At 62.7% G+C, this 57,671-nt stretch carries 41 protein-coding genes and 2 pseudogenes (1 of these 43 running past the window's edge); 15 read left to right on the top strand and 28 right to left on the bottom strand.

The window, feature by feature from the left end; genetic code table 11:
- The 13 genes and pseudogenes from DBO86_RS07585 to glnE form a co-directional block, all read right to left on the bottom strand.
- Nucleotides 1-577 (bottom strand): annotated as a pseudogene (locus DBO86_RS07585) (IS1595-like element ISAchd1 family transposase); the annotation flags it as partial.
- Between the two features lie 59 nt (nucleotides 578-636).
- Nucleotides 637-1,602, bottom strand: coding sequence for a glycosyltransferase family protein (locus tag DBO86_RS07590; protein ID WP_108233378.1), 966 nt, complete (start codon nucleotides 1,600-1,602; stop codon nucleotides 637-639).
- Nucleotides 1,599-2,507 (bottom strand): glycosyltransferase family 2 protein, encoded by a 909-nt coding sequence (locus DBO86_RS07595; protein WP_108233379.1) that lies wholly within the window; start codon nucleotides 2,505-2,507, stop codon nucleotides 1,599-1,601. Before DBO86_RS07595 ends, DBO86_RS07590 begins: the two co-directional genes overlap by 4 nt.
- Nucleotides 2,497-4,254, bottom strand: coding sequence for a carbamoyltransferase family protein (locus DBO86_RS07600; RefSeq protein WP_108233380.1), 1,758 nt, complete (start codon nucleotides 4,252-4,254; stop codon nucleotides 2,497-2,499). The genes DBO86_RS07595 and DBO86_RS07600 overlap by 11 nt, the downstream gene beginning before the upstream one ends.
- 99 nt (nucleotides 4,255-4,353) lie before the next feature.
- Nucleotides 4,354-5,799 (bottom strand): lipopolysaccharide kinase InaA family protein, encoded by a 1,446-nt coding sequence (locus DBO86_RS07605; RefSeq protein ID WP_108233381.1) that lies wholly within the window; start codon nucleotides 5,797-5,799, stop codon nucleotides 4,354-4,356.
- Nucleotides 5,796-6,545, bottom strand: coding sequence for a lipopolysaccharide kinase InaA family protein (locus tag DBO86_RS07610; RefSeq protein WP_084340778.1), 750 nt, complete (start codon nucleotides 6,543-6,545; stop codon nucleotides 5,796-5,798). Before DBO86_RS07610 ends, DBO86_RS07605 begins: the two co-directional genes overlap by 4 nt.
- Nucleotides 6,542-7,279, bottom strand: a complete 738-nt coding sequence (locus DBO86_RS07615; protein ID WP_084340777.1) for a lipopolysaccharide kinase InaA family protein — start codon at nucleotides 7,277-7,279, stop codon at nucleotides 6,542-6,544. The genes DBO86_RS07610 and DBO86_RS07615 overlap by 4 nt, the downstream gene beginning before the upstream one ends.
- Nucleotides 7,272-8,105, bottom strand: coding sequence for a lipopolysaccharide core heptose(I) kinase RfaP (gene rfaP / locus DBO86_RS07620; protein WP_108233382.1), 834 nt, complete (start codon nucleotides 8,103-8,105; stop codon nucleotides 7,272-7,274). Before rfaP ends, DBO86_RS07615 begins: the two co-directional genes overlap by 8 nt.
- A gap of 88 nt (nucleotides 8,106-8,193) precedes the next feature.
- Entirely contained in the window at nucleotides 8,194-9,318 is a 1,125-nt protein-coding gene (locus DBO86_RS07625; protein WP_108233383.1) for a glycosyltransferase family 4 protein, read from the bottom strand.
- Between the two features lie 9 nt (nucleotides 9,319-9,327).
- Nucleotides 9,328-10,332 carry a lipopolysaccharide heptosyltransferase RfaC gene (gene rfaC / locus DBO86_RS07630; protein ID WP_074855115.1) on the bottom strand — a complete coding sequence of 335 codons (1,005 nt, stop codon included), beginning with the start codon at nucleotides 10,330-10,332 and terminating at the stop codon, nucleotides 9,328-9,330.
- A gap of 1 nt (nucleotide 10,333) precedes the next feature.
- On the bottom strand, nucleotides 10,334-11,377 hold the full coding sequence (gene waaF, locus DBO86_RS07635) for a lipopolysaccharide heptosyltransferase II (protein ID WP_108233384.1): 1,044 nt from the start codon (nucleotides 11,375-11,377) through the stop codon (nucleotides 10,334-10,336).
- A 202-nt stretch (nucleotides 11,378-11,579) separates the two neighbouring features.
- Nucleotides 11,580-12,503, bottom strand: coding sequence for a branched-chain amino acid transaminase (locus tag DBO86_RS07640; RefSeq protein WP_003459089.1), 924 nt, complete (start codon nucleotides 12,501-12,503; stop codon nucleotides 11,580-11,582).
- 63 nt (nucleotides 12,504-12,566) lie between these two features.
- Nucleotides 12,567-15,509 carry a bifunctional [glutamate--ammonia ligase]-adenylyl-L-tyrosine phosphorylase/[glutamate--ammonia-ligase] adenylyltransferase gene (gene glnE, locus DBO86_RS07645; protein WP_108233385.1) on the bottom strand — a complete coding sequence of 981 codons (2,943 nt, stop codon included), beginning with the start codon at nucleotides 15,507-15,509 and terminating at the stop codon, nucleotides 12,567-12,569.
- A gap of 270 nt (nucleotides 15,510-15,779) precedes the next feature.
- Between glnE and aceE the strand changes: the two genes are divergently transcribed.
- The 3 genes from aceE to DBO86_RS07660 all read left to right on the top strand — a co-directional run bounded on the left by aceE (nucleotide 15,780) and on the right by DBO86_RS07660 (nucleotide 21,004).
- Nucleotides 15,780-18,425 (top strand): pyruvate dehydrogenase (acetyl-transferring), homodimeric type, encoded by a 2,646-nt coding sequence (aceE, locus tag DBO86_RS07650; protein ID WP_108233386.1) that lies wholly within the window; start codon nucleotides 15,780-15,782, stop codon nucleotides 18,423-18,425.
- A gap of 11 nt (nucleotides 18,426-18,436) precedes the next feature.
- Nucleotides 18,437-20,407, top strand: coding sequence for a dihydrolipoyllysine-residue acetyltransferase (gene aceF / locus DBO86_RS07655; protein ID WP_108233387.1), 1,971 nt, complete (start codon nucleotides 18,437-18,439; stop codon nucleotides 20,405-20,407).
- A 156-nt stretch (nucleotides 20,408-20,563) separates the two neighbouring features.
- The gene (locus tag DBO86_RS07660; RefSeq protein WP_108233388.1) at nucleotides 20,564-21,004 is read left to right on the top strand and encodes a CopD family copper resistance protein; all 441 of its coding nucleotides are present in this window, start codon (nucleotides 20,564-20,566) and stop codon (nucleotides 21,002-21,004) included.
- A 10-nt stretch (nucleotides 21,005-21,014) separates the two neighbouring features.
- Here DBO86_RS07660 and DBO86_RS07665 read toward each other — a convergent pair.
- A pseudogene (locus tag DBO86_RS07665) lies at nucleotides 21,015-21,520 on the bottom strand (hypothetical protein).
- A gap of 166 nt (nucleotides 21,521-21,686) precedes the next feature.
- Between DBO86_RS07665 and DBO86_RS07670 the strand changes: the two are divergent.
- The 3 genes from DBO86_RS07670 to DBO86_RS07685 all read left to right on the top strand — a co-directional run bounded on the left by DBO86_RS07670 (nucleotide 21,687) and on the right by DBO86_RS07685 (nucleotide 25,449).
- Nucleotides 21,687-24,389, top strand: a complete 2,703-nt coding sequence (locus DBO86_RS07670) for a putative bifunctional diguanylate cyclase/phosphodiesterase (protein ID WP_108233411.1) — start codon at nucleotides 21,687-21,689, stop codon at nucleotides 24,387-24,389.
- A 50-nt stretch (nucleotides 24,390-24,439) separates the two neighbouring features.
- Nucleotides 24,440-25,093, top strand: coding sequence for a peptide-methionine (S)-S-oxide reductase MsrA (msrA, locus tag DBO86_RS07675; RefSeq protein ID WP_074855122.1), 654 nt, complete (start codon nucleotides 24,440-24,442; stop codon nucleotides 25,091-25,093).
- Nucleotides 25,094-25,197: 104 nt separating this feature from the next.
- Nucleotides 25,198-25,449, top strand: coding sequence for a hypothetical protein (locus tag DBO86_RS07685; protein WP_244185525.1), 252 nt, complete (start codon nucleotides 25,198-25,200; stop codon nucleotides 25,447-25,449).
- Between the two features lie 70 nt (nucleotides 25,450-25,519).
- Here DBO86_RS07685 and DBO86_RS07690 read toward each other — a convergent pair whose 3' ends face one another.
- Entirely contained in the window at nucleotides 25,520-26,377 is an 858-nt protein-coding gene (locus tag DBO86_RS07690) for a 23S rRNA (adenine(2030)-N(6))-methyltransferase RlmJ (RefSeq protein WP_108233389.1), read from the bottom strand.
- A 122-nt stretch (nucleotides 26,378-26,499) separates the two neighbouring features.
- Between DBO86_RS07690 and DBO86_RS07695 the strand changes: the two genes are divergently transcribed.
- The 9 genes from DBO86_RS07695 to DBO86_RS07735 all read left to right on the top strand — a co-directional run bounded on the left by DBO86_RS07695 (nucleotide 26,500) and on the right by DBO86_RS07735 (nucleotide 40,558).
- A complete protein-coding gene (locus DBO86_RS07695) occupies nucleotides 26,500-27,549 on the top strand; it encodes an NAD(P)H-dependent flavin oxidoreductase (RefSeq protein WP_108233390.1) in 1,050 nt (349 codons plus the stop codon).
- Between the two features lie 225 nt (nucleotides 27,550-27,774).
- On the top strand, nucleotides 27,775-29,580 hold the full coding sequence (locus tag DBO86_RS07700; protein ID WP_108233412.1) for an acyl-CoA dehydrogenase: 1,806 nt from the start codon (nucleotides 27,775-27,777) through the stop codon (nucleotides 29,578-29,580).
- A 161-nt stretch (nucleotides 29,581-29,741) separates the two neighbouring features.
- Entirely contained in the window at nucleotides 29,742-31,487 is a 1,746-nt protein-coding gene (locus DBO86_RS07705) for a potassium/proton antiporter (RefSeq protein WP_074676365.1), read from the top strand.
- Between the two features lie 129 nt (nucleotides 31,488-31,616).
- Entirely contained in the window at nucleotides 31,617-34,967 is a 3,351-nt protein-coding gene (mscK, locus tag DBO86_RS07710) for a mechanosensitive channel MscK (RefSeq protein ID WP_108233391.1), read from the top strand.
- A gap of 15 nt (nucleotides 34,968-34,982) precedes the next feature.
- Nucleotides 34,983-36,446 carry a protein adenylyltransferase SelO gene (selO, locus tag DBO86_RS07715; protein ID WP_108233392.1) on the top strand — a complete coding sequence of 488 codons (1,464 nt, stop codon included), beginning with the start codon at nucleotides 34,983-34,985 and terminating at the stop codon, nucleotides 36,444-36,446.
- Between the two features lie 285 nt (nucleotides 36,447-36,731).
- Nucleotides 36,732-38,522: an SLC13 family permease gene (locus DBO86_RS07720; RefSeq protein ID WP_108233393.1), complete on the top strand. Its 1,791-nt coding sequence runs from the start codon at nucleotides 36,732-36,734 to the stop codon at nucleotides 38,520-38,522.
- A gap of 58 nt (nucleotides 38,523-38,580) precedes the next feature.
- Nucleotides 38,581-39,015, top strand: a complete 435-nt coding sequence (gene trxC / locus DBO86_RS07725) for a thioredoxin TrxC (protein WP_108233394.1) — start codon at nucleotides 38,581-38,583, stop codon at nucleotides 39,013-39,015.
- A 179-nt stretch (nucleotides 39,016-39,194) separates the two neighbouring features.
- A complete protein-coding gene (locus DBO86_RS07730) occupies nucleotides 39,195-39,638 on the top strand; it encodes a YiiD C-terminal domain-containing protein (RefSeq protein WP_108233395.1) in 444 nt (147 codons plus the stop codon).
- A gap of 122 nt (nucleotides 39,639-39,760) precedes the next feature.
- Nucleotides 39,761-40,558 (top strand): universal stress protein, encoded by a 798-nt coding sequence (locus tag DBO86_RS07735; RefSeq protein ID WP_108233396.1) that lies wholly within the window; start codon nucleotides 39,761-39,763, stop codon nucleotides 40,556-40,558.
- 213 nt (nucleotides 40,559-40,771) lie between these two features.
- Here DBO86_RS07735 and DBO86_RS07740 read toward each other — a convergent pair whose 3' ends face one another.
- The 13 genes from DBO86_RS07740 to DBO86_RS07800 all read right to left on the bottom strand — a co-directional run.
- The gene (locus DBO86_RS07740; protein ID WP_074855132.1) at nucleotides 40,772-41,542 is read right to left on the bottom strand and encodes a ParA family protein; all 771 of its coding nucleotides are present in this window, start codon (nucleotides 41,540-41,542) and stop codon (nucleotides 40,772-40,774) included.
- 112 nt (nucleotides 41,543-41,654) lie between these two features.
- Nucleotides 41,655-42,722, bottom strand: coding sequence for a uroporphyrinogen decarboxylase (gene hemE / locus DBO86_RS07745; protein ID WP_108233397.1), 1,068 nt, complete (start codon nucleotides 42,720-42,722; stop codon nucleotides 41,655-41,657).
- A gap of 112 nt (nucleotides 42,723-42,834) precedes the next feature.
- A complete protein-coding gene (locus DBO86_RS07750) occupies nucleotides 42,835-43,929 on the bottom strand; it encodes a glycerol dehydrogenase (RefSeq protein ID WP_108233398.1) in 1,095 nt (364 codons plus the stop codon).
- A gap of 131 nt (nucleotides 43,930-44,060) precedes the next feature.
- On the bottom strand, nucleotides 44,061-45,479 hold the full coding sequence (locus tag DBO86_RS07755; RefSeq protein ID WP_108233399.1) for an FAD-dependent oxidoreductase: 1,419 nt from the start codon (nucleotides 45,477-45,479) through the stop codon (nucleotides 44,061-44,063).
- Nucleotides 45,480-45,513: 34 nt separating this feature from the next.
- The gene (gene gltB / locus DBO86_RS07760) at nucleotides 45,514-49,962 is read right to left on the bottom strand and encodes a glutamate synthase large subunit (RefSeq protein ID WP_108233400.1); all 4,449 of its coding nucleotides are present in this window, start codon (nucleotides 49,960-49,962) and stop codon (nucleotides 45,514-45,516) included.
- A gap of 238 nt (nucleotides 49,963-50,200) precedes the next feature.
- The gene (locus tag DBO86_RS07765; protein WP_108233401.1) at nucleotides 50,201-51,754 is read right to left on the bottom strand and encodes an SPOR domain-containing protein; all 1,554 of its coding nucleotides are present in this window, start codon (nucleotides 51,752-51,754) and stop codon (nucleotides 50,201-50,203) included.
- 10 nt (nucleotides 51,755-51,764) lie between these two features.
- Nucleotides 51,765-52,868, bottom strand: a complete 1,104-nt coding sequence (gene aroB / locus DBO86_RS07770) for a 3-dehydroquinate synthase (protein ID WP_108233402.1) — start codon at nucleotides 52,866-52,868, stop codon at nucleotides 51,765-51,767.
- 51 nt (nucleotides 52,869-52,919) lie between these two features.
- Complete coding sequence (aroK, locus tag DBO86_RS07775; RefSeq protein WP_084341405.1) at nucleotides 52,920-53,438, bottom strand: shikimate kinase AroK; 519 nt, start codon at nucleotides 53,436-53,438, stop codon at nucleotides 52,920-52,922.
- Nucleotides 53,439-53,443: 5 nt separating this feature from the next.
- Entirely contained in the window at nucleotides 53,444-55,579 is a 2,136-nt protein-coding gene (locus DBO86_RS07780) for a type IV pilus secretin PilQ (protein WP_108233403.1), read from the bottom strand.
- 55 nt (nucleotides 55,580-55,634) lie between these two features.
- Entirely contained in the window at nucleotides 55,635-56,159 is a 525-nt protein-coding gene (gene pilP / locus DBO86_RS07785; RefSeq protein ID WP_108233404.1) for a type 4a pilus biogenesis lipoprotein PilP, read from the bottom strand.
- Nucleotides 56,156-56,779, bottom strand: a complete 624-nt coding sequence (gene pilO / locus DBO86_RS07790) for a type 4a pilus biogenesis protein PilO (RefSeq protein WP_003459026.1) — start codon at nucleotides 56,777-56,779, stop codon at nucleotides 56,156-56,158. The genes pilP and pilO overlap by 4 nt, the downstream gene beginning before the upstream one ends.
- Nucleotides 56,776-57,348 carry a type 4a pilus biogenesis protein PilN gene (gene pilN / locus DBO86_RS07795; protein WP_108233405.1) on the bottom strand — a complete coding sequence of 191 codons (573 nt, stop codon included), beginning with the start codon at nucleotides 57,346-57,348 and terminating at the stop codon, nucleotides 56,776-56,778. Before pilN ends, pilO begins: the two co-directional genes overlap by 4 nt.
- Nucleotides 57,348-57,671: the final stretch of a pilus assembly protein PilM gene (locus DBO86_RS07800; RefSeq protein WP_074855141.1), read on the bottom strand. It continues 741 nt past the right edge of the window; only the last 324 of its 1,065 coding nucleotides appear in the window; the start codon falls outside the window, past its right edge; its stop codon occupies nucleotides 57,348-57,350. The genes pilN and DBO86_RS07800 overlap by 1 nt, the downstream gene beginning before the upstream one ends.

A 57,671-nucleotide genomic window follows, 5' to 3' on the forward strand; every position in this document is an offset into this window, starting at 1 on the left:
CTGCCTGCTGACCACTGCGATCTCTTACCACCAGCACAGGAATTTGCTCGGCAGACAGTCCGCGTCGTTGGGCGCTGCCACCGCGCCGACGAGGCGGTCGAGGCAGTTCGCGTTGCCCTTTGAAGGACTCCAGGAAGAAGGTTTCATCTGCTTCAACAATGCCTGACGCGTGCTGGGCCTGGTGATCGGCAATCCGAGAAAGAAACCTATGTCGCCACAGGAAAGCTGTGTTTTTGCTGACGCCACAATGAACGGCGGCCTTGCGCACGCTCAGGCTCTGGGTCAGTGCGTCCGCATAGTCTTGCCAGAGATGGCGCTTTCTCAGTCGCGCCATTGGGGTGCCCGTCAGGGCATTGCTGGTTTTGCCGCAAACCTTGCAGCGGTATCGCGGCAAGTCACCACTGGAACCCCAGGGGCGCAGTTCCCGCGATTGACAATGCGGGCAATGGCTTGGGGCCTTGATTGCGTCCTGCCAGTGCCTGGCAGCTGGCAAGAGCTTGGATCTCAACTGGTCGCGTTGCTCTGGGTTGAGGCTGGAGAGCTGTGCCATCCACCGCGAAAACTGAACCGCTTTCATGATAGATCCCTCATGCTGGGAAAGATCACGATTCAGTTTAGACCACTGCAACAGATAACTCAGACAGAGCCAAAGAAATTGAAGCGCGCGCGCAAGGTCTGCCAGGCGGAGACTTTGCCCACCTCGGGCCAGGCTTGCTGCAACACGTCGAACAAATGCTCGGCCAGGTGCACATGGCTCATATGCGCCTCGACGAAACGGCGCCCCTGCTCGGCGATCGCCTCGGCCCGCGCCGGATCGCCGCGCAGATCGGCGAGGTGCCCGCGCAACTCGTCGAGGTCGGAATACAGCAGCAGGTGGACGCCATCCTGCAGGCCGATGACCGCCTCCTCGCTACCCTGGCGCCAGGCCAGGAGCAGGCAGCCGCAGGCCATCGCTTCGAAGTTCTTGGCCATGTACTCGCCGAGCCCGACATCGGCGCTGACGAAATAGCGGATGCGGTTGAGCATCTCGCGATAAGGCTGGCCCGGCGCCGTGCGCAGCAGCTGCAGCGGCTCTTGCGCCGCCAACCGCTCCAGCAGTTCCTTGCGCCCGCCGTAAGCGGCGCTGGCGGTACGCCCGACGAAACCCAGCTCGATATCCCGCGCGCGCTCCTCGCAATAGATGGTGCGCGGGTCGTAGCCCTTGGCGAGGAAATGCACGTTGAACCCCTCGCCGCGCAGGCGTTCGGCGACGCTGGCGCCCGTCACCACGATTCGTGCGTTGGGCAGGGCCCGGTAGAAGCGACTGAAGCGCTCGCACCAACGGGAAGCGGCCAGGTAGTTCTGGCAGGCGTCTTCCTCGTAGATCAACAGCCCCGATATCTGCCGCAAGAAGGCGGTCTGGCGGCGGATGTTCTTGAAGTGCAGGTCCAGCAGCACGCGCTCATAACGCCCCAGATCGACGCCGCGCAGGTAGCGGCGCAGGTCGCGCTGCTCGTCCTTGCCCAGGATGCGCAAGTCGAGGTCGACCAGCTGCCCGAGCCGTTCATGAACGCAGGACAGATCCGGCTCGCGCCCGGCACTGCTGAGCGCCAGCACCTTCATGGGGTTCGGCTCAACCACAGACGGATGGCCTTGCGGGCGTAGGACCACTTCAACGCCACCCGCCAATCCGTGCGCAGCGCCTCGCGGTAGTAGCCGCGCGCCTGGGCGCGGTCGCCGGCCAACAGGCAGGTGCGGAACAGCGACAGGCAACGTTGGGCGCGGTAGGCGGGCTTAAGCGCTTGCAGGTCGGCCGGCAGTTGACGGAAGACCTCGTCCACCAGGGCCAGGCCGACGCGGCGTGCCGCCTCGGCGTTATGCCGCAGGCTGTCGGGATGCTTGTGGATACGCGCCAGCATCAGGTCGAGCACCGCCACCCGGCGCTGACTCAGGCAATAGGCGAACACCGGGATGTCTTCGCTGTGCCGCAGGTGCTCGGGGTACGGCCGCTGCTGCAGCAACTCGCGACGGAGTACACAGGCGCCATGGCTGAGGGCGATGCGCTTGTCCAGCAGGTAGCCCTTGAGGCGCTGCAGCGCATCCGCGGGAACGGCACTGGCGGGATGCTCGCGCTCGCGGCCATCGGGCTGCACCGCCACATGTCCGGCCAGCCACAGGTCCATGTCGGGCTGGGCGCGCAGGCGTTCGCAGAGGCCGGGCAGCACGCCGGGCACCAGCTCGTCGTCGGCGTCGAGCAGCAGCACATGGCGCCCCCGCGCCAGGTGCACGCCCTTGTTGCGGGCCGCGGAGGGGCCGGCGTTGTCCTGGCGCACGCCCTGGAAGGCGGTGCCATGACGCTGACTCAGGCTGGCGAACACCGCCGGCGTGTCGTCGCTGGAGCCATCGTCCACCACCCAGAGTTCGACCTCGGGGGTGGCCTGGGACAACACCGAGTCGACGGCGCGCGACAGCACTCCAGCATAGTTGTAAGTAGGAATGACAACGCTAAGCAGCGGCTCAGCCGACATTGTCGTACCAGTCCTTGCCATCCTTGACCACCAGGATGTCTTCCATGATCAGGTACTGCAGGTCGGAGCCGTAGAACATGTTCAGCGCGTCGGTCGGCGAGCAGATCATCGGCTCGCCACGACGGTTGAGCGAGGTATTCAGCGAGACACCGTTACCGGTGAGCTTTTCCAGTTCCAGCATCAGGTCGTACCAGCGCGGATTGAAGCGACGCTCCAGCACCTGAGCACGTGAAGTGCCGTCTTCATGTACCACTTCGCTGACGCGCTCTTTCCACTCCTCGTTCACTTCGAAGGTGAAGGTCATGAACGGGCTCGGGTGATCGACCTTGAGCATCTTCGGCGCCACGGTGTCGAGCATCGATGGGCAGAAGGGTCTCCAGCGTTCGCGGAACTTGATCTGTTCGTTGATACGATCAGCCACGCCAGGCACGCTCGGGCAACCGATGATCGAGCGGCCACCGAGGGCACGCGGGCCAAACTCCATGCGGCCCTGGAACCAGGCCACCGGGTTGCCGTCGACCATGATCTTGGCGATGCGCTCGGCCGTGTTGTCGATGCGTTTGAACACCGGCTGGTTCGAGTGCTTGGCGCAGGCAGCGATGACATCCTCGTTGCTGTACGAGGGGCCGAGGTAGACGTGCTCCATCTTCTCCACCGGCACACCACGCTTGTGCGAGACGTAGGCGGCAGCGCCGACCGACGTACCAGCGTCGCCAGAAGCCGGTTGCACGAACAGCTCCTTCACCTCGGGACGGGCGATGATCTTCTGGTTGAGCTTGACGTTCAGCGCACAGCCACCAGCGAAGGCGATCTTGCCGGTCTCGCGGATAATGTCGCCCAGGTAGTAGTCCATCATTTCCAGCGCCAGCTTCTCGAACAGCGCCTGCATGCTGGCGGCGTAGTGGATGTAGGGGTCGTCGGCGATATCGCCTTCGCGCTTCGGACCCAGCCACTCGATCAGTTTGGGCGAGAAGTAGAACCCCTTGCCCTTTTCCTTGTAGCGACGCAGGCCAATGACATTGGCGTAATCGGTGTTGATGATCAGCTCGCCGTTCTCGAACTTGGCCAGGCGCGAGAAATCGTACTTGCTGGCATCGCCATAGGGCGCCATGCCCATGACCTTGAACTCGCCGTCGAGCATCTCGAAACCGAGGAATTCGGTGATGGCACCGTACAGACCGCCGAGCGAGTCCGGGTCGAAGAACTCCTTGATCTTGTGGATCTTGCCGTTCTCGCCGTAGCCGAAGAAGGTAGTGGCGTACTCACCTTTACCGTCGATGCCGAGGATCGCGGTCTTCTCCTTGAAGCCCGAGCAATGGTAAGCACTGGCGGCGTGGGCCAGGTGGTGTTCAACCGGTTCGATCTTGACCTTCTTGGCATCGAAACCCAGTTGTTCCAGGCACCAGACGATCTTCTTGCGGTAACGCTTGTAACGGCGGTTACCCATGAGCAGCGCGTCTAGCGCACGATCCGGCGCATACCAGTAACGCTTGGCGTAATGCCAACGCGCCTTGCCGAACAGACTGATGGGCGCAAAAGGAATAGCGACCACATCGACGTCAGACGGCTTGATGCCGGCCTGCTCCAGGCAGAACTTGGCCGACTCGTAGGGCATGCGGTTCTTCGCGTGCTTGTCACGCACGAAGCGCTCTTCTTCGGCGGCAGCAACAAGCTTGCCGTCGATGTATAGCGCGGCGGATGGATCATGGCTCAGGGCGCCGGAAAGGCCGAGGATCGTCAATGCCAAGGATAAAGCCTCTTAAAAAAGCGGCTGCAGGCTTGAAGCGGCAAGCTTCAAGCAACAGCGTTCGTTATTCAGTCGCCCCGGTCGGGCACATTTACTGCCTTAACTGTTCGGTTTTGCCACCACCGATGGAAGGCGCTCGTCCAGAACCTGGTACAGCGTACTGTCCTGCGGCCAGTTACGCAGGAAACGCGCCCGATCCTTCGCATAGGCGGGTGCGAAGCTACCGGCTCGACGGTGCTGCTGCATGGCGTCCAGGTCGATCAACATCCAGCGCCCATCCTGCCACAGGATATTGCTGCCTTTGAGATCCCCATGACTGATGCGCTCGCGCAGCAGCGCCGCAAACAGGTCATCCAGTGCCCGCAGTTCCGCTTCGGCTGGTAACTCGCCAGGCGCGCAGGACGCGAAACGAGTAATTATATCCACACCCGATGCGTGTTCGGTAACAAGATAGGATCGGCGCCTGAGCCACAGGGTACGGCACTCGAGCACGGCAAGCGGTTTGGGCGTTGCGATGCCGAGAAAAACCAGGCGATTGCCCTCGCACCAGCTGTGCCAGGCGCGGCTCGGACGCCAGCAGCGTTTGAGCCAATGCAGCATGCCCTTGATGTTGTAGCGTTTGATGACCAATTGCCTGGCACCCTGATCGACTCGCGCGACGGTAGACGAACCACCCTGTTTGAGGGACTGCCCAGCCGCGATAGCGGCGTCAGGGTCAGCCAGTAATCGCGCCAGCAAGGCATCTTCCTCGCGCCGGACCACCTGCAAGCGCGAGGCACCGCGCCATGCGCAAAACGCCGAACAATCGCGACCGAGCTTGCCCATGAACTGGTGCAACCGCGAACCACGGGCCTTGGCTACCGCCTTGAGCAGAGCCTCGAGCGGCAGCGCGTGCTCGCCATTGACCAGCAGGTAATGCACCAGCAGCTCCTCGATGAATGGATCGAGAGCACTCGGGAATTGAGCGAAGAACACACCCAGATTGACCAGCACCCTGTCTCGCGACAGAGGTTGGCCCGGAGTCTCGGCACGCACGCCGCCACCGTCGATCAGATACAGGCTGCCCTTTTGACGCAGCAGGTTGTCCAGGTGCAGATCCTCTTGCCACAGACCTTGTCGATGTAGCCCTGCAATGGCTGCCAGCGCCTCACCCAACACCCGCTGCCGAGCGTCGTCCAGCCACGCCAGATGGGCCACCGCCTGCCAGGCATCTCCGAGGCTTTCGGCATCGTCGAGGAACTCGAACAGCAGCCAACCGCCCCCTCCTGGCGTCGAACCGTGGACAAGCAACTCGGGCGTCTTCAGCCCCTGCTCAGCCAGTAGCTGAACGCCGCGCAGCTCGCGGACGAAATGCCGTTCGGCCTTATCGCCGACCAGCAGCTTGGCCAGCACCTCACGCCCCTGCCACTGCGCCCGACCGACATAGCGTTGACCTGGCAGCACCCGCAAAAGACTGAGCAACTGGATAGATCCCGCCCCCTCCAGCTCGATCAGCAGCGGTAGCGCGGGGGTACGTCCGGCATCGACCAGGGAAGCAAGCCTCATGAGCGCCTCGCCTTGTCCTTGAATCGTGCCGTGAGACGTTGCAACCAGTACCCCAACTGACGAGCGTCACCGAGATAGGCGGTCAGGAAACAGGCTACATCGTCATCGCCCCAGGCACTGGCGCGACGCAGCAGGGGTTCCAGATCCTTGACCCGATCACGCTCGCCAAACAACAGGGGCCGGGTCTTTTCCAGGTCGATCAACTGCGCGACGAAACCATCGCCGCTGGGTTGGAGGAAAATATGTTTGGGATAGAAGCAACCATGGACCTGGCCCTGGCCATGTACGCACCGGGCCAGCACCCCGCAGGCACTGGCGATGGCATGGCGTTGCACGGCGGCCAGTTGCGACCAGTTCGGCAGGTAGCTGTCCAGATCCCGCCAACCATCCAGGGCTCGGGTCAGCAGGACGGCGCGGCGCTCGCCGCCAATGCGTCGTTCGGCATAGAACGCCGAACGCATCGCCGGAATGCCCAGGCGCTGATAGCGGCAGGTATTGCGAAACTCCCGCGCCAGGGTCGGCTCACCCAACGGACGATGCAAGCTGCGGGTCAGGTAATTGCTCTGGCGCTTGAGGTAGTAGCCGGTGCCGTCGAGGTCGAGCCGGTACACCGCACTCCAACCACCGCGAGAAGCGGTGTTGGGCTCGTCCACGGCAAACAGCTGCAGTGCCCATAAGGCCTCGAAGCTGTCCAGGCCGTGACGCTCGAGCAACGTTTTATCCTCGCCCTCGATGAAGTCCTTCATTCTCTTCCCTCGAAGTAGCGCACGATCTGCACGATCCGTCGTTTGTCACTGTCGTTGAGACGATCGCGATCCCGATACTGCAGATAGAAACGCAGGCGCTGGGTGCGCGACAGGTGGTACTTGGCGACCTTGTCCAGGCAAGCGAGATCCTTGACGATCCGGTAGCGCAGGAACGGCCCCCACCAGAAGGTCCCCGCAGGGCAGTCGATGAGAAACAACCGGCGCTGCTCGTCCACCAGAAGGTTGCGCCACTTGAGGTCGTTGTGGACGAAATGATGGTCATGCAGCGTGCGCGTGGCCTTGGCCAACTGGCGGCTGACATCGTCGACCCAGGCCCGGTCATGCAGACGTGCATCGTCCGTGGCCGCCAGGCGTGACATGTCCAACGTATCGACGATCTCCTGAGTGATCAGCGCGCCTCGGGCGAAGGCGCCGACCTTGCGCTCCAGGCCGTAGGCGGCGATGGGCGCAGTGGGAATACCCCAGGCGGCGAAGTGCTTGAGATTCTGCCACTCGGCCTTGACCCGCGGCCGGCCGATGAAACGCCGAACGCCCTTGCCAGCGCCGTGATAGCGCTTGACGTAATAGCGCAGCCCATCGAATTCGACGCGGATCACGTCCGACAGCGGATCACGGGTGATCGCCTCGCCCTGCAGGGAAAACACCGCATCCAGGCTGGCGAAGGCTTTTGCCGCCTGCGGCGTGGCCAGGGCGGTGACGCGCCATTCACTCATGCTTCGCTCCCGGCGCGTACTTGCGTGCATAGCGAACCAGCAGGCGATCGGCCTTGCGTTGCAGCCAGAGCAGCAGCGCCGCCTCCTCCCGCAGGATCTGCCGCAACGGCCGCTCGTTCCCTGCCGCCGCGAAATAACTTTTGAGAAAGCGCAACTTGTCGCGGCGGGTCAGGCCAATATCCAGCGCTGAGAAATACAGAGCGGCCAGGTCCTTGTCGCGCCAGCGCCGTGGCGTGGTGCTGCGCACCTGGGCGCGGTGCAGGTCGATCAGTGATAAACGCAGGTCGCTGGCCTGGATCGGCCGGTCACTGTGCAGCAGAAAATGGCAGATGTAGCAGTCACGGTGGTTGACCCCGGCACGGTGCATACTGCCAGTCATCTTCGCCACTTCGCGAATCAATGCCCACTTCAGCGTCGGCTTCGGCGGCTGCTGTGCCCAGTTCAGGCTGAGCTGCTCCAGGTCGACGGTCGGCGCCAGCTCTTCGGTGATAATGAACGAGTGCTGGCGTGCGGGATTGGCGCCGTGCTCACCGTAGGCCACGGCGGTCATGGTCGGCACACCGGCCTCGGTCAGACGCTGAATGGCCTGCCACTCTTGCGCGGCTCCCAACACAGGCGCCTTGGCCGTGAGCAGGTTCTTGGCGATCTCACCCCAGCCGATGCCACGGTGGATCTTGACGAAGTAACCGCGCCCGTCGACCTCGGTACGCAGGGTGCGGCGCCCTTCCAGCTCGCGGTAGACCTGGCCCTCGAGCGCCTCGACGGCCTCGAAGGGATCGCGGCCCGCCCACAGGCTCTTGAAGGGTTCGGCGAGGATCAGGCGCATGCAAGCCCCCCCAGCCGGGTATCCGTGCGCACCGATGACACCGTGCTGTCGACCTTTGGGTGCGCACGGCGCCCCCTACCCAAGCGACTCATGCGTGCCTCTCCGCGAGGATCACATCGGCAGCCTTCTTCGGCATCGAATACAGGTCGGCGCTGTCGGCATAGGCCAGGCCGTTGCGCCCCCAGAATGCACGGCGCTCGGGATCAGCCAGCATATCGGCGAGCATGCGGTTGAGCTGTTCCTGTTCGAAGGGGCTGGGCACGACCCGGCCGCAATCAGCATCAGCGATGTAATGGGCGTAGCCGCAGACATCGGTTACCAGCACCGGCAGGCCGGAAACCAGTGCTTCGAGCAGCACGGTGCCGGTGTTCTCGTTGTAAGCCGGGTGGATCAACAGATCGGCCCCCAGCAGAAAGCGCGGAATGTCGCTGCGTCCCTTGAGAATCTGCACCTGATCGGACAGCCCCAGCGCCTTTATCTGCAACAGAAAGGGCTTGGGATCGTCCTGGCCGATGGCGATCAGCCGGGTGCGCTTGCGCAGCTCGCGCGGCAACGCGGCCAGCGCCTTGAGACTGCGATCCAGGCCCTTGGTCTTGAAGCCGGAGCCAATCTGCACCAGCAGCAGGTCATCGTCGGCCAGCTTGAACTCGCGACGAAACTCGGCGCGAATCTCGCCAGCATTGGCCGGCGCGCGGCGATCCTGGGCGATGCCCGGCGGCAGCAGGTGGAAGCGATGCAGCGGGGTCTTGTAGTGTTTGACGAACAGCGGCTGCTGCACCTCGGAGATCATCAGAATCTCGGTCTTGGACTCCGGCGCGAATACCGCGCGCTCGTAATCGGCGAAGTGCTTGTAGCGGCCCCAGCGGCGGTAGATCGGGTTGCGCAGGGTCTGCGCCTTGTCCTCGAAGCAGCCATCGGCAGCGTAATAAACATCCAGCCCCGGCATCTTGTTGAAACCGATCACCCGGTCGACCGGATCGCGCTTCAGGTCAGCCTGCAACCAGGCACTGAATTTTTCGTTGCGGCGATGGTTGAACAGCGCGCGTACCGGCGCTACGCGCACATCGAAGCCGCCGGGGTTATCCCCTTCCCAGATCGGTGTATAGACGCGAATGGCGTGGCCACGCGCCTGGCATTCCAGGGCGATGCGCATGAAGTCGCGCTGCAACCCGCCGAACGGGAAGTATTTGTAGAGAACGAAGGCCAGTTGCATAGCCGCTCCTTATAGGGTGCCAGGAGGCGCGAGCAGCAGCGCCTCCAGTTCCAGGCCGACGCGCTCGGCGCCGAGACCATCGAAGCAGGGCTTGTCACGGTCACCGCTGCCGGCGTTCGGGCCGCTGGCGCACAAGTGAATCTGGCTACGGCCATAGGCGCCCACCTTGCCGGGCAAGGTCGGGCCGTAGAGGGAAATGTTCGGCACATCCAGCGCAGCAGCCAGATGGCCGAGCCCGGTGTCGACGGAGACGCAGGCGCTAGCGCCAGCGATAACCTTGGCCACACCAGCCAGATTCAGCTTCGGCAGCACGGCGGCATGTGTCAGACCAGCAGCGATGCGTTCGGCACGCGCCTTCTCCGTCTCGTTACCCCAGGGCAGGCGCACGGCCCAGCCCAGCTCGTCCATGCGTTCGGCCAGCGCACGCCAATCAGCTTCGGGCCAGTGCTTGCTGGCCCAGGTGGTGCCATGCAGGAACACCAAGTACGGCTGCGCGGCGGCATCCATCATCGCCGTACGGTTGAGGCCGTAGTCACCCGTGCCGGACGGCAGCGTGTAACCGAGCGCCTTGGCGAACAGCTGGCGCACCCGTTCCAGGGCATGTTGATCCTTGGGTACCGCATAGCGGCGATCATAGAAGCGACTGGCCAGCGGCTCACGCGCCGAGTCGCGATCCAGCCCCGCGACCGGTGCCGACACATAACGGGTCAGCCAGGCGCTCTTGAGCAGGCCCTGGGCATCGATCACCAGGTCATAGCGGGTTTCCCGCAGACGCCGCTTGAAGCGTGCCCATTCGCCGCTACGCCAGGTGCGCAGCGGATGCTTGCGCCAGCGGCGAATGGCCACCGGGATCACCTGGGACACGGCTGGATGCCAGGCGGGAATCTCGGCAAAGCCTTCTTCCACCACCCAATCGAAGCGAATACCGGGAATGGCGCGCGCGGCATCAGTCAACGCCGGCAGGGTGTGCACCACGTCGCCCAGCGACGAGGTCTTGATGATCAGCACCCGCAAATCAGTCGCCCTCGACCAAGGTCAGGGCATCACCAACCAGACGCTCCAGCGCCTCGATCACCGGCCGCGGCTTGAGTTCGCGCAGGCAGTTGTAGTGACCGAAGCGGCAGGTACGCTCGAAGCAGGGGCTGCACTCCAGCCCCAGACGCACGATCTCGACACGATCAGCCAGCGGCGGCGTGAAACCCGGCGAGGTGGAACCGTAGACCGCCACCAGCGGGCGGTTCAGCGCCGCTGCCACGTGCATCAGCCCGGAATCATTGGACACCACGGCCGTGGCCGCCGACATCAGGTCGATGGCCTCGGCCAGGCTGGTCTGCCCGGACAGGTTGCTGACTTCCTCACGCAGCCCCGGAATCAGGCGCATGCGAATGTCTTCACCGCCGGCATGGTCGTTCTTCGAGCCAAACAGCCAGACCTGCCAACCCTCGCGGATCTTGATCTCGGCGACCTTGGCGTAATGCTCGGCCGGCCAGCGCTTGGCCTCACCGAACTCCGCACCTGGGCATAGCGCCAGTACCGGACGATCCAGCTGCAGACCGAACTTGGCCAGGGCAGCTTCACGGCTGGACTCGTCGATCTGCAAACGCGGCTGTGGATAAGGTTTCGGCAACGCAGCGCCGGGCTCATAGGCCAGCGCCATGAAGCGCTCGATCATCAACGGATAGCGGTCTTTATCCAGCGTGCGGATATCGTTGAGCAGGCCATAACGCATCTCGCCCTTCCAGCCGGTGCGCTTGGGGATGCCGGCGAACCAGGGCACCAAGGCGGACTTGAGCGAGTTGGGCAGCAGGATCGCCTGGTCGTACTGGCCGGCCAGCGACTTGCCGATACGCCGGCGCGTGGCCAGGTCGAGCACGCCATGGCCCAGCGGCAGGCTCAGCGCGGCGCGCACCTCGGGCATACGCTCGAGGATCGGCCGGCTCCAGTCCGGCGCCAGCACGTCGATCTCGCACTCGGGATGGCGCTGTTTCAGGCACTGGAACAGCGTCTGCGCCATCACCATGTCGCCTACCCAGCTTGGCCCAACGATCAGTATCTTCATATCTTTTCCAGAAACGACCGGGGAGGCTCAGAGCCCGCCTGCAATCAGCTGCGCGTCGGTCATGCGTCGTTGCAAAGGGCCTCGGGCGTTCATTTACCGCAGTAAACTCACGCCCTCGCCCCTGTTGCGCCTAGCCTGACTCTAGCTCGCAAGATTACCGGCGGACTCTTGAGGCCTCCCCGTCGAGCCTTCGAGCAATCGCTTACTTGACCAGCGTACGCCATTCGGCGTGGCCACTGGTCTTGCCGGTGACCAGGTCGAAGTAGGCTTTCTGCAGCTTCTCGGTGACCGGACCACGGCGGCCGGCGCCGATCTTGCGGCCGTCGACTTCGCGAATCGGCGTGACTTCAGCGGCAGTACCGGTGAAGAACGCCTCGTCGGCGATGTACACCTCATCGCGAGTAATGCGCTTCTCGACCACCTTGATGCCATGCTCTTCAGCCAGGGTCAGGATGGTGCTGCGGGTGATGCCGTTGAGGCAGGAGGTCACTTCCGGGGTGTACACCACGCCGTCCTTGACCAGGAAGATGTTCTCGCCCGAACCTTCGGCCACGTAGCCTTCCGGATCCAGCAGCATTGCTTCGTCGGCACCGCCAGAGATGGCTTCCTGCAGGGCCAGCATCGAGTTGATGTAGTTGCCGTTGGCCTTGGCACGGGTCATCGCGATGTTGACGTGGTGACGGGTGTAGGAGCTGGTACGCACCTTGATGCCTGCTTCCAGCGCCTCTTCGCCCATGTAGGCGCCCCAGTGCCAGGCGGCGACGATCACGTGCACCTTCAGGCCAGCGGCGCGCAGCCCCATGCCTTCGCTGCCGAAGAACACCATCGGGCGCAGGTAGGCGCTTTCCAGGCCGTTCTCGCGCACAGCGGCACGCTGCGCTTCGTTGATCTCTTCCTTGGTGAAAGGAATCTGCATGTTGAAGATATGCGCGGAGTCGAACAGACGGTCGGTGTGCGCCTGCAGGCGGAAGATCGCGGTGCCGTCCGGGGTGTTGTAGGCACGCACACCCTCAAACACGCCCATGCCGTAGTGCAGGGTATGGGTCAGCACATGGGTGTTGGCTTCGCGCCACGGCACCAGTTTGCCGTCGTACCAGATCACGCCATCACGGTCGGACATCGACATCTTGCCTGCTCCTCAAATTCGCTTCACGGTTCGCACAATAAGATGGGGCCGCAGCCCCGTCATTCAACTCAATCCCAGTTCGCGCCACAGGCGCATCACAGCGCGGCGCTCATCCTGGAACTGATCCCCCGGCACCACTCCAGGCTGCTTCTGCAGCGCCTGGCGATGGGCCGCCGAGCGGTAATTTTTGTAGACCTCACGCAGCAACGCGGCATCCTCGGCGCCCATCAGACCGACCCGCTCCAGACCTTCCAGAATGCGGATGTTATCGGTGAACTCGAGTAGCTCCGGGTGTTGCCACGACCAAGCCAGAGCGGCGTATTGCACCATAAATTCGATATCGACGATACCACCGGCGTCCTGCTTCAGATCGAAGGAGGACGTGGCCTCGAAGGCATTCGGCGCCGTTCCGGCCGCGGTATTTTTGTTGCCAAGGTTGTCACGCATCTTCGCCCGCATCTCGCTGACCTCGACGCGCAGCGCCTCGATATCGCGCTGACGACCGAGCACCTCGGCGCGCACGCGAGCGAATTCGCCGGCCAAACGCGAACATCCCACCAGCACCCGCGCGCGCACCAGCGCCTGATGCTCCCAGGTCCAGGCCTCGTTCTCCTGATAGCGCTGGAAGGCACCGAGCGAGCTGACCAGAAGCCCGGCTGCGCCCGATGGTCGCAGACGCATATCCACTTCATACAGGGCGCCGGAGGTGGTCTGAGTGGTCAGCAAATGGATGATGCGTTGGCCCAACCGGGTGAAGAACTGCGCGCCGTCGATGGGCTTGGCGCCGTCGGTCTCGGCCTGCGGGTCGCCATCATGAATGAACACCAGGTCCAGATCCGAGCCGTGGCCGAATTCCAGGCCACCGACCTTACCGTAGCCGACGATGATGAAGTCCGGGTCGCACGGTGTGCCGTCTGCACGGAACGGCCGACCATGACGCTGCACCGTATGCTGCCAGGCCAGCGCCAGCACCTGATCGAGAATCGCCTCGGCCAGCCAGGTGAGGTAATCCGACACTTTCATCAAGGGCAGCGTACCGGCGATCTCCGAGGCGGCCACGCGTAAGCTGTGGGCCAGCTTGAAATGACGCAGCGCCTCCATCTGCTGCTCCAGATCCTCCTCGGGAATGCGCACCAGTCGCTCACGCAACTCGGCCGCCAGTTCCGGTGCCAGCGGCGGCGAATACAACCGACCTTCATTGAGCAACTCATCGAGCAGCAACGGGTAGCGGGCTATCTGCTCGGCAATCCAGGGACTGGCGGCGCAGAGCGTGATCAGTCGCTCCAGCGCCCCTGGGTTTTCAGTCAGAAGCACCAGGTAGGCCGAGCGCCGGGCGACCTTCTCTACCAACGGCAGCACCCGTTCCAGCACCAGATCCGGCTGGTCGTGCTCGACGGTCTGCGCCAGCAAGCGCGGAATAAAGGCATCCAGACGCTCGCGCCCGAGCCGCTGCATGGCACGCACCTGCGGCCCGTTGCGCAGATCGACGAGACGCCGATTGGCCGTGACGGCCTCGACAAAGCCGGCCTCCTGCAACTGCAGCTGGGCAGCCTCATCATCCAGTGCGCCTTGCCATAAAGGCAGCCACTCGGCGCCGACTGCGGTTTCGCCGGCCTGCGCCTCATCCTCATCGGGATCGGCGATCACTTGCTGGAAGTGCCATTCGATGCGACCACGCCAGTGCATCAGGCGCTCATGGAAGCTCGACCAGTCGGCAAAGCCCATGATCGCCGCCACCCGCGCCTGATCCTGCGCATCGGCCGGCAGCATCTGCGTCTGCCGGTCACCGATGCCTTGCAGGGCATGCTCGGTATAACGCAGAAACTCATAACCTTCCTTCATCTCCGCAACCACCGCCGGCGGCAGGTAGCCTTGCCCTTCCAGCGTGGTCAACACCTTGAGCAGCGGCCGCTGCTGCAGACTGAGGTCACGTCCGCCATGGATCAGCTGGAAGGCCTGGGCGATGAACTCGATCTCGCGAATACCCCCCGCGCCGAGCTTGATGTTTTCGCTCATGCCCTTGCGCCGCACCTCCTGCTGGATCAGCAGCTTCATCGCACGCAGCGCTTCGATGGCGGAGAAATCCAGATAACGGCGATAAACGAAGGGCCGCAGCATCTCCAGCAACTCGGCACCGGCGGCCTGGTCACCGCCGACCACGCGCGCCTTGATCATGGCGTAGCGCTCCCAGTCACGCCCCTGATCCTGGTAGTACTGCTCCAGCGCATTGAAGCTGAACACCAGCGCACCGCTGGAACCATAGGGGCGCAGGCGCATGTCGGTGCGGAACACGAAGCCGTCGACGGTGATCGCATCCAGTGCCTTGATCAGCTTCTGCCCCAGACGAATGAAGAACTCCTGATTATCCAGCGGACGCTTAACACCCTCGGTCTCGCCACCTTCGGGATAGCCGAAGATCAGGTCGATGTCCGAAGACAGGTTGAGCTCGTGCGCACCGAGCTTGCCCATGCCGAGGATCACCATATGCTGCGGCTGGCCGCTGCGCCGGCCCACCGGCGTACCGAACTGCGCGCAATGGCGTGGGTACAACCAGTGATAGGCCAGATCGATGCAGGCATCGGCGAGATCGGACAGATCGCGACAGGTTTCACCGAGCGCCGCCTGGCGGCTGAAGTCGCGCCAGATAATGCGCAGTTGCTGGCGATTGCGAAAACGCCGCAGGCAGCGCCCCAGGGCATCCTCATCGGCACACTCAGCCAACTGCGCCTCCAGTTGCTGGCGCAGCTCGCCCGATGCCAGGCTGCGCTCCAGCTCACCGGACTCCGCCAGCGCGACGAACATCTGTGGATCACGCTGAGCCTGCTCAGCGACGAAATCGCTCAGCGCCGACACCTGCCGCCAGGCATTGCGGCGTTCTTGCGGCCAGGCCGCAACTCGCTCGACCAGCCCATCATGCTCGGCCAGCACCGCCTGCAATGACTGTTCGGCGCGCTCGGCAAGGGCGCTCAGGGAAGGGGGCAACTCGACCAACAACGGCAGGCTCATGGTCTATCCTTTTGGCGGGCTGCCAGACATACGGCGCAGACCCCCAAACCCCTGAGGTAGTGGGCGCGCGCGGCCGGCAACACCGCGAACTGTAGTTTTACTACGGAAGAAATGTATCCAGAGGGCTGAATCCGCCGTCGAAATGTAGTAAAACTACACGCGGCCGGTCCTACCCCCGGTAAATCCAAGAACTTCAACTCGCCCGCCCACAAAGCCGGCGAGACCCAACTGGCCTCCGATTCTGGAAGCCTTTCCGCCCTGGAGCAAGCCATGCAAGACCTCGATCCGATCGAAACCCAGGAATGGCTGGACGCCCTTGAATCCGTCCTCGACCGTGAGGGTGAAGACCGCGCCCATTACCTGATGACCCGTCTGGGCGAGCTGGCCACCCGTAGCGGTGCGCAACTGCCCTACGCGATCACCACGCCTTACCGCAACACCATCCCGGTAACCCACGAAGCGCGCATGCCCGGCGACCTGTTCATGGAACGCCGCATTCGCTCGCTGGTGCGCTGGAACGCCCTGGCCATGGTGATGCGCACCAACCTGGACGACCCGGATCTGGGCGGCCACATTTCCAGCTTCGCCTCCTCCGCGACGCTGTATGACATCGGTTTCAACTACTTCTTCCAGGCCCCGACCGACGAACACGGCGGCGACCTGGTGTTCTATCAGGGCCACGCCAGCCCTGGCGTCTACGCCCGCGCCTTCATGGAAGGCCGCATCAGCGAAGACCAGATGAAGAACTTCCGTCGCGAAGTGGATGGCAAAGGTCTGTCGTCCTACCCGCACCCCTGGCTGATGCCGGACTTCTGGCAGTTCCCCACCGTGTCCATGGGCCTCGGCCCGATCCAGGCGATCTACCAGGCCCGCTTCATGAAGTACCTGGAAGCCCGCGGTTTCATCCCGGCCGGCAAGCAGAAAGTCTGGTGCTTCATGGGCGACGGCGAGTGCGACGAGCCGGAATCCCTCGGCGCCATCTCCCTGGCCGGCCGCGAGAAGCTGGACAACCTGATCTTCGTCATCAACTGCAACCTGCAGCGCCTCGACGGCCCGGTGCGCGGCAACGGCAAGATCATCCAGGAACTCGAAGGCGTGTTCCGCGGTGCGCAGTGGAACGTCAACAAGGTGGTCTGGGGTCGCTTCTGGGATCCGCTGTTCGCCAAGGACAAAGACGGCGCCCTGCAGCGTCGCATGGACGAAGTGGTCGACGGTGAATACCAGAACTACAAGGCCAAAGACGGCGCCTACGTGCGCGAAAAATTCTTCAACACCCCGGAGCTCAAGGAGATGGTCAAGGATCTCTCCGACGACGAGATCTGGAAGCTCAACCGTGGCGGCCACGACCCGTACAAGGTCTACGCAGCCTACCACCAGGCCGTGAACCACAGTGGCCAGCCGACCGTGATCCTGGCCAAGACCATCAAGGGCTACGGTACCGGCGCCGGTGAAGCGAAGAACACCGCGCACAACACCAAGAAGGTCGATGTCGACAGCCTGCGTCAGTTCCGCGACCGCTTCGACATCCCGGTCAAGGACGAAGAGCTGGAAAACCTGCCCTTCGTGCGCCCGGAGCCGGGCAGCGCCGAATACAAGTACCTGCACGAGCGTCGCAACGCGCTGGGTGGCTTCGTCCCGCAGCGCCGGCAGAAGAGCTTCAGCATCCCCACCCCGCCGCTGGATACCCTCAAGGCCATCCTCGACGGCTCGGGCGACCGCGAAATCTCCACCACCATGGCCTTCGTGCGCATCCTCGCGCAACTGGTCAAGGACAAGGAACTCGGCCAGCGCATCGTCCCGATCATTCCGGACGAAGCCCGTACCTTCGGTATGGAAGGCATGTTCCGTCAGCTCGGCATCTACTCCTCGGTCGGCCAGCTGTACGAGCCGGTCGATAAAGACCAGGTGATGTTCTACAAAGAGGACAAGAAGGGTCAGATCCTCGAGGAAGGCATCAACGAAGCCGGCGCCATGAGTTCCTTCATCGCCGCCGGTACTTCGTACTCCTGCCACAACCAGCCGATGCTGCCGTTCTACATCTTCTACTCGATGTTCGGCTTCCAGCGTATCGGTGACCTGGCCTGGGCCGCCGGCGACAGCCGCACCCGTGGTTTCCTGATCGGCGGTACAGCCGGCCGTACCACCCTCAACGGTGAAGGCCTGCAGCACGAAGACGGTCATAGCCACATTCTGGCCTCGACCATCCCCAACTGCCGTACCTACGACCCGACCTACGGCTACGAGCTCGCCGTGATCATCCGCGAAGGCATTCGCCAGATGATCGAAGAGCAGCAGGACATCTTCTACTACATCACCGTGATGAACGAGTCGTACCAGCAGCCGGCCATGCCGCAAGGCGTGGAAGACGGCATCATCAAGGGCATGTACCTGCTCGAGGAAGACAACAAGGAGGCCGCGCACCACGTACAACTGCTGGGTTCCGGCACCATCCTGCGCGAAGTCCGCGAGGCGGCGAAGATCCTGCGTGACGAGTACAACATCGGCGCCGATGTGTGGAGCGTCACCAGCTTCAACGAACTGCGTCGTGACGGTCTGGCTGTGGAGCGCCGCAACCGCCTGCACCCGGGCCAGAAGCCGCAGCAGACCTATATCGAGCAGTGCCTGAGCGGTCGCAAGGGTCCGGTCATCGCGTCGACCGACTACATGAAGCTGTTCGCCGAACAGGTTCGTCAGTGGGTACCGAGCAAGGAATACAAGGTCCTGGGCACCGACGGCTTCGGCCGCAGCGACAGCCGCAAGCAGCTGCGTCACTTCTTCGAAGTGGATCGTAACTGGGTCGTGCTCGCCGCCCTGGAAGCCCTGGTCGACCGTGGCGAGATCGAAGCCAAGGTGCTGGCTGACGCCATCACTAAGTTCGGCATCGACGCCGACAAAGCCAACCCCCTGGACTGCTAAGGAGCGTAGCGATGAGTGAGTTGATTCGCGTACCCGACCTCGGCGGTGAAGGCGAGGTGATTGAACTGCTGGTCAAGGTCGGCGACCGTATCGAAGCCGACCAGAGCGTACTGACCCTGGAGTCCGACAAGGCCTCCATGGAAGTGCCCTCGCCCAAGGCCGGCGTGATCAAGGAAATCAAGGTCAAGATCGGTGACCGCCTGAAGGAAGGCGACGAGCTGCTGGTGCTGGAAGTCGAAGGTGCTGCGCAAGCGGCGCCTGCGCCGAAAGCCGCAGCCGCCCCTGCCGAAGCCCCTAAAGCGGCCGCTCCGGCAGCCGCGCCCGCCGCTGCTGCCACCGGCAGCAGCGTGCAGGACGTGCACGTGCCGGATATCGGCACCGACGGCAAGGTCAAGGTCATCGAAGTCATGGTCAAGGCCGGCGACACGATTGAAGCCGACCAGTCGCTGATCACCCTGGAGTCCGACAAGGCCTCCATGGAAATCCCCTCGCCGGCTGCCGGCGTGGTGGAGCAAGTGCTGGTCAAGCTGGATGATGAAATCGGCACTGGCGACCTGATCCTCAAGCTGAAAGTCGAAGGAGCTGCTCCGGCGGCCTCGGCTCCGGCGGCCGCGCCGGCGCAAGCTGCCGCACCCGCCGCAGCCCCTGCACCGGCCGCCGCAGCGAGCGGCAGCAGCGTGCAGGACGTGCGCGTGCCGGACATCGGCTCCAGCGCCAAGGGCAAGGTCATCGAGATCATGGTCAAGGCCGGCGACAGCATCGAAGCCGACCAGAGCCTGCTGACCCTGGAGTCCGACAAGGCCTCCATGGAAATCCCCTCGCCGGCTGCCGGCGTGGTGGAACAGGTGCTGGTCAAGCTGGATGACGAAATCGGTACTGGCGATCTGATCCTCAAGCTCAAGGTCGCTGACGCAGCTCAGGCTGCTCCGGCACAAGCCAGTCAGCAAGTGCACCGCGTTCCGGAAGGAGCCGCACCGGAAGTGGCCGCAGAAGTACGCGCCATCGCCTCGCTGTCGGCTGCAGCTGCCGACCCGGCCAATGCACCCAAGCGCAGCAGCGCCAAGGTGCACGCCGGCCCAGCCGTGCGTCAGCTGGCCCGCGATTTTGGTGTGGAGCTGACTGATATCACCGGCACCGGCCCGAAAGGCCGCATTCTCAAGGAAGACGTGCAGGTATACGTCAAGGCCATGATGCACAAGGCCAAGGCCGCACCGCAGGCGCCTGCTGCAGCTGCTACCGGCGGCGCCGGCATCCCGCCGATCCCGACCGTGGACTTCAGCAAGTTCGGTGAAATCGAAGAAGTACCGATGACCCGCCTGATGCAGGTCGGCGCTGCCAACCTGCACCGCAGCTGGCTCAACGTACCGCACGTGACCCAGTTCGATTCGGCCGATATCACCGACCTGGAAGCCTTCCGCGTCGCGCAAAAGGCCGTGGCGGAAAAGGCCGGCGTCAAGCTGACCGTACTGCCGCTGCTGCTCAAGGCCTGCGCCCACCTGCTCAAGGAACTGCCGGACTTCAACAGTTCGCTGGCGCCGAGCGGCAAGGCGATCATCCGCAAGAAGTACGTGCATATCGGCTTCGCCGTCGATACGCCGGACGGCCTGCTGGTGCCGGTGATCAAGAACGTCGACCAGAAGAGCCTGCTGCAACTGGCTGGCGAAGCCGCCGCCCTGGCGGAAAAAGCGCGCACCAAGAAGCTTTCAGCTGACGACATGCAGGGCGCCTGCTTCACCATCTCCAGCCTCGGCCACATTGGCGGCACCGGCTTCACGCCGATCGTCAACGCGCCGGAAGTGGCGATCCTCGGTGTCAGCAAGGCAACCATGCAGCCGGTGTGGGATGGCAAGGCCTTCCAGCCCAAGCTGATGCTGCCGCTGTCGCTGTCCTACGATCACCGGGTGATCAATGGCGCAGCCGCTGCCCGCTTCACGCAGCGCCTGTCGCAGCTGCTGGCCGACATCCGCACCATCCTGCTGTAAACCGTTTCGAGCACGCCACGCTCGCACCCTCAACCCCGCCCATCCAGGCGGGGTTCTTTTTGCCTGCACGAATCAGGGCCGGCTTGATCCTGATCATGGCGCTGAACGCAGCAAGCGCCATGATCGTTGCATCGATCTCGATCCGGTGCGCGCCTCATGCTCTATCTATTGCTCAAATTCGCCCACCTGACTGCAGCCGCATTCTTCATCGGTGGCGTTTTCTTCGAAGTGATGATTCTCAGCCGTGCCACACAGGCACTGCCGGATGCAACCAAGGCCGGCTTCTCACGCGCGCTGGGTCAGCGCGCCAGGCAGGTCATGCATTGGGTCATACTGGTGCTCTACGCCGCCGGCCTGGGCCTGGCCTGGCACTACCGCGCAGCCCTGCATGCGCCACTGGCCAGCAGCTTCGGCATTCTGCTCAGCCTGAAAATCATCCTGGCGCTGAGCATCCTCGGGCATTTTCTGCTGGTGGTGTTCCTGATGCGCAACGGCCGCATGACCGCGCCACGCTCGCGCCGTATTCACCTGAGCGTGCTGCTGCACATGTTGGTCATTCTGTTCCTGGCCAAGGCCATGTTTCTGCTGAACCTGTGAGCGGGGCAAATCAGCCCTTCTGCACGTTGCGAATCAGAAAGCTCAGCGCCTTGGCCAGCTCACCCGCGCCCTTGTGATCACGCAGAATGCTCAGCAACGGCGTGTCATCGAGCGGGTTGAACAGCACGCAACGAATACCGCCGGTCGGACACTCGTAGCGGATGAACGGATCGATACCGAACACCGCAATACGCTGATTGCGCACCGAGATGGCGGTGCCCTGAGCGCCACGGGTCTCTTCACGCAGGATCAACTCGCCGGAATTGCCGACCGCGAAGCGGTACAAGAGATCATCCCGTTGCGCCTGGCCAACCTGATAACCGGCACGCAGGGCGTAGGTTTCCAGCAAGGCGTGCTGTGCGCGAGCAACGCATTGCGCTCGTTGTCGGTCAGATAAAGACGCTTGAGCCCGTCCAGATAAGCAGCCTGCTCGGCGCCCTGCAGCAACGCCTTGTCGTCAGCGCTGGCGATGCCGGGTAGCACGCAAGCCAGCACCGCCCCCAGGAGCACGGCCATCAGTTTTCTTGTCAGTCTCGCTTGCATGATGCACCCTTGCCGAACGCTATAGTGAAGTAGGCCTGAGCCTCAGTCTCCGTCCGTGCCGCTGCGCCCTCTGGCGGCAGCGGCCCTGTACTGAGAACGGATGCCTCGCCTGGTCAGCATACTGGAAGCCCACCGCCCAATGAAAAGCCATCCCGATGCCAGCGCACGCTCGGCAGCCGAGGTTGTGACGCAGTTGCCAGTGCCCTCGCGGCTCGGCATGCTGCGTTTCGAGCGCTTGAACGAGCCAAGCTGGGCACTGCTGTTTCTCGACCCGGCCTGTGAACGCCAGCTAGGTATCAGCGCCAGCGATCTCTGTGCACTGGTGGACGCCCCCTACGCCAGCCTGATGGAACCCGAAGCGCGCTATCACCTGCACGACGCCATCCAGCAGCAACTGCTGCAAAGCCCGCATTACCTGGTGCGCTACACCCTGCATACCCCGCAAGGTGCTCTGACCCTGCTGGAGATGGGCGAACCCTTCAAACAGCGCAACCGCCAGTTGCTGCGCGGCTATCTGCTGGTAGCGGACGAGAGCCTCGATCAGTTCGCCCCTGCCGAACAAGAGCTGTACACGCAGAATCAGCAACTGCGCAGCTCGCTGCAGCAATATCAGCGCACCCAGAATGACCACCTGCAACACCTCGCCCGTTCACATACCCAGCAGCAGCTGATCGTGCGTCTGGCGCGCCAGCGCTACACCTCCAGCGACCCTCAGCAGGAAGCGGCCGAACTGATCACCCAGGCCGCCTGCGAGGTCTATGGTGTCGCTCGCGCCGGCATCTGGAAGCTGGGCGGTCATCACCTGGATTCCGTGTCGCTGTACCGCCGCGACCTGGACCGCCACGAACAACTACCGTCGATAAACGCACGTAATTTCCCGCAGTATCTGCAAGCACTGCACAGCGGCCGCGCCATCGACGCACACGACGCCCTGCAGGATCCGCGCACCTGCGAACTGGCCGCCAGCTACCTGCAGCCGCTGGATATCCGCTCGATGCTCGACGCCAACATACGCATCGAAGGCGAAGTGGTCGGCGTGCTCTGCCTGGAACATATCGGCGGCCTACGCACCTGGCAGGCCGACGAGATCGCCTTCGCCGGCGAGTTGGCCGCTCAGTTCGCCCAGGTGCTGATCAACCAGCAGAAACGTAGCGCCACCAGCGCCCTGCATCTGTTCCAGCGCGCGGTCGAACAGAGCGCCAGCGCCTTTCTGCTGGTCGACCGCGACGGCCGGGTGGAGTACGTCAACCCCAGCTTCACGGCCATCACCCTGTACAGCAGCGACGAGGTCTGCGGCCACCGTCTGTCCGAGCTGCCGGCGCTGAACAACCTCAGCGACCTGCTGTTCGATGCCGGCTCGAGCCTGGCCGAGCACAGCAGCTGGCAAGGCGAGTTCCGCAGCCGACGCAAGAACCTGGACCCCTACTGGGGCCATCTGTCGATCTCCAAGGTGTATGGCGACGATGGCGAACTGACCCACTACATCGGCATCTACGAAGACGTCACCGAAGCCAAGCTGGCACAGCAGCGCATCGAACGCCTGGCCTATACCGACAACCTGACCAACCTGGGCAATCGCCCGTCGTTCATCCGCGGCCTTGAAGAGCGTTTCGCCCGCAATGTTCAGTCGCTCGGGCTGCTGCTGGTGGACATCGACAACTTCAAGCGGATCAACGACAGCCTCGGCCACCAGACCGGCGACAAGCTGCTCTCGGCCCTGGCCCGGCGCCTGCGCAACAGCCTCGGCGCCAAGGGCACACTGGCACGCTTCGCCAGCAACGAGTTCGCCATCCTGCTCGACGGTTTCGATCAGGACAGCGGCCTGCGCGTCGCTCATCAGGTGCTGCAGACCCTGGACAAGCCGCTGTTCGTCGATAACCAGTTGATCAGCATCACCGGCTCGCTTGGCCTGGCTCTGGCCCCGGAACACGGCGACGACCCGCAGACACTGATGAAGCACGCCGGCCTTGCCCTGCACAAGGCCAAGGCCAACGGCAAGCATCAGGTGCAGCTGTTCACCGAAGAGCTCAATGCCGAGGCCAACTACAAGCTGTTCGTCGAGAACAACCTGCGCCGAGCCTTGACCCAGAGTGAACTGGAGGTGTTCTACCAGCCCAAGCTGTGCCTGAAAAACGGCCAGTTGCTGGGTCTGGAAGCGCTGCTGCGCTGGCACCATCCGGAGAAGGGCATGATCCGCCCTGACCAGTTCATCAGCGTCGCCGAGGAAACCGGCCTGATCATTCCCATCGGCAAGTGGGTAGTGCGCCAGGCCTGCCGCATGAGCAAGCAGATCGCCGCCATCGGCATGGGCGAACTGCAGGTGGCGATCAACCTGTCACCCAAGCAGTTCTCCGACCCCGATCTGGTCGGCTCGATCGCCGCCATCCTGCATGAAGAACAGCTCGACCCGCGCCTGCTGGAACTGGAACTGACCGAGAGCCTGCTGCTGGAAGCCACCGAGGACACCCGCCACCAGCTCGGCCGTCTCAAGAGCCTGGGCCTGACCCTGGCCATGGACGACTTCGGCACCGGTTATTCCTCGCTCAGCTACCTGAAGAAATTCCCCATCGACGTGATCAAGATCGATCGCAGCTTCATCAAGGACATTCCCGACAATCAGGACGACATGGAGATCACCTCAGCGGTGATTGCCATGGCCCACAACCTCAAACTCAAGGTGGTCGCAGAAGGCATCGAAACTGGCGCCCAGCTCGGTTTCCTGCGCCGCCAGCAATGCGACGTCGGCCAAGGCTACCTGTTCGACAAGCCGATTCCTGGCCGCGAACTGATCGACAGCCTGCGCCGCTACCCCTGCCGGCCACAGGCCGACCAACGGACGTAATACACCGCCCTGCGCATAGTCCACGACCTACTCACTTTCAGGAGACCGCCATGGTTCTGCGTTCCCAGATTCTCGTAAACAAACATGCATTGCCGACTGCCGAGCAGGCCTTGCCCGGCCGTACAGAGGCGATGCCAGTAGCGGACACTCATTACGTCAACGGCAACCCAATCAAAGCGCCCTTCCCCGCCGGCCTGCAACAGGCGGTGTTCGGTCTGGGCTGTTTCTGGGGTGCCGAGCGGCGCTTCTGGCAACAGCCTGGCGTGTTCAGCACGGCGGTCGGCTATGCCGGTGGCCTCACACCCAACCCCACCTACGAGGAGGTCTGCTCGGGCCTGACCGGACACACCGAAGTGGTACTGGTCGTGTTCGATCCGCAGCAGACCAGCTTCGAAGCGCTGCTCAAGGTGTTCTGGGAAGCGCACAACCCGACCCAAGGCATGCGCCAGGGCAACGACCAGGGCACCCAGTACCGCTCGGCGATCTACTGCCAGGACGAGGAGCAGCTGAGCGCCGCCAAAGCCAGCCAGGCACGCTTCCAGGCTGAGCTGGACAAGGCCGGAGTGGGCAGCATCACCACTGAAATCACCGAGGCACCGACCTTCTACTACGCCGAGACCTATCACCAGCAATACCTGGCGAAGAATCCGGGCGGCTATTGCGGCCTCGGCGGAACAGGCGTATGTCTACCCCCTGAATCTTGAGCACGGGTAACGGGTCGTGGAGCTGAGCAGCATTTCCAGCCAGGTATCGAGTCAGGCATCGGCGCAGATGTCCCTTGTGCTGCTGCGCAAGACGCTGCAGCCTGGTGCAACTGGACGATGAGCGCTATGCGCTGGTGCTGGGCATGGACCCGACTCAGGCGTTGAAGCCGACGCTGATTCTCTACGACGCCGACATTCCCAAGCAGGAAGCCCTGATCGTCGATCTCGGCCAGGAGCCGAAGCTCGCCATCGCCCGCAGCCTGCGCCCCGCGCAGCTACCGCTGGAGGTTCTGGAGTACCTCAGCCCGCGGCGCAACCTCAACTACCACATCGAGCCCAACCACAAGCCCGCTTGAGCCCCTTGTAGCCCGGCTGCAATCCGCGGATCGGTGGCCGCGGCTCCAGGATTTCATCCGTGCTATGCGCTTATGACTTGCCGCTTGGCGCTTCCTCTATCAGCCAATCCAGGCGCCAGCCGCCCTGGCTCTGGCCAAGCACATCGGCCAGCCAGGGCAGCAGCTGCTGCTTGAGCTCATTTTCCAGGCCCCATGGCGGATTGCTGATCACCAGGCCCGAGCCGCTCAGGCGCGTGGCGTCGTCCGGCGCGTGCACGTAAAGCTCAGCGCGCAGCAGCTTGGGCGCGGCGCTCTTGCTCAGGTCACGATAAAAGCGCGCCAACTGGCGCTCGTCCTTGATCGGGTACCAGATCGCCACGATGGCCTGGCGCATACGCCCGTGCGCTTCGTTCAAAGCCTCGACGCAGCGCTGCAGCTCATCGCCCTTCTCGAACGGCGGGTCGATCAGCAGCAGCACGCGTTTCTCTCGCGTCGGCATCAGCGCTCGAGGCACCAGCCAGCCCTCGCCCAGGTGCACAGCGACGCGGCGATCGCCGCGCATGTTGTCCTTGAGCAGGCGGCCGTCCTCGGGATGCTTCTCGTTAAGCTGCAGGCGATCCTGCTTGCGACTGAGCAGGCGCGCCAGCTCCGGCGAGCCGGGGTAATAGCGCGGCTCACCATCGGGGTTCATCGCCCGCACCACCTCCAGATAGGCTTCCACCGCATCCGGCAGCTGCGTGGCCTGCCACAGACGAGCGATGCCGTCCTGATATTCGCCAGTACGGCTGGCCTGGTCGCCTCGCAGGTCGTAGAGGCCAATGCCAGCGTGGCTGTCGAGGTAGGCGAAGGGCGCCTCCTTGCGCGACAGTAGGGCGATCAGGCGGGTCAGCACCAGGTGCTTGAACACATCGGCGTGGTTGCCGGCATGGAAGGCGTGGCGGTAGTTCATGCGGGAGTCCTCGAATCAGGCGCGCAGTTTAACAGGCCGCTGACGACTCGCATCGTGACTTGCTCCATTGCACCTTCAAGGCCTAGGCTGCCTGCTCCTCCACGGACAGCGAGAACCCCGCCATGCCCCTGCAAAAGCTGCTCGGCAGCGAACTTCCCCTGATCCAGGCGCCGATGGCCGGCTCGCAGGATCATCGCCTGGCCGCCGCCGTGTGCCAGGCCGGCGGCCTCGGCTCGATTCCCTGCGCGATGCTCACGTCTGCCGCCCTGCGCCAGGAGCTGCAGGCGATGCGCGAGCTGACCGAGAGGCCGTTCAACCTCAACTTCTTCAGCCATGTGCCGCCCGAGCCGGACGCGGCCCGCGAGGCTGGCTGGCGCGAAGCGCTGGCGCCCTACTATGACGAGCTGGGCGTGAACCCGGCGAGCATTGCCAGCGGGCCTGGGCGCCTGCCGTTCAACGACGAAGCGGCCGCACTGGTGGAGGAGTTCCGCCCTGCTGTGGTCAGTTTCCACTTTGGCCTGCCGCAGCCGGACCTGCTGGAGCGAGTACGCCGCAGCGGGGCGAAGATCCTCTCCAGCGCCACCACCCTGGACGAAGCGCTGTGGCTACAGGAACGTGGCGTCGATGCGGTGATCGCCCAAGGACTGGAAGCCGGCGGCCATCGCGGGCACTTTCTCGATTTCGACCTGAGCCGCCAGCTCGGCACCTTCGCCCTGTTACCGCAGCTGGTGGATGCACTGTCGGTGCCGGTGATCGCCGCCGGCGGCATCAGCGATGCCCGTGGCGTGGCCGCTGCCATGGCCCTAGGCGCAGCAGGTGTGCAGGTTGGTAGCGCTTATTTACTGTGCCCGGAAGCCACGACCAGCGTCCTGCACCGCGCGGCGCTGCAGAGCCCGGCGGCGCGCCACACGGCGCTGACCAACCTGTTCAGTGGGCGCCCGGCGCGCGGCATCGTCAATCGCCTGATGCGCGAGCTGGGGCCGCTGAGCACGCAGGCGCCCGCCTTCCCCCTGGCCACTGCGGCCATCGCACCGTTGCGCGCGGCGGCCGAAGCGCAGGGCAGCGGCGACTTTTCACCGCTCTGGGCCGGGCAGAATGTCGCGCGTTGTCGGCCCATGCCTGCAGCCGAGCTGACCCGTGAGCTGGCCCAGGGCCTCGGTTGCTCGATATGACAACTGCCACTCCCGCCCAGGCCCCGCCAATTTCCTGGGTTCCCGCATTCGCGGTATGACGGTCAACTGATGCCGTAGGACGGGTGCAAACCGCCACTACCGGAGTGGCGGGTTGCACCCGCCCTACTCATATCGGCCAACGAATGACTATCACGGCCAATGATGATGCTGGGCAGTCAGGCGGCAGACTGCCTAGACTCGATTGATCATCTGGAGGCCCGTTCCATGTCCGAGACACTGCTCAGCTCCCGCAACCTGGCGTTCGAACTCTATGAGGTGCTCGACGCCGAAGCCCTGACCCAGCGTCCGCGCTTCGCCGATCACAACCGCGAGACCTTCGACGCGGCGATCAACACCGCGCGTGGCATTGCCGAAGAGCTGTTCGCCCCGCACAACCGCAAGAACGACGAACACGAGCCGCAGTACGTCGACGGCGGCGCGGTGCTGATCCCCGAGGTCGAGCCCGCGCTGCGCGCCTTCCATGAAGCGGGCTTCCTCAATGCCACCCGCGATTTCGAGCACGGCGGCATGCAACTGCCCAATCTGCTGTCGCAGGCCTGCTTCGCGCATTTCCAGTCAGCCAATATCGCCACCAGCTCCTACTCGATGCTGACCATGGGCGTGGCCAACCTGATCGAGGCCTTCGGCAACGAGGAGCAGAAGGCCCGCTACCTGCAACCGATCATCGATGGCCGCTTCTTCGGCACCATGGCGCTGACCGAGCCGCACGCTGGCTCGTCGCTATCGGACATCAGAACCCGCGCTGAACCGCATGCCGACGGCAGCTACCGGATCAAGGGCAACAAGATCTTCATCTCCGGCGGCGACCAGCCGATCTCCGAGAACATCGTGCACATGGTGCTGGCCAAGCTGCCGGACGCACCGCCCGGCGTTAAGGGCATCAGCCTGTTTCTGGTGCCCAAGTTCCACGTGGGCGACGACGGCTCGCTGGGCGCGCGCAACGACGTGACTCTGGCCGGCCTGTTCCACAAGATGGGCTGGCGCGGCACCACCTCCACTGCACTGAATTTCGGCGACAACGGCGAGTGCGTCGGCTACCTGGTGGGCAAGCCGCACCACGGGCTGTCCTACATGTTCCAGATGATGAACGAGGCGCGCATCGGTGTCGGCATGGGGGCGATCATGCTTGGCTACGCCGGCTACCTGTATTCGCTGGACTACGCGCGCAACCGCCCGCAGGGCCGCCAGCCGGATGGCAAGGATCCGAGCAGCCCGCAGATTCCCATCGTCGAGCATGCCGACGTACGACGCATGCTGCTGACGCAGAAGGCCTACGTCGAAGGCGCCTTCGACCTCGGGCTGTACGCCGCGCGCCTGTTCGACGACACCCACACTCTGGAAACCGCCGAAGAGCGCAGCCGCGCCTTGGAACTGCTCGACCTGCTCACGCCCATCGTCAAATCCTGGCCGTCGGAGTTCTGCCTCAAGGCCAACGAGTTGGCCATTCAGATTCTCGGCGGCCACGGCTACACCCGCGAGTACCCGGTGGAGCAGTACTACCGCGACAACCGCCTCAACCCGATCCACGAAGGCACCCACGGCATCCAGTCGCTCGACCTGCTCGGGCGCAAGGTGTCGCAAAACGGTGGCGCTGCACTCAAGCAGTTGCTCAAGCTGATCAACGGCTGCTGCCTGCGCGCCAGCGAGTACGAATCGCTCACCGCCCTGCGCCAACCGCTGGAACAACTGCTGGCGCGCCTGCAGGCGGTGACCCTGGCCCTGCTCGGCGACCTGATGAGCGGCAAGGTCAACCAGGGCATGGCCAACTCGGCGTTGTACCTGAAGGTGTTCGGCCATACGGTGATCGGCTGGCGCTGGCTGGAGCAGGCGATTCGCGCCGAGCAGGGCCTGGCCCGCACGGACAATGCCGACGAGCAGGCTTTCTATCGCGGCAAGCTGCAAGCCGCGCGCTACTTTCTGACCTGGGAAGTGCCAAGCTGCCATCACGACCTGGCCATTCTCGAAGCACGCGACGACACCTGCCTGGGCATGCAGGACACCTGGTTCTGACGCTGAGCCAAAGGCCCCGGGCGAACCCGCGCGGGGCGCTTCGGGGCCATTTAGAAAAATGTAATAACCTTTTTGACAGCGGTAGGAAGGCTACGGTTAGAATCCCTGGCACGCGCCATGCATAGCGGCGCCCCACGTTTCCCAGCCAGGAGTACGCGCAGTTGGATGCCAGCGCCATCAATAATCTGTTCTTGATCGGCGCATTGCTGGTAGCGGTCAGTATTCTGGTCAGCGCGTTCGGGACGCGTTTTGGCATCCCCATTCTGGTGATCTTCCTCGGTGTCGGCATGCTGGCCGGCACTGATGGCCCCGGCGGCATCGTCTTCGACAACTATCCCCTGGCCTACCTGGTCGGCAACCTGGCGCTGGCGGTGATCCTGCTCGACGGCGGTATGCGCACCCGGGTTTCCAGCTTCCGCGTGGCCCTGTGGCCCTCGCTCTCATTGGCGACGTTGGGGGTGGTGATAACCGCGGGCCTGACCGGCCTGGCCGCCGCCTGGCTGTTCAACCTGACCCTGCTGGAGGGCTTGCTGATCGGCGCCATCGTTGGCTCCACCGATGCTGCTGCGGTGTTCTCCCTGCTCGGCGGACGCGGCCTCAACGAGCGGGTCAGCTCCACGCTGGAAATCGAGTCGGGTAGCAACGACCCGATGGCGGTGTTCCTCACCGTTTCCCTGATCGCCATGCTCGCGAGCGGCCAGACCGGCTTCAGCTGGGATCTGCCGATTCAACTGGTGCAGCAATTCGGCCTGGGTGCCCTGCTGGGCCTGGGCGGAGGCTGGCTGCTGCTCAAGCTGGTCAATCGCATGGAACTGGCCGCGGGTCTCTACTCGCTACTGGTGGTCAGCGGCGGCCTGATCATCTTCGCCATCACCACCGCCGTGGGCGGCAGCGGCATCCTGGCCATCTACCTGTGCGGGCTGTTGCTGGGCAACCGGCCGATCCGCTCGCGCCACGGCATTCTGCACATGCTCGACGGCCTCACCTGGCTGGCGCAAATCGGCATGTTCCTGGTCCTCGGCCTGCTGATCACGCCGCACGAGCTGCTGCCCATCGCCCTGCCGGCCCTGGCCCTGGCGCTGTGGATGATCCTCTTCGCGCGACCGCTGTCGATCTTCCTCGGCCTGCTGCCATTCCGTGCCTTCCATGACCGCGAGCGAATTTTCATCGCCTGGGTTGGCTTGCGCGGCGCCGTGCCGATCATCCTCGCGGTGTTCCCGCTGATGGCCGGCCTGCCCAATGCGCAGCTGTTCTTCAACGTGGCGTTCTTCATCGTGATCATCTCCCTGCTGCTGCAGGGCACCAGCCTGCCGCTGGCCGCCAAACTGATGCGCGTCACCGTACCGCCAGAGCCCGTCCCCGTGTCACGCGCCGGCCTGGAAGTACACCCGACCAGCCAGTGGGAGCTGTTCGTCTATCGACTCGGCGCGGAAAAATGGTGCATCGGCGCGGCCCTGCGTGAGCTGAAAATGCCCGAGGGCACCCGCATCGCCGCGCTGTTCCGTGGCCGTGACCTGCTTCACCCCTCCGGCAGTACCCGCCTGGAAGCAGGGGATCTGCTCTGCGTGATCGGCCACGAGCACGACCTGCCGGCCCTTGGCAAGCTGTTCAGCCAGGCACCCAAGCGGGGTCAGGACCTGCGCTTCTTCGGTGATTTCGTGCTGGAAGGCGACGCCGAACTGAGCGCGGTTGCCTCGCTCTACGGCCTCAAGCTGGATGAGGTGGAGGGCAATCAGCCGCTGGGCCGCTTCATCGCTCACGAAATCGGTGGCGAACCGGTAGTGGGTGACCAGGTGGAATGGCAGGGCCTGACCTGGACGGTCGCGGCCATGGAGGGGAACAAGGTGCGTAAAGTCGGCGTCAGATTCCCAGAAGGCACACGCCCTGGCCCCGGGCTGCACTTCTAGCAAGCAGTTGAAAACTACCTGCCAGGACTCTGCTAGCATCAGCATCACGCGCGGGCCACAAGGGCCCGCGTCTTCGTTGTGCCGCAGGTATTCTCCATCGTTGCCGTTCACTCAGTAGATCAATCGACCATGCATCTGTCGCGCCTTTCCCTAGCAGCCGTTCTGTTTGCCCTGTTCATCGGCATCCCACCCGTGTTCGCCGAAGAACCACCGACGGCAGAGAGCGTGCAGCAGAGCCTGGACAGCCTGGCTGATCGCAAACTGCCGGAAGCCGAGCAACTGGCGCTCAAGCAGACCCTCGAACAAACGCTGCGCATGCTGCGGGACCGGCAAACCGCCGACCAGCGCCTCAACGACTTGCGCAAACAACTGGACGAGGCGCCACGCCTGATCAGCGAAGCACAGCGTGAACTGGACAAGCTCAAGGCCAGCCCAGAACAGCAGATCGCCGAGCGCCACGCACGAACCTCGCTCGCTCAGCTCGAGCAACTACTGAGCGAGCGCTCCACTCAGCTCAGCGAATGGAACAAGGCAATCATCGAGGCCAACAGCCTGGTGATCACCGCACAGACCCGGCCGGAGCGCGCCCAGGCGGAGATCAGCCAGAACCAGACACGCAGCCAGCTGATCAACGATGGCCTCAAGAGCGGTCGCTTCGATGGCAAGGCGTTGACTCAGGAGCGCCGCAATCAACTCACAGCAGAGCTCTCGTTGCTCGCGGCGCAAACCCAGCTGCGCCGCCAGGAACTGGCCGGCAACAGCCTGCTGCAGGACCTCGGCAGCGCACAGCGGGCCCTGTTCGAGGAGCGCATCAATCGTGCGGAGCAGGAACGCCAGGCACTGCAAAGCCTGATCAACGAACGCCGCCGCGCAGAATCGGAACAGACCGTCGCCGAGCAATCGCGTGAGGCCGAGCGCGCCAGCTCGGACAAACTGCTGGCCCGGGAAAGTACGCTCAACCTCAAGCTCTCCGATTACCTGCTGCGCGCGACAGATCGCCTCAATGGACTGACCGAGCAGAACCTGCAAACCCGCCAGCAGCTGGACAACCTCAACCAGGCCAACCAGGCGCTCGATGAGCAGATCCGGGTGCTGCAAGGCAGCCTGCTGCTGTCGAGGGTGCTCTACCAGCAGAAGCAAGCGCTACCGAAGCTGAAACTCGAAGAGGGCTCACTCGCCAACGAGATCGCCGATATTCGCCTCTACCAGTTCGAGCTGAACAAGCAGCGTGAGGAGATCAGCGACCCCGCCCGTTATGTGGACAATCTGCTCAGCGGCCAACCGAGCGAGGAGGTCACGCCGGCACTGCGCAGCGCACTGCGCGACCAGCTCAATACCCGGCGTGAATTGCTCGATCGCCTCAACCGCTCGCTGAATGCGCTGCTCAACGAGTCGATCACGCTGCAGCTCAATCAGAAGGAGCTGGAAAACACGGCAAGCAGCCTGCGCGCCACCATCGACGAGCAGATGTTCTGGATTCCCAGCAACAAGCCACTCGATCTGGACTGGCTGAAATCGGCACCGCGTCGTCTCGAGCAGCAACTGGCCAACATGCCCTGGGGCCTGGCCATCAGCGAGCTCGGCGCCGGCCTGTTCGAGCGCCCGCTGGTGTTCCTGCCGCTGATTCTGCTTTGCGCCCTGATCCTCTGGCGGCGCCAGTACCTGTTCAGCAAGCTCGGCGCGCTGCATGGCGACATTGGTCATTACAAGCACGACAGCCAGCTGCACACGCCCATGGCGCTGGGGCTCAACATCATCCTGGCGTTGCCGGTAACGCTGTTCCTGGCACTGTGCGGCTACGCCCTGCTGCATGATGCGCGCGGGCAGAACCTCTACCTGGGCGCCGCGCTCTACGAGATGGCCGAGGCCTGGCTGGTGTTCTACACCCTGCACCGGATTCTCTCCCCGGATGGCGTGGCCGTCCTGCACTTCCACTGGCCACCCGCCAACGTCACCTTCTTCCGCCAGCACCTACGTCGCCTGGGTCTGGTGGTGATGGCCTTGGTGGCCGTGGTGAGCATCGCCGAGCACCAGCCGGCGAGCCTGGCAGGCGATGTGATCGGCATCGTCGTGGTGATCACCTGCTACGCCCTGATGGCCTGGCTGCTGTTCCACCTGCTGTTCAACGCACCATTGCGCGAGAACGCTTCGGGGCTGCGCACCGCCCTCGGCGTGCTGTTCAACCTGCTGCCACTGGCGCTGATCGGCGCGGTCGCCTTCGGCTATTACTACACCGCGCTCAAGCTCACCGACCGGCTGATCGATACCCTCTACCTGCTGATCATCCTGCTGATCGTCGAGGCCACCCTGGTACGCGGTCTGAGCGTGGCGGCACGGCGCCTGGCCTACCAGCGCGCCCTGGCCAAACGCCAGGCACAGAGCAAGGAAAGCCTGGACGGCGAAGCACCGCTGGAAGAGCCGACCCTGGATATCGAGCAGGTCAACCAGCAGTCCCTGCGCCTGATCCGCCTGGCCCTGCTCGGCGGTTTCCTGGTCTGCCTGTACGCGGTCTGGGCCGATCTGATCGGCGTGTTCACCTACCTCGACACCATCAACCTCTACGAATACAGCAGCGGCACCGGGGATAACGCGGCCCTGGTGCCGATCAGTCTGATGGACGTGATCGGCGCGCTGATCATCGTCGCCATCACCGTGGCGCTGGCGCGCAACCTGCCGGGCCTGCTCGAAGTGCTGGTGCTGTCGCGCATGCGCCTGGCACAGGGCAGCGCCTACGCCACAACGACCCTGCTGTCCTATGCATTGGTCGCTATCGGCATCGTCAGCACGCTGTCCACCCTTGGCGTAAGCTGGGACAAATTGCAGTGGCTGGTGGCGGCGCTGTCGGTCGGCCTGGGTTTCGGCCTGCAGGAGATCTTCGCCAACTTCATTTCCGGCCTGATCATCCTGTTCGAGCGCCCGGTGCGCATCGGTGACGTGGTGACCATCGGCAATCTCTCCGGCACGGTGAGCAAGATCCGTATCCGCGCCACCACCATCACCGATTTCGATCACAAGGAAATCATCGTTCCGAACAAGACCTTCATCACCGGTCAGCTGATCAACTGGTCGCTGACCGACACGGTCACCCGCGTCACCCTCAAGGTGGGTGTCGGTTATGGTTCGGACCTCGACCTGGTGCGCAAGCTGCTGCTGCAGGCCGCGCAGGAAAATCCGCGAGTGCTCAAGGAGCCGGCGCCCATCGTCTACTTCCTCAACTTCGGCGAGAGCACGCTCGACCACGAACTGCGCATCCATGTGCGCGACCTCGGCGACCGCAACCCGGCGACCGACGAGATCAACCGTTTCATCGACCGTGAGTTCCCGAAGAACGGCATCAACATCGCCTTCCGCCAGGTCGAGGTGTACGTGAAGAACCTGCAGCACGGCGAGCAGAAACTCGATCAGAAGGATCTGGCCCAGGCCGCGGCCGCCGGCGCCGCCAGCGTGCAGCAAGCACCCAAACCGCCCGCAGCGCCCTGAGCGCCAGGAGCCCCGGTGAAAAATCTCGACCAGCTGACCTTCGACAACCGTTTCGCCCGCCTTGGCGACGCCTTCTCCACCGAGGTACTGCCCGAGCCCATCGAGCAACCACGCCTGGTGGTGGCCAGTGCGTCGGCCATGGCCCTGCTCGACCTGCAGCCCGCCGAGGCACAGCGCCCCGAGTTCGCCGAACTGTTTGCCGGACACAAGCTGTGGGAACAGGCAGAGCCGCGCGCGATGGTCTACTCCGGCCACCAGTTCGGTGGCTACACCCCGCGCCTGGGCGACGGTCGCGGCCTGCTGCTCGGCGAAGTGCTCAACCAGGCTGGCGAGCACTGGGACCTGCACCTCAAAGGCGCCGGCATGACGCCCTATTCGCGCATGGGTGACGGCCGTGCAGTGTTGCGCTCATCGATCCGCGAATTTCTCGCCAGCGAACATCTGCATGCCCTCGGCATCCCCAGCTCACGCGCACTGTGCGTCACCGGCTCCGACACCCCGGTCTGGCGCGAGAAAAGGGAAAGCGCGGCGATGGTGCTGCGCCTGGCGCAAAGTCATGTGCGCTTCGGCCATTTCGAGTACTTCTACTACACGCGCCAGCACGAACACCTGAAAACCCTCGGTGAACACGTCATGGCCTGCCATTTCCCCCACTGCCTGGAGCAGGAGCAGCCCTGGCTGGCCCTGCTGCGCGAGGTGATCGAACGCACCGCTGCGATGATCGCCCACTGGCAGGCCTACGGCTTCTGTCATGGGGTGATGAACACCGACAACATGTCGATTCTCGGTATCACCTTCGACTACGGTCCCTACGCCTTCCTCGACGACTTCGACGCCAATCACATCTGCAATCACTCCGACGACACAGGGCGCTACAGCTTCAGCAACCAGGTGCCGATCGCCCATTGGAACCTGGCGGCCCTGGCTCAGGCCATGACGCCATTCGCAGCCGTGGAGAAACTGCGCGAGGCGCTGGATCTGTTCCTGCCGCTGTACCAGGCGCACTACCTCGACCTGATGCGCAAGCGCCTGGGCTTCACCAGCGCCGAGGACGAGGACGAAGCGCTGGTCCAGCGCCTGCTGCAACTGATGCAGCAGGGCCAGGCCACCGACTACAGCCTGTTCTTCCGCCGCCTTGGCGAGCAGGCGCCTGCCGATGCGCTCAAGGTGGTACGCGATGATTTCGTCGATCTGGCCGGCTTCGACACCTGGGGCCAGGCCTACCTGGCGCGCTGCGAGCGTGAGGGCGGCGAGCAGGCCGAACGCCAGGCACGCATGCATTCGGTCAACCCCAGGTACATCCTGCGCAACTACCTGGCACAGCAGGCCATCGAGGCGGCGGAAGCCGGCGACTATGGCCCGGTGCGCGAACTGCATGCGGTGCTCTCCCGGCCATTCGACGAGCAGCCGGGCAAGGAGCGCTATGCCGAGCGCCCGCCGGAATGGGGCAAGCACCTGGAAATCAGTTGCTCGTCGTAGAGATGAATGGTCACCTGAGCGTAGGGTGCGCCGCGCGCACCAATACCCGATTACCCACCATCGCTGACGGCGGGTTGCCCCAGCCCTACCCGGCCGGTCAGCTCAGGTAGATGGATAACGCGCCAGCCACCCAAGCCGTACGCCTTATCCATTAAATCGAAAAGGCATATAAACCTTTCCAAACATTCTTAGACTATCTAATACAAGCCCACTATCTTGGCGCCCTGCCAGGCCGCCCAGGTGCGTGCCCGATACCTCACACGAGATTCGACGCTAAGGATGCTCATGTCCTGGGACTCACTTCCCCTCCTGTTCGTCGGCGCCCTGCTGATCTGGGTGCTGTATGCCTTCGTCCGCGAGAAGTGGAGCCCGGACATAGTCGCCGCTATCGCCGTGGCCGCCTTGCTGGTCAGCCAACTGCTGACGCCGGGCGAAGTACTCAGCGTGCTGTCCAACTCCGCCCCCGTCACCATCGCCTGCATGTTCGTGCTCTCCGCTGCTCTGGAGCGCACCGGCTGCATCGACGCTCTCGGCAACTGGCTGGGCAATCTGGTCGGCACCAGCCCGATTCGCGTGCTCACTGGCCTCACCGTCACCGCGTTGGTGGTATCGGCCTGCCTCAACAACACACCAGTGGTTGCCATCTTCACCCCGGTGGCCATTGCCCTGGCACGCCGCGCCGGCACTTTGCCGTCCAAGCTGCTGATTCCGCTGTCCTACGCCACCATCCTCGGCGGCACCCTGACCATGATTGGCACTTCGACCAACATCCTGGTCGACGGTGTCGCACGCAAGGCCGGCATGACGCCCTTCGGCATCTTCGAAATCACCGGCGTGGGTCTGGTCATGGCCGCTTTCGGCATGCTCTATCTGCTGACCATCGGCCACCGCCTGCTGCCCGAGCGGGAAACCCTGTCACGCCAGTTGCGCCCGGACCTGGCGCGTACCTTCATGACCGAGCTGCTGGTACCACACGACTCGCCGATGATCGGCAAGACCCTGCATGAGGCCAATCTCAACGGTGGCAGTGGCTTGCAGGTACTCAAGCTGTTCCGTGACGAACAGGAACTGACCGCCCCCGGCGCCGACACCCTGCTGGCCAGCGGTGACCGCCTGGTGCTGCACGGTCAGGTCAAGGATGTGGTGGAACTGCGCGAAAGCGGCCACCTGAGCTTCAACCGTGGCGACGCCTTCGAGACCATCAGCAGCCATGACGTGATCCTCGCTGAGGCTATCGTCGGGCGAAACTCGCGCTACAGCCACCGGCCGATGCGCGACCTCGACCTCACCGCACGTTACGGCATCGCCGTGCTCGCCGTGCATCGCCAGGACGAGAACGTGCAGGGCAACCTCGACGACTTCGAGCTGCAGTTCGGCGACGTGATGCTGGTCGAAGGCACCCCGGCGCAGATCAAGCGCTTCGCCGACAACGGCGAGCTGATCAGCCTCAACGCCGTGCAGGAGCGTGCCTTCCGCCGCGACAAGGCGCCCATTGCCATTCTCGCGACCCTGGCCGTGATGCTGCTGGCCGCCTTCGGCGTGATGCCCATCGAGGGCCTGGCGATCATCGGCGCCGTGACCGTACTGGCTACCCGCTGTCTGGATGTGGAAGACGCCTACAAGGCGGTGGACTGGAAGATCCTCAGCCTGATCTTCGGCATGCTGGCCATCAGCATCGCCATGGACAAGGTCGGCCTGGTCAAGCTGCTCGTGGAGAACGTCATGGGCTGGCTGCCCTGGGCCGGGCCGCTGCTGATGCTGAGCTTCATCTACCTGTTCACCTCGATCCTCACCGAGATGCTGTCGAACAACGCGGTGGCGGTGCTGGTGACGCCCATCGCCATCGGCATGGCTCAGCATCTGGGCGTCGATCCGCGCGCCTTCGTGGTCGCGGTGATGTTCGCTGCCAGCGCCAGCTTCGCCACGCCCATCGGCTACCAGACCAACACCTTCGTCTACAACGCCGGCGGTTACCGCTTCACCGACTTCATGAAGATCGGTATTCCCCTGAATCTGCTGCTGTGGGGCGTGGCCACCCTGGTCATCCCCTGGTTCTTCCCGCTGACCCCGCTCTGACTTGATATCGGCCGGCGGCGGCTCCATCTAGTGAGCATGTCCCACGGAGCCTGCCGCCATGTCCGATCCCCTGCTGATTCCCTGCCCGCACTGCAACGGCCTCAACCGCATTCCCTCCGAACGCCTGGGCGATGCCCCACGCTGTGGCCGCTGCAAGAGCGAAGTGTTGCCAGGTGTACCCATCACCCTCACGCAGGCTAATTTCGCCAGCCAACTCAAGGGCGACCTGCCGTTACTGGTAGATGTCTGGGCCAGTTGGTGCGGCCCCTGCCAAGCCTTCGCACCGACCTTCCAGCAGGCAGCCGCACAACTGCAGGGACGCTGCCGTCTGGGCAAGCTCGATAGCGAGGCCAACCCGAACCTGGCCGGGCAACTGGGCATCCGCTCCATTCCCAGCCTGATACTGTTCAAGGGCGGCGTCGAAGTCGCCCGCCAGAGCGGCGCCATGCCGCTGCCGCAACTGCAGGCCTGGCTGCGCCAGCAGGGCATTTAGGATGCACCTATAGCCCGGATGCAATCCGGGGATAGCCGGTCCGCGATTTCCCGGATTGCATCCGGGCTAAGTGCCTGGTGCTCTTGAGCGCTTCGGTCAGTCGCCACGGGCGCTGCGGTCAATTGCAGCGCGCTATCCGCCCCTTAGTCTGGCAAAACGTCCGCTCAAGGAGTTTCGCCATGCCGCTGCCCGTGGAAATCGCTCGTCAGCTCACCGAAGAACAGATCGCCTTCGTCAAACGCAGCGGCCTCAAGGCCGAGGTGCTGGAGCCAGGATTCGTGCGCCTGCGCATGCCCCTGCAAGGCAACCAGAATCATATCGGCAGCATGTACGCCGGCGCCCTCTTCACCCTGGCGGAGATTCCGGGTGGCGCCCTGTTTCTGACCAGCTTCGATGCCCAGCGCTTCTACCCCGTCATCAAGGAAATGAACCTGCGCTTTCGTCGCCCGGCCACGGGCGACATTCAGGTCGAGGCGCGCCTCTCAGCCGAGCAAATCGCCCAGCTGGAAGAACAGGCCAACCAGCAGGGCAAGGCCGAATATCTGCTGGAGCTGCAACTGACCGACGGCAGCGGCGAAGTGGTCGCAGAAAGTCGCGGGTACTACCAATTGCGTTTACGCTGAATGACGCCGCTGCCTGCATTCGCAATCGGTAACAGTCTCCGACCTTGCCATAGGTCAAAAGAGCGGCTATCTGAACAGGCACAATAAAATTGCCGAGGGGTATCGGCAGGAGAGCCGTCACCATGTTCAAGCACATTCTTATCGCCCATGACCTGCGCGACACCGCTGACATGGCGTTGTGCCGCGCCACGCAGTTGGCGCAGCAGCACAACGCCCGCCTGAGCATCCTGCACGTGCTCGACCCCAGCCAGAGCAGCGAACAGCACGAAAAGGCGCGCCAAGCGCTGGATCGCAGCCTGACCCAATACACCCCGCCCGGCACCGAGCTGCGCATGCTCAGCGGCAAGCCGTCGGAGGTCGTCCTGCAACAGGTTCAGGACAGCGGTTGCGACCTGCTGGTACTGGGCGGCCACCATCAGCGCCATGACTTTTTCTCCGGCACCAGCCTCGACCGTATCGCTCGTCGCTGCACCGTGCCACTGCTGCTGGTCGCCCGCAACGACTTCCAGCCGTATCAACGGGCATTGGCCGCCATCGACTTTTCCCTATGCGCCTGCAGCGCTCTGGGCCAGGCCTATCATCTGCTGCCTGGCGATGCCGAACTGCATGCCCTGCATGTATTCGAACCGGACAAGGGCACGCCGCAACAGGTCGAACTGCAGCTGCAGACCCAGCAAGGTCTGATCGATCAGCTACTGCATGACGAAGCGCAGAAGCTCCCGGCCGGAGGTCCCAAGCTGAGCCACGAGGTGCTGCAGGGTGGCATCCTGCGTAGCCTGCAAGAGCAGATCAAGACGCGTCGAGCAGAACTACTGGTACTCGGCAGCCATGGCCGCAGCGCCTTCTCCCAGGCATTGCTGGGCAGCCTGGCACAGCACTTCCTGCACAAGGCGCCCTGCGACGTGTTCGTGGTGCGCTAACGAACAAGGCGCCCGCGGGCTAATGCTGATCAGATAAGTTCGTCACCACCCCCTCCTACTTGCAGTAGAGGGGGCGCTTTTCGTAGGAGCCAGCTTGCTGGCGATGCTTTTTATGGCGGATCGCCGGCAAGCCGGCTCCTACAAAAATCGAGTGCAACGGCTTAACTGACTGGCATTAGCCCACGGGCGCCTTGATTTATCGCTGACAAACCTTCAAGCCTGATTGAGCAGATCGTGCAACTCGACGAACTGCTGCGTCAGCTTGTGCCGTGCATCCAGATGGATCAGCGGCGTGCACACCTGGTGCGATTCGCGCATCTTCACCGAGCTCATCAGGTTGACCGGCAACACCGGCAAGCCCTCGGCGATTAGTTCATCCAGCAACTGCTGCGGCAAGGTCGCGCGCGGCTGGAACTGGTTGACCACGATGCCCTCCACCTCCAGACCATCGTTATGGTCTTCCTTCAACTCGTCGATCTCGGCCAGCAAGCCATACAGGGCGTTGCGCGAGAAGCTGTCGCAGTCGAAGGGTATCAACACACGGTCGGCCGCGATCAAGGCGGAAACCGTATAGAAATTCAGCGCTGGCGGCGTATCCAGATAGATGTGGTCGTAGTCTTCGGCCAGCTCGTCGAGCAGTTTGCGCAGCTTGTTGATCTTGTGCTTCTGCTCAAGCTTGGGCTGCAGTTCGGCCAGTTCGGCCGTGGCCGTGACCACATGCAGGTTGTCGAAGGGAGTTTCGTAAATATCGACCTTGCCCTTTTTGGCGAACGGCCCGGACGACAGGGTTTGCTTGAAGAAATCGGCGATGCCCATGGGAATTTCCTCGCCGGTCAGCCCGGTGAGGTAGTGGGTCGAGTTGGCCTGGGCATCCAGGTCGATCAGCAGCGTACGGTAGCCCTGCGCCGCACTCACTGCCGCAAGATTGCAGGCGATGCTGGACTTGCCCACGCCACCCTTCTGGTTGAACACCACACGTCGCATCGCACACCTCCCTGAGCCTGAGTGACCTCGGATTCTATGCAAAGGCTGTGACAAGCGCGAGGAGCTTGCCCGGCCGATAGCAAAGAGGCCGCTTGCACGGCCGCTGTTCTGCTTATTGGTGATACTGCGCGGACAACTCGTGCACGGCTTCGAAGAAAGCGCCCGCGTGAGCCGGGTCGACCTCCGGAGTGATGCCATGGCCAAGGTTGAACACGTGGCCGCTACCGGCACCATAGGCGGCCAGGATGCGCGCCACTTCGGCGCGAATCGCCGCCGGCTTGGCGTACAGCACCGCCGGATCCATGTTGCCCTGCAAGGCGACCTTGGCACCGACACGGGCGCGCGCGCTGCCGATGTCGCAGGTCCAGTCCAGGCCCAGCGCTTCAGCGCCGGTGTCAGCCAGGGACTCGAGCCACAGGCCACCGCCCTTGGTGAACAGGATCACCGGCACACGACGCCTGTCGTGCTCGCGGATCAGGCCATCGACGATCTTCTTCATGTAAGCCAGGGAGAACTCCTGATAGGCCGCTGCCGACAGAGCGCCGCCCCAGGAATCGAAGATCTGCACCGCCTGCGCACCGGCCAGGATCTGCCCGTTGAGGTAGGCAGTGACCGATTGTGCCAACTTGTCGAGCAGCGCGTGCAAGGCTTGCGGGTTGTCGTAGAGCATGGCCTTGGTCTTGCGGAAGTCCTTCGACGAGCCGCCTTCGACCATATAGGTGGCCAGCGTCCACGGGCTGCCGGAGAAGCCGATCAGCGGTACTCGGCCATTAAGTTCACGGCGAATGGTACGCACGGCGTCCATCACGTAGCCCAGATCCCGCTCCGGATCGGGCACCGACAGCGCCTCGATATCGGCCAGGCTGCTGACCACTTTCTTGAAGCGCGGGCCTTCGCCGGTCTCGAAGTACAGGCCCTGGCCCATGGCATCGGGAATGGTCAGGATGTCGGAGAACAGAATCGCCGCGTCCAACTGCGGGTAGCGATCCAGCGGCTGGATGGTGACCTCGCAAGCCAGCTCCGGGTTCTTCATCAGGCTCACGAAGTCGCCGGCCTTGGCCCGGGTCGCGCGGTACTCCGGTAGATAGCGGCCGGCCTGGCGCATCATCCAGATCGGCGTGACATCCACGGGTTGCTTGAGCAGGGCACGCAGGAAACGGTCGTTCTTCAGGGCGGTCATGGCGGTTCCGAGCAGAAAACAGTGAACAAAAATTGTGCGCATTGTCGCAGAGCAGACAACAAAAGGCACGGCGTAGGACGCCGTGCCGCAGGTTCAGGGGATACAGATGTGGCTAGGCGACCTTACGCCGGCGCCCTTCGGCGTCGGCCGTGCGCATGGCCGCCAGTACACTGCGGGCGTCCACCGGGAACGGCTCGTTGTGGATACTCTCGCCCGGCGCACAGGCCAGCTCCGCGGCGCGCAGCAGCGCTTCGTCGCTGACATCCTGCAGGCCGATATCGGCCAGGGTCACCGGCAGACCGATGGCGATGCAGAAGTCGTATACCTCGTCGATCAACGCCGGCTCGCTGTCGCGCAGCATCAGCATGCTCAGCACACCGAAGGCGACCTTCTCGCCATGCCAGTAGTGATGGGTTTCAGGCAGCGCGGTGAAGCCGTTATGAATGGCATGCGCCGCAGCCAGGCCGCCGCTTTCGAAGCCCAGCCCGGAGAGCAGCGTGTTGGCCTCGATGACATGCTCCAGTGCCGGCGTCACCACCTGTTGGCGGCAAGCCTGCAGCGCCAGCGGCCCGTACTGCAGCAGGGTGTCGTAGCAGAACCGCGCCAGCGCATGGGCGGTACGCGGGCCAGGTCGCCCGGTCATGTTGGCGGCGCCGCGAATGCGGCAGTCCTCGGCCTCGAACCAGGTGGCCAGGGCATCGCCCATCCCGGAAACGAGAAAGCGCGCCGGCGCCTGGGCGATCACCTGACTGTCGACCAGCACCAGATCCGGGTTGCGCGGCAGCACCAGGTAGCGTTTGAACTCACCGGACGCGGTATAGATCACCGACAGCGCACTGCACGGCGCATCGCTGGAAGCCAGAGTAGGCACAATCGCCACCGGTACGCCCAGCTCGTAAGCCAGCGCTTTGGCAGTATCCAAGGCCTTGCCGCCACCCATTCCCAGCACAACCTGTGGCTTGCTTTCGCACGCCATGGTCAGCAGCCGGGCGATCTCTTCATCGCAGCATTCTCCGGCAAAGCGCACGCGCTGGCAGTCGATCTGCCCTGCGCAGGCACTGGCCACAACAGCGCCCAGATGGTCGTCGGCGAAGGGATCGAGCAAGGCCAGTGCCGTGCTGCCGAAACGCGCTAGCTCGCTGCCCAACTGTTCGAGCGCATTGCGCCCCTGCACATAGCGGGATGGGAAAATGGCGGTGGTAAGCATGGCAATCTCCTCGATAAAAGTACTGGAGACAGCCTACTGCCGATAACCCTGCGGCCCATTGCCTCAGGTCAGCAAAGAGGCAGATACGACGAGGCCGGCATCAAGCCGGCCTCGTTCGCTACCGCGCGGAATCAGACGTTCAGGTAATCCAGGATACCTTCGGCAGCGTTGCGCCCTTCGAAGATCGCCGTCACCACCAGGTCGGAACCGCGCACCATGTCGCCACCGGCGAAGATCTTCGGGTTGCTGGTCTGGTGCTTGAACTGCGACTGTTCGGGCGCCACGACGCGGCCCTGGCTGTCGGTCTGGATCTCGAACTGCTCGAACCAGGGCGCCGGGCTCGGACGGAAGCCGAAGGCGATCAGCACGGCTTCAGCCGGGATGACTTCCTCGGAGCCCGGAATCGGCTCGGGGCTGCGCCGGCCACGGGCATCCGGTTCGCCGAGACGGGTCTCGACCACCTTGATGCCTTCCACCTTGCCGTCGCCGACGATGGCGATGGGCTGGCGGTTGAAGAGGAACTTCACGCCCTCTTCCTTGGCGTTCTTCACTTCCTTGCGCGAGCCCGGCATGTTTTCTTCGTCACGACGGTAGGCGCAGGTCACGGCCTTGGCGCCCTGACGGATCGAGGTGCGGTTGCAGTCCATCGCGGTGTCACCACCGCCCAGCACCACGACGCGCTTGCCCTTCATGTCGATGAAGTCTTCCGGAGACTTCTCGAAACCGAGGTTGCGATTGACGTTGGCGATGAGGAAATCCAGCGCGTCATAGACGCCCGGCAGGTCTTCACCTGGGAAGCCGCCCTTCATGTAGGTGTAGGTGCCCATGCCCATGAACACGGCATCGTACTCATCCAGCAACTGCTGCATGGTCACGTCCTTGCCGATCTCGGTGTTCAGGCGGAACTCGATGCCCATGCCGGTGAAAACTTCACGGCGGCGGCTGAGCACGGTCTTTTCCAGCTTGAACTCGGGAATGCCGAAGGTCAGCAGGCCTCCGATTTCCGGGTTCTTGTCAAACACCACCGGGGTCACGCCGTTGCGCACCAGCACGTCGGCGCAGCCCAGGCCGGCCGGACCGGCACCGATCACCGCTACACGCTTGCCGGTGGGTTTGACCTTGGACATGTCCGGGCGCCAGCCCATGGCGAAGGCGGTGTCGGTGATGTACTTCTCCACCGAACCGATGGTCACCGCGCCGAAGCCGTCATTGAGGGTGCAGGCACCTTCGCAGAGGCGATCCTGCGGGCACACGCGACCGCAGACTTCCGGCAGGGTGTTGGTCTGGTGCGAGAGTTCGGCGGCGGCCAGGATGTTGCCTTCCGACACCAGCTTGAGCCAGTTCGGAATGAAGTTGTGCACCGGGCACTTCCACTCGCAATACGGGTTGCCGCAGCCCAGGCAACGATGCGCCTGGTCTGCAGCCTGCGCCGGCTTGAAGTTGTCGTAGATCTCGACGAATTCCTTCTTGCGCTGACGCAGCAGTTTCTTCTTCGGGTCTTTGCGCCCGACTTCGATGAACTGGAAGTCGTTATTCAGACGTTCAGTCATTGCATTACCTCATCAAACCACTTCAGGCGCATTCTTATTGCGGGTTGGCACGGGTGCTGGACAGCAGCGACTTCAGGCTGGCCGCTTTCGGTTTCACCAGCCAGAACTTGCGCAGGTAATCGTCCAGGTTTTCCAGCAGGTTCTGGCCCCACTCGCTGCCAGTTTCCTCGACGTACTCGGCGAGCACGCTTTCCAGGTGGCTGCGGTAGGCCTCCATCGCTTCGTTGTTGATGCGTTGGATTTCCACCAGCTCGTGGTTGACGCGGTCGTAGAAGCCGTTGTCCATGTCGAGCACGTAGGCGAAGCCGCCGGTCATGCCCGAGCCGAAGTTGTAGCCGGTCTTGCCCAGTACACAGACGAAACCGCCGGTCATGTACTCGCAGCAGTGATCGCCAGTGCCTTCCACCACGGCGTGAGCGCCGGAGTTACGCACGGCAAAACGCTCGCCCGCGGTACCGGTGGCGAACAGCTTGCCACCAGTGGCACCGTACAGACAGGTGTTGCCGATGATGGCGCTGTCCTCGGTGGCGAACGGGCTACCAGCGGGCGGGGTGATGACGATCTTGCCGCCGGTCATGCCCTTGCCCACGTAGTCGTTGGCATCGCCTTCCAGGCGCAGGTGCAGACCACCGGCGTTCCACACACCGAAGCTCTGCCCGGCAGTGCCCTTGAAGCGGAAGGTGATCGGCGCATCGTTCATGCCCTGATTGCCATGCACACGGGCGATCTCGCCGGAAATGCGCGCACCAATGGAGCGGTCGCAGTTGCCGATGCTCAGCTCGAACTCACCACCGGTCTTGCCGGCGATGGCGTCCTTGGCCATGTCCACCATCTTCTCGGCCAGCAGGCCTTCGTCGAACGGCGGGTTCTTCGGCACCTGGCAGAACTGCGGTTTGTCGGCCGGGATATGCGCGCTGGCCAGCAGCGGCGACAGATCCAGGTTGCCCTGCTTGGCGGTTTCTCCCGGCAGCACTTCGAGCAGGTCGGTACGCCCGATCAGCTCTTCCAGGCTGCGCACGCCCAGCTTGGCCAGCCACTCGCGGGTTTCCTCGGCGACATAGGTGAAGAAGTTCATCACCATCTCGACGGTGCCGATGAAGTGATCCTTGCGCAGCTTGTCGTTCTGCGTGGCCACGCCGGTGGCGCAGTTGTTCAGGTGGCAGATGCGCAGGTATTTGCAGCCCAGGGCCACCATCGGCGCGGTGCCGAAGCCGAAGCTCTCGGCGCCGAGGATGGCTGCCTTGATCACGTCCAGGCCGGTTTTCAGACCACCGTCGGTCTGTACCCGCACCTTGCCACGCAGGTCGTTGCCGCGCAGGGTCTGGTGGGTTTCGGCCAGGCCCAGCTCCCAGGGCGCACCGGCATAGCGGATGGAGGTCAGCGGCGATGCGCCGGTACCGCCGTCGTAGCCGGAAATGGTGATCAGGTCGGCATAGGCCTTGGCCACACCGGCAGCGATGGTGCCGACACCGGCTTCCGCCACCAGCTTGACCGACACCAGCGCCTTCGGGTTGACCTGCTTGAGGTCATAGATCAGTTGCGCCAGGTCTTCGATCGAGTAGATATCGTGGTGCGGCGGCGGCGAGATCAGGGTCACACCCGGCACCGCGTAGCGCAGCTTGGCGATCAGACCGTTGACCTTGCCCCCCGGCAGCTGGCCGCCCTCACCAGGTTTGGCGCCCTGGGCCACCTTGATCTGCAGCACTTCGGCGTTGACCAGGTATTCCGGGGTCACGCCAAAGCGGCCGGTGGCCACCTGCTTGATCTTCGAGCTCTTGATGGTGCCGTAGCGGGCCGGGTCTTCGCCGCCCTCGCCGGAGTTGGAGCGACCACCCAGGCGGTTCATCGCCTCGGCCAGCGCCTCGTGCGCCTCCGGCGACAGCGCGCCGAGAGAGATACCGGCGGCGTCGAAACGCTTGAAGATCGACTGCAGCGGCTCGACTTCGTCCAGGGAAATCGGCGTGGCGGACTCCTTGACCTTGAGCAGGTCGCGGATCATCGACACCGGACGGGTGTCGACCAGCGTCGAGTATTCCTTGTACTTGGCGTAGTTGCCCTGCTGCACGGCTTCCTGCAGCGTGCGCACCACATCCGGGTTGTAGGCATGGTATTCACCGCCGTAAACGAACTTGAGCAGACCACCCTGCTGGATCGGCTTGCGGTTGTTCCAGGCTTCCAGGGACAGCAGCTTCTGCTCGCTCTCGATGTCGACGAAACGCGCGCCCTGGATGCGGCTGGCCACGCCACGGAAGCACAGTTCGGTGACTTCATCGGCCAGGCCGACCGCCTCGAACAATTGCGCACCGCGATAGGACGCGACCGTGGAGATACCCATCTTCGACAGGATCTTCAGCAGGCCCTTGGAAATGCCCTTGCGGTAGTACTTGAATACTTCGTACAGATCGCCCAGCACTTCGCCGGTGCGGATCAGGTCGCCCAGCACTTCGTAGGCCAGGAACGGATACACCGCCGAGGCACCGAAGCCCAGCAGCACGGCGTAGTGGTGCGGGTCACGCGCGGTGGCGGTTTCCACCAGGATGTTGCAGTCGCAGCGCAGGCCTTTCTCGGTCAGGCGGTGATGCACAGCGCCGGTAACCAGCGCGGCATGCGCCGGCAGCTTGCCCGGAGCGATGTGACGGTCGGTCAGCACCAGCAGCACCTTGCCAGCACGCACGGCTTCCTCGGCCTGGTCAGCCATATTGCGCACGGCCGCCTCCAGTCCCAGCGACTCGTCATAGTTCATGTCGATGACATGACGGTCGAAACCCGGGCGATCCAGGTTCATCAGCGCGCGCCACTTGGCCGGCGAGATCACCGGGCTGCTGAGGATCACGCGGGTAGCGTGCTCCGGCGACTCGCTGAAGATGTTGCGCTCGGCGCCCAGGCAGATTTCCAGGGACATGACGATCGCTTCGCGCAGCGGGTCGATCGGCGGGTTGGTGACCTGCGCGAACTGCTGACGGAAGTAATCGTAGGGCGAGCGCACGCGCTGGCTGAGCACAGCCATCGGCGTGTCGTCACCCATGGAGCCAACGGCTTCCTGGCCCTGCTCGCCAAGCGGACGCAGTACCTGGTCACGCTCTTCGAAGGTGACCTGGAACATCTTCATGTACTGTTTGAGCTGATCCGGGTCGTAGAAGGCCGAACCGTGGTCGCGGTCTTCCAGCGTCGCCTTGATGCGCTGGGCATGCTTACGCAGCCATAGCTTGTAGGGGTGGCGCGACTTCAGGCGGCTGTCGATGGACTCGGTGTCCAGCACCTGGCCGGTCTCGGTGTCGACGGCGAGGATCTGCCCCGGGCCGACACGGCCCTTGGCGATGACGTCCTCGGGCTGGTAGTCCCACACGCCAATTTCCGACGCCAGGGTGATGTAGCCGTTCTTGGTGGTAACCCAGCGTGCCGGGCGCAGACCGTTACGGTCGAGCAGGCACACGGCATGGCGACCATCGGTCAGCACCACGCCGGCCGGGCCATCCCAGGGTTCCATGTGCATGGAGTTGTATTCGTAGAACGCGCGCAGGTCGGCGTCCATGGTCTCGACGTTCTGCCAGGCCGGCGGAATGATCATGCGCAGACCACGGAACAGGTCGATGCCACCGGTGACCATCAGTTCGAGCATGTTGTCCATGCTCGAGGAGTCGGAGCCGACGCGGTTGACCAGCGGGCCCAGCTCGTCGAGATCAGGGATCAGCTCGTTGGCGAACTTGGTGCGACGAGCCTGCGCCCAGTTGCGGTTGCCGGTGATGGTGTTGATCTCGCCGTTGTGCGCGAGATAACGGAAAGGCTGCGCCAGCGGCCACTTCGGCAGGGTGTTGGTGGAGAAGCGCTGGTGGAAAACCGCGATTGCGGTCTGCAGGCGCTCGTCACCCAGATCCGGGTAGAACTGCTGCAGGTCCGCCGGCATCATCAGGCCTTTGTAGATGATGGTCTTGTGCGAGAAGCTGCAGATGTAGTGATCGCTGTCGTCGGCATTGGCCACCGAGGAACGACGGCGAGCACTGAACAGCTTGATGGCAAATTCCTGGTCGGATAGACCTTCGCCGCCGATGAACACCTGCTCGATCTGCGGCAGACGCTCCAGCGCCAGCCTACCGAGCACGCTGGTGTCGATCGGCACCTTGCGCCAGCCCACCAGTTGCAGGCCGGCAGCCTGAATTTCGCGGTTCATGTTCTCACGCGCAGTCTCGGCCTTGGCCGAATCCTGATTGAAGAACACCATGCCCACGGCATATTGCCCAGGCAGTTCGACGCCGAATTGCTCCTGGGCGATGGCGCGCAGGAATTGATCGGGCTTCTGGATCAGCAGGCCACAGCCATCACCGGTCTTGCCGTCGGCGTTGATACCGCCGCGGTGAGTCATGCAGGTGAGGGCCTCAATAGCGGTCTTGAGCAGGTGATGACTAGGTTCACCTTGCATATGGGCGATCAAGCCGAAGCCGCAGTTATCCTTGAACTCATCAGGACGGTACAAACCTGCTTTCATAGGGGGGACTCTCACCAGGCTGCCTAGACTTCAGGCAAATTACTTTCTAATTCAATTGCTTAAACCCGAATAACAGGCACGGGCGTGCTTTGCATGGGCAAAAGGGAGGTCATTGTACATATCCACCCATCTCGTCACAAATTTTCGTGACGAGGGGGTGAAAGTTTATGTCGCAAAAACGAAGGATAAGACCGCAAGGTCGTGCTAACGACCAGGCGGTCATCTTGGGACAGAGCGTCTAACGGCTCATTTCCTGCTGAATGCTACCCAGCGTACGAGGCCAGGGCTTACCGGCCTGCAGCTTGGCGGGCAGGGTTTTCACCGCCGCCTGAGCGGCGTCGCGACTGGAGAAGCTACCATAGGTCAGCACGTACAGCGGCTGCCCTTGATGGATTTTCTTGAAGTAGCGGTACTCGCTACCCCCCTCACGCACCAGCGCCTGAATATTGGCCTCCGAACGCGATCCGAGTACCTGCAAGGCATAGCGGGACGCCGGCTGCTGCGCATACCAGTTGGTCGCCGCAGCACCTGAGGCTACAGCCGGAGCGGGCGCAGGCTTAGGCGCAGGCGCTGGTTTAGCGGCCGCTGGTGCGGGCTTTGCCGCAACAGGCTCAGGCTGCTTCACTGGTGCAGGTGCAGGTGCAGGTGCAGGTGCAGCAGTCATTGGCGCAGGCGGCGGCGTGACTGTCGAGGGCTCAGGCGTAGCCGGCGGCTCAAAGTTATCCAACGCTTCCCCGGCAGCCTCAGCCAGAGGCTGGCGAATCACGGTTTGCGACTCCCCCACCAGCGGCAGAGGCAGTGGTTGACTGGTGCCGGCAAACTCGATAGCTGGCGCACGCCCCCTCTCTGCAGGAGCTTGCGCAGGCTCCTGAACCTCGGGGGCGGGCGCGGATGATTGCAAAGGCAACGACGAACTGCTGGCCACCGGCGCAGGCGAGGATGACTCACGCCCCTGCATCATCCAGGCAGCGGCGACGCCAACCAGGACGACAGCCAACGCCAGCAGGTGCTTTTTCGGTAAGGCAAAACCGCCACCAACGCCGCGACCGGCAGCACGCTGCGCAAGCATTTGTTCGACCAGCAGCTCACGCGCTTCCTGATTGATCGCTCCAGGCCACCCCTGAGCGCGCACATGGATGTCTTCGACCTGCTCATCAGATAACAGATCAATACCCTGACCAGCGCCCTCGAGCCGCTGCGCCAGGTAGTCACGCGTTTCATCTTCGGTATAGGGCTGCAGCTCGATGGCGTGGTAACACTCCTCGCCATCCGCCAGCGCCTCCAGACGCGCCAGGAGTCCCCGCTCGGCAAACAGGAAAATGTGCGGACGCCCGTCGGCATTGCCAGCAGCAAGTTCCAGAACGCATTTCAAGGCGGCGTCATCCAGTTGATCGGCATCATCGACGAGCAGATAAACCTCCTGCCCGGTCAGCGCCAGCTGTGCAACCTGCGCCAGTATCGAGCGCACGTCGGCCTGAGCGATTGCCAACCCCTGAGCCACCTGACGCAGCAGCGCGTCAGCCGTGGTCGCACCCTGTGCAACGACGATGCTCTGCACGGCCTGCTTGTTGGTACTGGCAACCAGCGCCTGACGCAACAAGGTCTTGCCACTGCCCTCAGGACCGACCACAGCCAGCAACAGCTGACTGTAACGCGCAAGATGATGCAATTGCCCAAGCACCGGCTTGCGCTGCGCCGGAAAAAACTTGAAGCCAGGTACTCGCGGCGCAAAAGGGTCGTGACTGAACTGGTAATGCGCCAGAAAAGCTTCGTCAGCATGCAAACTGGTCATGGATCACTCTTCAAGAGTTGGACGACTGAGTCAACGCGACGTAGTCGCTACGCAGCGTGGCGTCGAGAATTTCACGCGGGTAGTCGGCGGTCACCACCGCCTCTCCCAGATGTTTCAGCAGGACGAGACGCATCTGGCCGTCGAGCACCTTCTTGTCCACCGCCATATGCTCAAGAAAGCGCTCGGGCGTCATGTCCCGTGGCGGCACCACCGGCAATCCGGCGGCCTGCAACAGACGCACACCGCGATCACGCTCCGGCGCAGACAACCAACCAAGGCGATGAGACATCTCCAACGCCATCACCGTTCCAGCGGCAACAGCCTCGCCATGCAGCCACACGCCATACCCCTGCTCGGTCTCGATGGCATGCCCGAAGGTATGACCGAGATTGAGCGTGGCACGCACGCCAGACTCACGCTCGTCAGCCCCCACTACGCGGGCCTTGGCTGCACAGGAGCGCTCGATGGCATAAGTCAGCGCAGCACCATCGAGCGCACGCAGGGCCGGCATATTTTCCTCGAGCCAGGCCAGGAAGGGCTCATCGCAAATCAACCCGTACTTGATGACCTCGGCTAACCCAGCGGAAAGCTCGCGCTCCGGCAGGGTGCGCAGACTGGCCGTATCAATCAACACGGCCTTGGGCTGATAGAAAGCGCCGATCATGTTCTTGCCCAGCGGATGATTGATCCCCGTCTTGCCTCCTACCGAGGAATCCACCTGAGACAACAACGTCGTCGGCACCTGGATGAAATCCACACCTCGCTGGTAACAGGCAGCAGCAAAGCCCGCCATGTCGCCGATGACACCGCCACCCAGAGCGATAATTGTCGTACGCCGATCATGCCTGGCCGTCAGCAGGCCATCGAAAATCAGCTGTAGCGTTTCCCAGCTCTTGAACACCTCGCCATCCGGCAGCACGATCGAGGCGACCTTGAAACCCTCAAGGGATCGCATCAGCGTTTCGAGATACAGAGGCGCTACGGTCTCATTGGTGACCACCGCCACCTGCCGTCCGCCGATATGGCGCGCGAGCAACTCAGGATCCGTCAGGAGACCCGCGCCGATATAGATGGGATAACTGCGCTCGCCAAGTTCAACGTGAAGAGTCTGCATGAGGCCCCCAGAATAAAAAGGCCACTAGGATAGCGCAGTTCGCCCCGCGCTTTAACGGGGCGACAAGGCTTCCAGACGCGCAAGAATTTCCTGCACTACCATGCGCGGCGGACGCTCGTCGGTCTCGATGATGATATCGGCAACCTCGCGGTAGAGAGGATCACGCGCGGCCATCAGATCCCTGAGCACTTGCGCCGGATTGGCCGTGCGCAACAACGGCCGATTGCGATCACGCGAGGTGCGATCAATCTGCTGCTCCACGGAGGTGTGCAAATACACGACTCGCCCTCCCGCATGCAGAGCCTGACGATTCTCTGGACGCATCACCGCCCCACCGCCAGTAGCCAGCACCAGGCCATCTTGCTGCGACAGTTCGGCAATTACTGCCTGCTCCCGCTCACGAAAGCCCTGCTCACCCTCGACATCGAAGATCCAGGGAATATCAGCACCGGTACGCTGCTCGATCTCCTTGTCGGAGTCTTTGAAAGGCACACGCAGTTCTTTGGCAAGCAAACGCCCGATGGTGCTTTTTCCAGCTCCCATCGGGCCAACGAGGATTACATTCCGCACTTAGGTCATCGATTCACGGCAATGGCTTGGTTGTTCATGATGCGCGGAGTGATGAAAACCAGCAACTCGGCCTTGTTGTCGCTGACGATGTCACGACGGAACACTCGGCCCAAGAATGGCAGGTCACCAAGGAATGGGACTTTCTCTACACCCTTGGTCTGGGTGTTGGAGAACACCCCACCGATCACAATGGTCTCGCCATCATTGACCAGTACCTTGGCATTGACTTCGTTCTTGTTGATCGGCGGCACCCCGTCCAGGGCCCGGGCGAAGTCTGGCGCATCCTTGGTTACTTTCACTTCCATGATGATGCGATTATCCGGAGTAATCTGAGGAGTAACCTCTAGGGAGAGAGCCGCCTCCTTGAAGGATGTACTGGTCGCGCCACTAGAGCTGGCTTCCTGATAGGGCACTTCCTGCCCCTTCAAGATTTTCGCTGTCTCCTTGTCCGAAGTAACAACCTTGGGCTGGGAGACAATCTCGCCATTACCGGTCTTCTCCATGGCCGACAGCTGTAGATCCAGTGTCACATTGTCAGTAAGGAAGCCGATGCCTATACCTGAAGTACTGCCCAGAACCCCCATGTCGACGAATGGCACAGGAGCCACACCATCCTGCAGCGGAAAGTCGCCTACCGTATCGGTGCCCGGCAAATATTCCTGCCTGCTTTCATTATCGAAGGAAATTGCGTCCATGGAAGTTGCACCGTCCTTGCCGTAAACGCTCCAGTTTCCGCGACGAGTTTCCCCTCCCCAACGCACACCCAAGGCCTTGTCGTAGTCCACGTTGGCCTCGACGATGCGCGCCTCGATCATTACCTGACGCACAGGAATGTCGAGCTGGGCAATGATACGCCGCAACTCATCCAGGCGATCCTGCGTCTGGTAAGCAATAATGCTGTTGGTGCGATCATCAACCGTTACAGAACCACGGGCATCGGATGATGCACCATCAGCACTGGTGACCGACTGAAACAGCTTCGCCATATCAGCAGCCTTGGCATAATTCACCTGAATCAGTTCACGACGCAGCGGAGCCAGCTCAGCAATTTGCTTTTGCGACTCCAACTCCTGACGCTCACGAGCGGCGATCTCATCTGCCGGAGCCACCAGCAAGACGTTACCAACCTGGCGCTTATCCAGCCCCTTGGTCTTCAGCACCAGGTCCAACGCCTGATCCCATGGCACGTTCTGCAAACGCAGAGTGATATTGCCGGCGACAGTATCGCTTGCAACCAGGTTCAGATCGGTAAAGTCCGCAATCAGCTGCAGCACCGAACGCACGTCGATATCCTGAAAGTTGAGCGACAATTTCTCCCCGGTATAAGCAAAGCGCTCAGCCTTGCGGCGTTCTACGTCATCCTGAGTGAGAGGTTTGACACTCAACGTCAGCCTGTTCTCGGTCTGGTAAGCCAGGTAATCGTATAACCCGACTGGTTCAATCACGATACTGGTTCTGTCTGCGCTACCCGTAGCACTGACGAACTGCACCGGCGTGGCGAAATCCTTCACATCCAGCCGTACACGCAGCGACTCGGGCAGGTCAGTCTTGGCGAAGTCCAGACGAATCTTCCCACCCTGCTCTTGGATATCAGGACTGATCGATGCATCGGAAAGGGTAATGACGACATTACCCTCACCCTGCTCCCCACGCTGAAAGTCGATATTACTGATTGCTTTCGCTTGCGGCCCGTAGGCTTTCTTGGGTGCAACCGCCGCTACCGAAGCAGGCACCGAGGCTGAGGGCCGCGACGCGACGGCAGAAGAATCTCCAACCAAGACATACAGATCATTACCCTCAACTCGAGTGCTGTATGGCGCCAGACTGGTGAGATTGACAATCAGACGGGTACGGTCCTTCGCCTCGACAATGGTAATGCTACGCGCATTACCGACACCCAGTTCACGATTCTTTGAGCCGAGCTTGTTCGACACGCCCGGCAGGTCCAAAGCGATACGCGCAGGCTGCTCGATGGTATAGCCGCGAGGAGCCGTTACCGGCTCATCGAAGGAAAGCTTCAGCTCAACTCGATCACCAGGCAAACTGGCGACATTCAAATCCTGAAGATTGGCCGCCAATACCGCGGGCGACAGCAGCGCCGCCAGCAGAACGACGCTAAGACGCGAAAGAGAGCTGTTCATTTTCGTATCCCGTGTGGCAGACAGATTATTTATATTCATTTCTCACCTCGCCCCGTCAGGAGCGCTCCTTCAAGGAAAGGCTGCGTGGTCGCTCAAGCCAGCCACCTTCGCCATCTGGAACAATTTCCATAACATCGATCTTGGAGTCATCGATCACGAGAATCTTGCCGTGGTTACGCCCAAGAAAGTCGCCTACTTTTACACGATGAACACCACCCGCACCGTTAACCAGAGCGAACAACTGGCGATCATTTCTCAGCGTGCCAACCATCTCGAATGTTTCGATATTGAACCCTTCGAGGAATTGCTTGACACGGCTTTCATCCGGCTTGATCTCTGGCGCCCCTTTTTGTCGGGTGACGACATCGATTTTAACCGGGGGCTGAAAAGGGCTACGTAGAGACGCAGCACGATAGGTGAAGCTTTCATACGGCTGAAACGTCGGCAGCGGCTCAATAGCGCCTTTAGGCTTTGCGCGCACTTCATCCATATAGATACGCAAATCGGAAAAATCACCACCGACACCGCACCCGGCCAAGAGAGCGAAACCCGCCACCAGAACCAAACGAGAGAAACTCATTGTTGAGCCCCCTTATCATTGTAGCGATAGGTCTTGGCCATAATCTGCATGCTCAGGCGGCTGGAGTTTCCAGCACTGACTGGTGCCAACTCAAAATCATGCAAGGTAACGATACGCGGTAGACTGGCGACACCACTTACAAAAGTCGCAAGGTCGTGATAACCACCGGTAACTTTGATCTGAATCGGCAATTCGATATAGAACTGCTGAGCCACTTCCGGCAACAGTTTGATCTCTTCGAACTCCAAGCCACTGCCCAGGCCGGTACGAGTAATATCCTCGAGCAACCCGGGAACCTCGGTATCGCTTGGCAGCTGACGCAGAAGAGCGCCAAAGGACACCTCCATCTCCTGCATCTGCTCTTTATAGGCCTCAAGGTTCGCCGCCTGATAAGCTTTGCTGGAGAACTGCTCCTTCAGCGTCACCTCTTCTCGCTGACGCTGCTCGAGCATGCTCTGCAGATCCTTGAGGTGAAAGTTGTAGCCCAACGCCAGAACGACAATAAACAGTAGCAGGCCGGCAATGAATTTGACCGCACCAGGCCACGACCCAACATTGTTCAAATCAAGGTCATTGATATCAATACTGCGCAGGCTGTCCAAGGAACTCTTAATGCTCATTGCGCCGCCTCCGCTTTTTCTTGATCAGGCTGTGTCTGCTGCACCGTCAGCTGAAACACATTCTCCTGATCCAAAGCCCCCGCTGTAACAGCTTTGACTTCGGTCAGATTGGGAGCGGTTAACCACTCAGAAGCATCCAAGTTACGCATCAGATTCGAGACGCGATTATTCGATTCAGCCACACCAATAATGGCAATGCTATTACCCACCATTTTCACACTGGTGAAATACACACCGTCCGGCAGCGTTCTCACCAACTGGTCGAACACACGACCGATAATTGGCCGGTTACCCTGCAAGTCTTGAATAATCTTCATGCGCTCCAGCAATTGCTGGCGACGCGCTCTCAACTCACTGATTTCCTTGATACGCGCATCGAGAACTGCGATCTCCTTCTTGATGAAGTCATTTCGCGCATTCTGGTTACTGATTGCCGCACTGAGAAATTGATCACCCAGAAACACCAAACCAGCCGCCACAACGAGGACACCGACAAGACTTACCAGAAACCGCTGCTTGCGCTCCTCGCGCAGCTGTTCACGCCAGGGAAGTAGGTTAATCCGCGCCATCAGTCGAAACTCCTCATCGCCAGACCACAGGCAATCATCAGTGCCGGCGCATCACTGGCCAGCGCACCGGCGTTGACCTTGCTGCTCAGCGCCATATCGGCAAAGGGATTGGCCACTAGCGTCTGCGTACCGATTTTTTGCTGGATCAGCCGATCGAGATCAGGAATGGACGCGGTACCCCCAGCCAGGAGGATGTAGTCGACATCATTGAATTGCCCGGCGGCGAAGAAGAATTGCAGCGAACGTGAAACCTGCTGAACGACCGCTTCCTTGAACGGTTGCAAAACCTCACTGTCGTAGTCATCCGGAAGACCACCTTGCTT

The organism is Ectopseudomonas oleovorans, assembly GCF_003052605.1.
Lineage (GTDB): Bacteria > Pseudomonadota > Gammaproteobacteria > Pseudomonadales > Pseudomonadaceae > Aquipseudomonas > Aquipseudomonas oleovorans_A.

What these genes read in the sequence shown, in the direction of transcription:
- aceE (WP_108233386.1), top strand. Translation starts at nt 15,780, where the DNA reads ATGCAAGACCTCGATCCGATCGAAACCCAGGAATGGCTGGACGCCCTT.
- waaF (WP_108233384.1), bottom strand. Translation starts at nt 11,377, where the DNA reads ATGAAGATACTGATCGTTGGGCCAAGCTGGGTAGGCGACATGGTGATG.
- DBO86_RS07625 (WP_108233383.1), bottom strand. Translation starts at nt 9,318, where the DNA reads ATGCAACTGGCCTTCGTTCTCTACAAATACTTCCCGTTCGGCGGGTTG.
- DBO86_RS07735 (WP_108233396.1), top strand. Translation starts at nt 39,761, where the DNA reads ATGTTCAAGCACATTCTTATCGCCCATGACCTGCGCGACACCGCTGAC.
- pilO (WP_003459026.1), bottom strand. Translation starts at nt 56,779, where the DNA reads ATGAGCATTAAGAGTTCCTTGGACAGCCTGCGCAGTATTGATATCAAT.
- rfaP (WP_108233382.1), bottom strand. Translation starts at nt 8,105, where the DNA reads ATGCGCCTGATCCTCGCCGAACCCTTCAAGAGCCTGTGGGCGGGCCGC.
- pilN (WP_108233405.1), bottom strand. Translation starts at nt 57,348, where the DNA reads ATGGCGCGGATTAACCTACTTCCCTGGCGTGAACAGCTGCGCGAGGAG.
- pilP (WP_108233404.1), bottom strand. Translation starts at nt 56,159, where the DNA reads ATGAGTTTCTCTCGTTTGGTTCTGGTGGCGGGTTTCGCTCTCTTGGCC.
- gltB (WP_108233400.1), bottom strand. Translation starts at nt 49,962, where the DNA reads ATGAAAGCAGGTTTGTACCGTCCTGATGAGTTCAAGGATAACTGCGGC.
- aceF (WP_108233387.1), top strand. Translation starts at nt 18,437, where the DNA reads ATGAGTGAGTTGATTCGCGTACCCGACCTCGGCGGTGAAGGCGAGGTG.
- DBO86_RS07780 (WP_108233403.1), bottom strand. Translation starts at nt 55,579, where the DNA reads ATGAACAGCTCTCTTTCGCGTCTTAGCGTCGTTCTGCTGGCGGCGCTG.
- DBO86_RS07640 (WP_003459089.1), bottom strand. Translation starts at nt 12,503, where the DNA reads ATGTCGATGTCCGACCGTGATGGCGTGATCTGGTACGACGGCAAACTG.
- msrA (WP_074855122.1), top strand. Translation starts at nt 24,440, where the DNA reads ATGGTTCTGCGTTCCCAGATTCTCGTAAACAAACATGCATTGCCGACT.
- DBO86_RS07700 (WP_108233412.1), top strand. Translation starts at nt 27,775, where the DNA reads ATGTCCGAGACACTGCTCAGCTCCCGCAACCTGGCGTTCGAACTCTAT.
- trxC (WP_108233394.1), top strand. Translation starts at nt 38,581, where the DNA reads ATGTCCGATCCCCTGCTGATTCCCTGCCCGCACTGCAACGGCCTCAAC.
- DBO86_RS07695 (WP_108233390.1), top strand. Translation starts at nt 26,500, where the DNA reads ATGCCCCTGCAAAAGCTGCTCGGCAGCGAACTTCCCCTGATCCAGGCG.
- hemE (WP_108233397.1), bottom strand. Translation starts at nt 42,722, where the DNA reads ATGACCGCCCTGAAGAACGACCGTTTCCTGCGTGCCCTGCTCAAGCAA.
- glnE (WP_108233385.1), bottom strand. Translation starts at nt 15,509, where the DNA reads ATGAGCCTGCCGTTGTTGGTCGAGTTGCCCCCTTCCCTGAGCGCCCTT.
- DBO86_RS07615 (WP_084340777.1), bottom strand. Translation starts at nt 7,279, where the DNA reads ATGAGTGAATGGCGCGTCACCGCCCTGGCCACGCCGCAGGCGGCAAAA.
- aroB (WP_108233402.1), bottom strand. Translation starts at nt 52,868, where the DNA reads ATGCAGACTCTTCACGTTGAACTTGGCGAGCGCAGTTATCCCATCTAT.
- DBO86_RS07610 (WP_084340778.1), bottom strand. Translation starts at nt 6,545, where the DNA reads ATGAAGGACTTCATCGAGGGCGAGGATAAAACGTTGCTCGAGCGTCAC.
- DBO86_RS07590 (WP_108233378.1), bottom strand. Translation starts at nt 1,602, where the DNA reads ATGAAGGTGCTGGCGCTCAGCAGTGCCGGGCGCGAGCCGGATCTGTCC.
- DBO86_RS07750 (WP_108233398.1), bottom strand. Translation starts at nt 43,929, where the DNA reads ATGCTTACCACCGCCATTTTCCCATCCCGCTATGTGCAGGGGCGCAAT.
- DBO86_RS07670 (WP_108233411.1), top strand. Translation starts at nt 21,687, where the DNA reads ATGAAAAGCCATCCCGATGCCAGCGCACGCTCGGCAGCCGAGGTTGTG.
- DBO86_RS07755 (WP_108233399.1), bottom strand. Translation starts at nt 45,479, where the DNA reads ATGACTGAACGTCTGAATAACGACTTCCAGTTCATCGAAGTCGGGCGC.
- DBO86_RS07605 (WP_108233381.1), bottom strand. Translation starts at nt 5,799, where the DNA reads ATGAGGCTTGCTTCCCTGGTCGATGCCGGACGTACCCCCGCGCTACCG.
- DBO86_RS07740 (WP_074855132.1), bottom strand. Translation starts at nt 41,542, where the DNA reads ATGCGACGTGTGGTGTTCAACCAGAAGGGTGGCGTGGGCAAGTCCAGC.
- DBO86_RS07690 (WP_108233389.1), bottom strand. Translation starts at nt 26,377, where the DNA reads ATGAACTACCGCCACGCCTTCCATGCCGGCAACCACGCCGATGTGTTC.
- DBO86_RS07765 (WP_108233401.1), bottom strand. Translation starts at nt 51,754, where the DNA reads ATGACCAGTTTGCATGCTGACGAAGCTTTTCTGGCGCATTACCAGTTC.
- mscK (WP_108233391.1), top strand. Translation starts at nt 31,617, where the DNA reads ATGCATCTGTCGCGCCTTTCCCTAGCAGCCGTTCTGTTTGCCCTGTTC.
- DBO86_RS07730 (WP_108233395.1), top strand. Translation starts at nt 39,195, where the DNA reads ATGCCGCTGCCCGTGGAAATCGCTCGTCAGCTCACCGAAGAACAGATC.
- DBO86_RS07720 (WP_108233393.1), top strand. Translation starts at nt 36,732, where the DNA reads ATGTCCTGGGACTCACTTCCCCTCCTGTTCGTCGGCGCCCTGCTGATC.
- DBO86_RS07660 (WP_108233388.1), top strand. Translation starts at nt 20,564, where the DNA reads ATGCTCTATCTATTGCTCAAATTCGCCCACCTGACTGCAGCCGCATTC.
- DBO86_RS07595 (WP_108233379.1), bottom strand. Translation starts at nt 2,507, where the DNA reads ATGTCGGCTGAGCCGCTGCTTAGCGTTGTCATTCCTACTTACAACTAT.